At 45.2% G+C, this 43,655-nt stretch carries 39 protein-coding genes and 1 pseudogene; 18 read left to right on the top strand and 22 right to left on the bottom strand.

Annotated elements, in window-relative coordinates; translation table 11 throughout:
• From A1D16_RS09690 to A1D16_RS09665, 6 genes and pseudogenes are all read right to left on the bottom strand, one after another.
• A pseudogene (locus A1D16_RS09690) lies at positions 1-935 on the bottom strand (DNA mismatch repair protein MutS); the annotation flags it as partial.
• Positions 936-990: 55 nt separating this feature from the next.
• Positions 991-2,343 carry a HAMP domain-containing sensor histidine kinase gene (locus A1D16_RS09685; RefSeq protein ID WP_290709160.1) on the bottom strand — a complete coding sequence of 451 codons (1,353 nt, stop codon included), beginning with the start codon at positions 2,341-2,343 and terminating at the stop codon, positions 991-993.
• 50 nt (positions 2,344-2,393) lie between these two features.
• Complete coding sequence (locus A1D16_RS09680) at positions 2,394-3,455, bottom strand: rhodanese-related sulfurtransferase (RefSeq protein ID WP_290709159.1); 1,062 nt, start codon at positions 3,453-3,455, stop codon at positions 2,394-2,396.
• An 81-nt stretch (positions 3,456-3,536) separates the two neighbouring features.
• Positions 3,537-6,008 carry a DUF5686 and carboxypeptidase regulatory-like domain-containing protein gene (locus tag A1D16_RS09675; protein WP_290709158.1) on the bottom strand — a complete coding sequence of 824 codons (2,472 nt, stop codon included), beginning with the start codon at positions 6,006-6,008 and terminating at the stop codon, positions 3,537-3,539.
• Positions 6,009-6,011: 3 nt separating this feature from the next.
• Complete coding sequence (locus A1D16_RS09670) at positions 6,012-6,356, bottom strand: hypothetical protein (protein WP_290709157.1); 345 nt, start codon at positions 6,354-6,356, stop codon at positions 6,012-6,014.
• Between the two features lie 18 nt (positions 6,357-6,374).
• Entirely contained in the window at positions 6,375-8,834 is a 2,460-nt protein-coding gene (locus A1D16_RS09665) for a penicillin acylase family protein (RefSeq protein ID WP_290709156.1), read from the bottom strand.
• A gap of 261 nt (positions 8,835-9,095) precedes the next feature.
• Here A1D16_RS09665 and miaE (A1D16_RS09660) point away from each other — a divergent pair, with 261 nt between their 5' ends.
• The 3 genes from miaE (A1D16_RS09660) to A1D16_RS09650 are packed head-to-tail and all read left to right on the top strand — an operon-like array spanning position 9,096 to position 10,709.
• Complete coding sequence (miaE, locus tag A1D16_RS09660) at positions 9,096-9,317, top strand: tRNA isopentenyl-2-thiomethyl-A-37 hydroxylase MiaE (protein WP_290709155.1); 222 nt, start codon at positions 9,096-9,098, stop codon at positions 9,315-9,317.
• Between the two features lie 28 nt (positions 9,318-9,345).
• On the top strand, positions 9,346-9,711 hold the full coding sequence (gene miaE / locus A1D16_RS09655) for a tRNA isopentenyl-2-thiomethyl-A-37 hydroxylase MiaE (protein ID WP_290709154.1): 366 nt from the start codon (positions 9,346-9,348) through the stop codon (positions 9,709-9,711).
• A gap of 11 nt (positions 9,712-9,722) precedes the next feature.
• Positions 9,723-10,709: a hypothetical protein gene (locus A1D16_RS09650; RefSeq protein ID WP_290709153.1), complete on the top strand. Its 987-nt coding sequence runs from the start codon at positions 9,723-9,725 to the stop codon at positions 10,707-10,709.
• Here the strand turns inward: A1D16_RS09650 and A1D16_RS09645 are convergent.
• The 6 genes from A1D16_RS09645 to A1D16_RS09620 are packed head-to-tail and all read right to left on the bottom strand — an operon-like array spanning position 10,682 to position 17,009.
• Positions 10,682-11,671, bottom strand: coding sequence for a GSCFA domain-containing protein (locus A1D16_RS09645; protein WP_290709152.1), 990 nt, complete (start codon positions 11,669-11,671; stop codon positions 10,682-10,684). The two genes, A1D16_RS09650 and A1D16_RS09645, sit on opposite strands and share 28 nt — an antisense overlap.
• Positions 11,668-12,543 (bottom strand): hydroxymethylglutaryl-CoA lyase, encoded by an 876-nt coding sequence (locus A1D16_RS09640; protein ID WP_290709151.1) that lies wholly within the window; start codon positions 12,541-12,543, stop codon positions 11,668-11,670. Before A1D16_RS09640 ends, A1D16_RS09645 begins: the two co-directional genes overlap by 4 nt.
• 35 nt (positions 12,544-12,578) lie before the next feature.
• Entirely contained in the window at positions 12,579-13,355 is a 777-nt protein-coding gene (gene rlmB, locus A1D16_RS09635; protein WP_290709150.1) for a 23S rRNA (guanosine(2251)-2'-O)-methyltransferase RlmB, read from the bottom strand.
• Positions 13,356-13,398: 43 nt separating this feature from the next.
• A complete protein-coding gene (metK, locus tag A1D16_RS09630; RefSeq protein ID WP_290709149.1) occupies positions 13,399-14,652 on the bottom strand; it encodes a methionine adenosyltransferase in 1,254 nt (417 codons plus the stop codon).
• Positions 14,653-14,703: 51 nt separating this feature from the next.
• Positions 14,704-16,155, bottom strand: a complete 1,452-nt coding sequence (locus A1D16_RS09625) for a DUF4270 family protein (RefSeq protein ID WP_290709148.1) — start codon at positions 16,153-16,155, stop codon at positions 14,704-14,706.
• A gap of 41 nt (positions 16,156-16,196) precedes the next feature.
• Positions 16,197-17,009: a glycogen/starch synthase gene (locus tag A1D16_RS09620; RefSeq protein WP_290709147.1), complete on the bottom strand. Its 813-nt coding sequence runs from the start codon at positions 17,007-17,009 to the stop codon at positions 16,197-16,199.
• Positions 17,010-17,097: 88 nt separating this feature from the next.
• Between A1D16_RS09620 and panC the strand changes: the two genes are divergently transcribed.
• Genes panC through rfaE2 form a run of 4 tightly spaced genes read left to right on the top strand, consistent with a single transcriptional unit; the run spans position 17,098 to position 19,870 of the window.
• Positions 17,098-17,952: a pantoate--beta-alanine ligase gene (gene panC / locus A1D16_RS09615; protein ID WP_290709146.1), complete on the top strand. Its 855-nt coding sequence runs from the start codon at positions 17,098-17,100 to the stop codon at positions 17,950-17,952.
• Positions 17,953-18,001: 49 nt separating this feature from the next.
• Positions 18,002-18,346, top strand: coding sequence for an aspartate 1-decarboxylase (panD, locus tag A1D16_RS09610; protein ID WP_290709145.1), 345 nt, complete (start codon positions 18,002-18,004; stop codon positions 18,344-18,346).
• Between the two features lie 10 nt (positions 18,347-18,356).
• Complete coding sequence (locus tag A1D16_RS09605; RefSeq protein WP_290709144.1) at positions 18,357-19,361, top strand: lysylphosphatidylglycerol synthase transmembrane domain-containing protein; 1,005 nt, start codon at positions 18,357-18,359, stop codon at positions 19,359-19,361.
• Between the two features lie 11 nt (positions 19,362-19,372).
• The gene (rfaE2, locus tag A1D16_RS09600; protein WP_290709143.1) at positions 19,373-19,870 is read left to right on the top strand and encodes a D-glycero-beta-D-manno-heptose 1-phosphate adenylyltransferase; all 498 of its coding nucleotides are present in this window, start codon (positions 19,373-19,375) and stop codon (positions 19,868-19,870) included.
• Positions 19,871-19,946: 76 nt separating this feature from the next.
• Here the strand turns inward: rfaE2 and A1D16_RS09595 are convergent, their stop codons facing one another.
• Entirely contained in the window at positions 19,947-21,104 is a 1,158-nt protein-coding gene (locus A1D16_RS09595; RefSeq protein WP_290709142.1) for a Gfo/Idh/MocA family oxidoreductase, read from the bottom strand.
• A 147-nt stretch (positions 21,105-21,251) separates the two neighbouring features.
• On the opposite strand from A1D16_RS09595, the gene A1D16_RS09590 reads away from it, so the two are divergent.
• Complete coding sequence (locus A1D16_RS09590; protein WP_290709141.1) at positions 21,252-21,866, top strand: DUF4332 domain-containing protein; 615 nt, start codon at positions 21,252-21,254, stop codon at positions 21,864-21,866.
• Between the two features lie 25 nt (positions 21,867-21,891).
• Here A1D16_RS09590 and A1D16_RS09585 read toward each other — a convergent pair whose 3' ends face one another.
• The 3 genes from A1D16_RS09585 to A1D16_RS09575 all read right to left on the bottom strand — a co-directional run bounded on the left by A1D16_RS09585 (position 21,892) and on the right by A1D16_RS09575 (position 25,503).
• On the bottom strand, positions 21,892-22,569 hold the full coding sequence (locus tag A1D16_RS09585) for a DUF4294 domain-containing protein (protein ID WP_290709140.1): 678 nt from the start codon (positions 22,567-22,569) through the stop codon (positions 21,892-21,894).
• Between the two features lie 66 nt (positions 22,570-22,635).
• The gene (gene ccsA, locus A1D16_RS09580; protein ID WP_290709139.1) at positions 22,636-25,086 is read right to left on the bottom strand and encodes a cytochrome c biogenesis protein CcsA; all 2,451 of its coding nucleotides are present in this window, start codon (positions 25,084-25,086) and stop codon (positions 22,636-22,638) included.
• Positions 25,087-25,098: 12 nt separating this feature from the next.
• Entirely contained in the window at positions 25,099-25,503 is a 405-nt protein-coding gene (locus A1D16_RS09575; RefSeq protein ID WP_290709138.1) for a cytochrome c maturation protein CcmE, read from the bottom strand.
• A gap of 134 nt (positions 25,504-25,637) precedes the next feature.
• On the opposite strand from A1D16_RS09575, the gene A1D16_RS09570 reads away from it, so the two are divergent.
• The 6 genes from A1D16_RS09570 (at position 25,638) to A1D16_RS09545 (ending at position 31,778) form a co-directional block, all read left to right on the top strand.
• The gene (locus A1D16_RS09570; RefSeq protein ID WP_290709137.1) at positions 25,638-26,678 is read left to right on the top strand and encodes an agmatinase family protein; all 1,041 of its coding nucleotides are present in this window, start codon (positions 25,638-25,640) and stop codon (positions 26,676-26,678) included.
• Positions 26,679-26,695: 17 nt separating this feature from the next.
• Positions 26,696-27,247 carry a hypothetical protein gene (locus A1D16_RS09565; RefSeq protein WP_290709136.1) on the top strand — a complete coding sequence of 184 codons (552 nt, stop codon included), beginning with the start codon at positions 26,696-26,698 and terminating at the stop codon, positions 27,245-27,247.
• A gap of 28 nt (positions 27,248-27,275) precedes the next feature.
• On the top strand, positions 27,276-28,568 hold the full coding sequence (locus A1D16_RS09560; RefSeq protein WP_290709135.1) for a radical SAM protein: 1,293 nt from the start codon (positions 27,276-27,278) through the stop codon (positions 28,566-28,568).
• Entirely contained in the window at positions 28,568-29,494 is a 927-nt protein-coding gene (locus A1D16_RS09555) for a DMT family transporter (RefSeq protein WP_290709134.1), read from the top strand. Before A1D16_RS09560 ends, A1D16_RS09555 begins: the two co-directional genes overlap by 1 nt.
• Before the next feature lie 73 nt (positions 29,495-29,567).
• The gene (locus tag A1D16_RS09550; RefSeq protein ID WP_290709133.1) at positions 29,568-30,443 is read left to right on the top strand and encodes a hypothetical protein; all 876 of its coding nucleotides are present in this window, start codon (positions 29,568-29,570) and stop codon (positions 30,441-30,443) included.
• A 45-nt stretch (positions 30,444-30,488) separates the two neighbouring features.
• The gene (locus A1D16_RS09545; RefSeq protein WP_290709132.1) at positions 30,489-31,778 is read left to right on the top strand and encodes a folylpolyglutamate synthase/dihydrofolate synthase family protein; all 1,290 of its coding nucleotides are present in this window, start codon (positions 30,489-30,491) and stop codon (positions 31,776-31,778) included.
• Here A1D16_RS09545 and A1D16_RS09540 read toward each other — a convergent pair.
• Genes A1D16_RS09540 through fbp form a run of 4 tightly spaced genes read right to left on the bottom strand, consistent with a single transcriptional unit; the run spans position 31,768 to position 34,469 of the window.
• Positions 31,768-32,319, bottom strand: a complete 552-nt coding sequence (locus tag A1D16_RS09540) for an NUDIX hydrolase (protein WP_290709131.1) — start codon at positions 32,317-32,319, stop codon at positions 31,768-31,770. The two genes, A1D16_RS09545 and A1D16_RS09540, sit on opposite strands and share 11 nt — an antisense overlap.
• A gap of 57 nt (positions 32,320-32,376) precedes the next feature.
• On the bottom strand, positions 32,377-32,901 hold the full coding sequence (locus A1D16_RS09535) for a YfiT family bacillithiol transferase (protein WP_290709130.1): 525 nt from the start codon (positions 32,899-32,901) through the stop codon (positions 32,377-32,379).
• Positions 32,902-32,904: 3 nt separating this feature from the next.
• Entirely contained in the window at positions 32,905-33,405 is a 501-nt protein-coding gene (locus tag A1D16_RS09530) for a CAP domain-containing protein (protein ID WP_290709129.1), read from the bottom strand.
• 53 nt (positions 33,406-33,458) lie between these two features.
• Entirely contained in the window at positions 33,459-34,469 is a 1,011-nt protein-coding gene (gene fbp / locus A1D16_RS09525; protein WP_290709128.1) for a class 1 fructose-bisphosphatase, read from the bottom strand.
• 110 nt (positions 34,470-34,579) lie between these two features.
• Between fbp and A1D16_RS09520 the strand changes: the two genes are divergently transcribed.
• Positions 34,580-35,848, top strand: a complete 1,269-nt coding sequence (locus A1D16_RS09520; protein WP_290709127.1) for an aspartate kinase — start codon at positions 34,580-34,582, stop codon at positions 35,846-35,848.
• A 51-nt stretch (positions 35,849-35,899) separates the two neighbouring features.
• Here the strand turns inward: A1D16_RS09520 and A1D16_RS09515 are convergent, their stop codons facing one another.
• Both A1D16_RS09515 and hppD read right to left on the bottom strand, forming a co-directional pair.
• Positions 35,900-37,087: a L,D-transpeptidase family protein gene (locus A1D16_RS09515; RefSeq protein WP_290709126.1), complete on the bottom strand. Its 1,188-nt coding sequence runs from the start codon at positions 37,085-37,087 to the stop codon at positions 35,900-35,902.
• Positions 37,088-37,173: 86 nt separating this feature from the next.
• The gene (gene hppD, locus A1D16_RS09510; RefSeq protein WP_290709125.1) at positions 37,174-38,301 is read right to left on the bottom strand and encodes a 4-hydroxyphenylpyruvate dioxygenase; all 1,128 of its coding nucleotides are present in this window, start codon (positions 38,299-38,301) and stop codon (positions 37,174-37,176) included.
• Positions 38,302-38,540: 239 nt separating this feature from the next.
• Between hppD and A1D16_RS09505 the strand changes: the two genes are divergently transcribed.
• The 3 genes from A1D16_RS09505 to A1D16_RS09495 form a co-directional block, all read left to right on the top strand.
• The gene (locus A1D16_RS09505) at positions 38,541-39,662 is read left to right on the top strand and encodes a 5-(carboxyamino)imidazole ribonucleotide synthase (protein ID WP_290709124.1); all 1,122 of its coding nucleotides are present in this window, start codon (positions 38,541-38,543) and stop codon (positions 39,660-39,662) included.
• Positions 39,663-39,828: 166 nt separating this feature from the next.
• Positions 39,829-40,890 (top strand): efflux RND transporter periplasmic adaptor subunit, encoded by a 1,062-nt coding sequence (locus tag A1D16_RS09500; RefSeq protein WP_290709123.1) that lies wholly within the window; start codon positions 39,829-39,831, stop codon positions 40,888-40,890.
• Between the two features lie 6 nt (positions 40,891-40,896).
• Positions 40,897-43,655 (top strand): efflux RND transporter permease subunit (locus tag A1D16_RS09495; protein WP_290709122.1); only part of this gene is annotated, 2,759 nt, incomplete at its 3' end.

Below are 43,655 nucleotides of genomic sequence, written 5' to 3'. Positions count from 1 at the left end.
GGATGATAGGCTTTTACCAGGTGTATATGGGCTTTGTCTACTACAATGGGATATTCACCGTTGTATTCGTCTGCAAACCGGGCTTTAGAACGGATAAAATCATATTCGCCACAAATATCGAGATAGGATGTCAGCAGCGGGGCATGTTTTGCCATCTGCGCTGTTAAACTTCGCAGAATCCGGTACACTTCCCTGCTTTCTTCATTTTCGAGGGAGTATACTTCATTATTCAGTTCAATGGTTTCCTCGGGTTCAATAAAGGCGGTTTTGCGGGTATCGCTTTCACCGTGCAGAATACCCTTGATCATGCGTTTTTGCTCGGCAAAAATTGCTACCACCCTACGCCCATTCAGGAAAGACTCTTCGATATCTGCCAGGTATCCCTGTTTATTTAATTTCTGGATAACACGTTCAAACACTCTTCGGAGATCCGCCTTTTTTTTATACAAGCTAATGCGGATTCGCCGCAGGTCTTCAGAGGCATGATCCAACACATTTCCGTTTTCGTCCAATACTTCCTGTATAGCGGCCTGGATGGCTTTTTCGTAATAACTGCCTTCAATTACCCGGGTGAGGCCAGGATAGGTTTCTCTGCGTTCTTTATCGAACCAGCGAAAAATCCGGTCCATATTTTCGGCGAGTTTGCGAATTTCTACAAATTGCTCGCCCGATAATACGGCACCAGGAATACCCAGCAGTTTTAATTCTTTCGCCAGGTTAAGGACAAAATCATTGGGGAAATAAAGTGCGTTTTGCAACAGGGTCCTGAACTCATGACTTTGCCTGAGTTCGGTTTCGATAAAGCTAAGACGGGTATGAATCCTGAGCTCCCGGGCTTTGGAACGGGCATATTCAGTTTTACAATGCGCTTCTAAAAGGGTCTTGATTTTTTCAAACTCCAGTTGTACTACCGCCGATTCTGGAAACAATTTCATAAGCTGATCTTCCGGAGGCCTTTTCCGGCCTCAGCCCGGCAAAGTTAGGGGATTCTTAGTTTTTCACCGGTTGAGTGCGCGGCAGTGTGAAACGGAATTCACTTCCGCGGCCCGGTTCAGAGCTGATGCTCAGCCAACCTCCGTTGCGGTGCAGGTACTCGCGACAAAGCATTAAGCCAATGCCGGTACCTGCCTCGTTATTGGTTCCCTGGGTGGTAAAAAAAGCATTTTCCTGTAATTTTTCGATGGTTTCAGCCGTCATTCCCTTGCCGTTATCTTTCACATAGACCTCGATATGTGTATCCAGTTCCCTTGCGCCAATCTGCACCAACCCCCTCTCAGGCGTAAACTTCAGCGCATTGGTCACCAAATTCCGGAGCACCATCTGAGTCATATCCTTATCGGCCCAAACCAGGGCATCTTCCTTCAGTTCATTGCTTAGTTCGATTGATTTAGAATTTGCCTGCAGCCGTACCAGTGCAACAAGTTCCCTGGTCAATACCGCCATATTAAGCTGCTCGGGACAAGAAGCTGCAGCCTGCAGCTGGCTTTTGGCCCATTGTAGCAGGTTTTCCATTAGGTTGGTGGTGAATTGCATTTCCTGGTTTATTTCCGGAATCATCATCTTCACTTCTTCAGCGGGCAAATCGTATTGCTCGATATTACGAAACAGGTTTTTCAGGGCATACATCGGAGTTCTCAGATCATGGGCAATTACCGAAAACAACTTATTCTTGAGCGTGTTGAGTTCGCTTAACTGGGCAGATTGCATTTCCACCAATTTTTTTTTCGCCTGCAAACGCTCATTGAAAGCAATAAGTTCTGCCTGGTACCCCGTATTTTCTTTCTTTATCAGGTACAAGGCATAAAAAATAAAGAAAAGCGCTAATAAATGATTGCCGACAAAAAATGGATAATTAAGGGTTGAGAGTTCCGTCGTATAATCCTGCTTGAGCACATATACCAGTATATAGCAGAGGGCTGCGATGGTACCGCAGAAGATAACCTGTTGTAGTTTGGGCAGAAAAAAAACCGATAATACGCCGTATAATATAAAAAACAGTTCAATTCCCAGGTCAAGATCAGCTGCATACACCAGGGTACTCAATACCGGGTAACAGGTGAAATAAATCATTAATGCAGCAGTTGATTTTTCCCAGTAAGTAAAGGCCAAAACCGTTCCACTTATAAACGCCGGGGAACAAGCCACCACCCAGGCAATTACGGGAAGTTGATCATTGTTTAACAAACCGGCTATGGGCAAGCAGATACCAGTCAACAATCCCATCCAGTTTAACCGGTTAAAAATGCGCATTTTCCGCATTTCTAAAGAATCCATGGCCCGATCCTCTTCTACCACCCTTTCTTTCTGGGCCCAGCCCACCTGTAACAACAGTCTATTGATCATAAGGCACCTATTTTCCGGCCCTCCACCAGGCCGAACTAAATAAACGAGGATCAAAGAGTTGTATTGTCTCCAGCAGCAACCGAACCGGTGGCACCCGACCGGTGACGACGGGATTTATTAAAGATATTCTGGTCTTTGGTAATGCCTTTACGAAGCGCCTGTTGCTGCTCCAAAGGCAGATGAATTACTTCCTGACAGGCCGCACTACAGCAACCTTCGTATTTTTCTGAACAGGCTTTGCACTGTATAAAAAGCAGGTGACAGCCTTCATTTACACAATTGGTATGATCATCTGCCGGTTCGCCACACTGGTGGCAGCGGGCAATTATTTCATCGGAGATCCGCTCTCCCAGCCGGTTATCAAACACAAAATTTTTACCCCTGAACTTATTCGGCAGCCCCTGTTCCCTTGCTTTATTGGCATATTGAATAATGCCACCTTCGAGGTGAAATACCTTTTTAAACCCCTTGTGCAGCAAATAGGCGCTTGCTTTTTCACAACGGATGCCCCCCGTGCAATACATGATAATATTTTTATCCTTATCTGCCTCTAACATCTCTGCCGCCATCGGCAACTGCTCCCGGAATGTATCACTCGGTACTTCAATAGCACGGTCAAAATGCCCTACTTCATATTCATAATGATTCCGCATATCTACCACAATGGTGGAGGGGTCATCTGTAAGGCTATTAAAGGTTGCCGCATCTACATAGCGGCCTTTATTTTGCATATCGAACGTCGGATCCTCAATTCCATCTGCCACGATCTTATCCCGAACTTTAATTTTCAAAACCCAGAAGGATTTGCCATCGTCATCCACGGCAATGTTCAACCGGAGCCCGCTTAAGGGTTCAATACTATACAAATAGCTTCGAAAAGCCTCCAGGTTTCCGGAGGGCACGCTAATTTGAGCATTAATACCTTCCTTCGCCACATAAATGCGGCCAAATACCTTTAATGCATTTAACCGGACATACAACTGATCCCGAAATGCCTGGGGGTCTTCTATCAAAAAATACTGGTAAAAAGATATGGTGGTCCGGGGTTCGGTTTCCTCCATTAAACGACGCTTCAGCTCCTCCTGGGAGACTCTATTGTGTAATACGGGCATTAATTATGAAATTTTAAGGACACTTGCCTGGTGAACAAAATTTCCTGAACGCCGCAAAGATATGAAATTCTGATCAGTGGTTTAATCGTTGGAACCAAAGGAGAACCCCCGGATGGATAGCCTGCCATAAGTTCCTGAAAAACGCCCCTGGTCGAAGCGCATTACCAGGTCTACCCGCATAATTTTGAGAATATTTTCCAAACCTATCAGCACTTCTCCATAATGACGATTTCCATCAAGCCAAATTGCATTGACCCCACCCACTAAAAACCAATTGAGTTGCCGGAAGCCAGGAATTTTATTGGTAAGCAATCCATTCAGATGATGTTCCACATGGCCTTCCATCCAGAGACGCGAATTGGTACTATAGGCATAATAAGGCAATGCCTGGAAACTACTCATATACGGATTGGCAAACAATAATTGATTACCATTAAAATGTTTCAAATCAGGCACCTGAACCGCATTCCGTTGCAAAAAACCACCTACCGAAACATTGTACTGAAACAGGCCGCCGATCTTTAGGTTCAACTCATCCCGGATGCCCGATTCCCATTTAAGGTAATCTACATCCGAACCAAAGATCCCCTTCCATCCTTTCGTCAGCGCCAGGGACATGGAAGGATATTTAGAACCCAGGTTTAATTTCCTATCGGGAAACTCTACGTAACGCAATCCTGGTTTCCAGCTAATGGCAAGTTCCGTACTAAATGCCTTGTGCGCTTCCATCGGCGCTGCCAGCAGTGCCCCGGGTAAATTGGGTGAAAACTCCCTTGCTTTAAGATCGCGCCATTTATAGTCCGTGGTATTGTTCACCGACCAGCGGTCCTGATAATTTAATCCGCCGGTTATAACAAATCCATTGTTTAATTCTTTCCGGTACTGGAGTTTTCCATACCAGGCCTCGTAAATTTTCATATAATTGAGCTCTCTCCACAAAGTGGCAAAGCTGTTAACCAGGGGGCCAACCGGTGCTTCATTGTTAAACTGAAATACGTATTTCCCCCCGCTGAAGCTGAGGCTGGAAGCATTACTGGTTCCGAAATTATACGTGCCCTGCAACCTTGCATTGAGGTGGCCGTTGGAAAACCCATACCGGATCGTAGGCTTCAGGCTGATAGATTTTCCGCTATTAAGCGAATCAAGTCGTTTATTCCATACCCCCGATACCGCTAGTGCCAACCCTTCTACCGTATTATAACTCACGGATTGCAGCAATGAATTAACGTTGATGGTTACCCGCTTTTTTTGGATGCTGAAACTTTCTCCCGTCAGTAATAAACCCATTATGGATAATTTGTTTCGAATCCTGTCCAGTGAATCAAGGTAACGTGGATCCTTGCGAGCCAGCTCCAGGCTATCTTTTTTACGGTAATCCAATAATTCTTCCGGCTGCAGGGGAAGGGGGCGGATAGAATCCCAGTATTCAACCGATTTCCGATTCGATCCCTCGTTATACTTCATCACAATATTGTTAAAGAATTTGGGGGCGAATCCTGGTTCAAGGTTGAAATCGGAATAAACCGTCACCGAACTTCCGATGGCATCAAAACCAAATCTTTTTATAGTTGGATAAAGTACCTGCTTACGGATAACCCATTGTTGATCGTTTTCGAAGGGTGCATATAACTGTTCAATCTTCAGCGTATCCAGGATTTCCATTTGTGATTCCTTCAACAATTGTAACTGCAGGCTGTGAATGCGCCAGTCATTTTCGGTGATCAGAATGGTTCCGGAAAATACCGGTTCAAATTTCCGTTTCGGAATAACTTTGATACGGTTGATCTCTTTTCCTTCTTCCCAGAAACTTCCTTCGTATTTATAGCGGTAATAATGCAGGGCATTGCTGGCAATCGGGCTTATAAACCCCCGCTGGTTCAGGCCCTGCACCACAATACTATTCTGGTAAAAATTGATAATCCGCGGCAGGCTCAATCCGAATGAATTACTATTTCCGCTTACCCGGGTAGAGACCACTTCAAGTTTATCCAAACCCGGGCCTTTCACGGAATAATTAGAGACCGTTTCTGATAAATAAAGGATTTTCCGTTTACTGGTATCACCGTCTTCAAAATCAACTCGCTGCCCCAGGAACCTGTTCGGAAAATCACGCAGCTGCAATTGTTCTTTGGTATATACTTTACACTGGAAACCACTCATTTCCTCCAGGTATTCCTTTCTTTTTTTAATGGCGTTTCGGATTATTTCATATGCAGGGTCTTCCGCCCCTGGTTTTACCACTACTTCACTTAGTGTTGCCTGCTGTAATTGTAAGGTAAAATCTAGCTGGGAGCTGGCACTGCTTAGCTCAATGCTACGCTCCAGTTTGGTATATCCCACATGTTGGGCAACCAGGGTATAATTTCCATTGGGTAAATTCAGTTGATAAAAGCCATTTACACCGGATGTGGTACCCTCCTTTCCGTTTTTGATATAGATGGAAGCATAGGGCAAGGGTTTGCCATTTTCATCCCTGACATATCCACTGATGGTACCGGCACGTAGCAGCCCCTGCTGGAGCAGCATTAATAAAACCAATAAAAATTTCTGCATAGGTTAAAACATCTTCCTGGCAAGGCTACCTGTTAGTGCTGCTAATCCGGCTACCAATGCTCCTAACCCACCTGTAACCAGGATCAAGAGCAGGGGATTTTCGATGTTAAGCAAAAGCATGGACATTCTTTTTGCAAGAATTCCTTCATTTGCCGCATTGATCAACCAGGCATGAATACTCCATAATAAAAACAGTGCAATAAATCCTGATAAAAATGCTTTCCATCCTGCCTGGGGTATGGCAATGGCAACTATGAATGCACCAATAGCTATGCTCCACCACGGTAAATATAAACCGAGAACAAAACTTAACAGTGCAGTGAGTATCGTTGAAATGATAAATTTCATGTTAAAATTATTTTCATGCTAGCCTTTGCGGAATTCCATCGTCCACCTGATTTTCGGATCGCTGGTTGTTCCGCGTTTCAGGAAGAGCAAACGGTAATGCTTACCCGCTGCCCAGTCGTCTACAAAGCTATCATAGTATTTACTGCCCGGGTTACCACTTTGTCCGCCCGGATAAATCCCATATCCTTCCACATCATCTGTCATATGAATTACCATTCGCCAGCTTTGTCCATGATCAGCACTGGTAGCATTGATTACTCCTTTGCCACCCCCTACCGGTAGGTCAGACCGGTTAAACGGCTTGATAACTTTTAAAAGATGATTCACCCCGGTTGCCTTTACTTTTTCCCAGGCTAGCTCATTTTTTGCCGCTAGTTTATCCAACGAATCTGAAACCAGGTTAAGAGAGCTGGCCAGCAGGTCTTCCAGTCCTTCTTTTGTTTCTGTATTGATATTATCGGTAAAGGAATACACTGAGTCTCGCAGGAGGCTTTCCACCAGCGTAAACTCGGAGGGCCAGGGCATTGGCAGATCGGTTTGTTCAAACTCGTCGCTCCATACAGAACGCTCCAATTGCTTCCACCAGAAATCAAATACAGTAGCGCCTTCCGAGCCGGGCTCATTTCTTAAATTCCATTTTCTAAAGATCTCCAGGTATTTTCTACCCGATTCTGTTAGGCTGGCCGGGTTTGTTTTTAGCAGAATAGGCCGGGCAAACTCTGCTTTCACCACATAATCATTCAGTTGCATTTCCATCATTTGCTCCGGACGGATCTGCTGCATGGAATCGAGCAGCCGATTGATCATATAGCCCCTGTAGATAGGAAATTCTGTTCCTGTATAATAGGGATAGCTGCCATCCGCTACCAATTGATTAGCGCTGCTTACATAATTGCGTTCCGGGTTGATCATCCTTGGATTCTCTTCAGTCGGAATCATGCCTCGCCACATATAGGAGCTATCGGTCCCTTTCATAATAAAGTCACCCTGCCTTCTCCATTTTGCCGGGAAAACACCCTGTTGTGTAAGGGCTATATCGCCGGTTTTGGAGGCAAAGATGCAGTTCTGACCAGGACAGGTAAGGTATTTAATAGCTTCCTGGTAGTCGGCCAGGTTTTTTGCGTGATTCAGCTCATAAAAAGCACGTCCGTCATTGCTGGGATCATGTGCTTTCCAGCGTACGGCCAGGTAGCGGATGGTCTGATCATCGATCTTGTAGGAATCATCGTACATTACCGGGCCAAAATGCGTGTAGGTTACGGTGTCCTGTAAATCTGGTTCTCCTTTGATTTTAATGATTTCAACCCGCTTCTCTGCTGGTTTCCAGGCGCCGTTAAACCAATACGCCGATTTGGTGGCATCCTGGAACCTGATTTCATAATAATCCTTTACATCCCTGCCAGCATTGGTAAACCCAAAAGAAATATCTTCATTAAACCCGATAATTATATTCGGCGATCCGGGAAAGCTAACGCCATAGGCGCTGAATTCGGGCGTTGTTAACTGCATTTCAAACCAGAGCGAAGGCAGGTTTAACCCAAGGTGTGGATCATTGCTCAAAATGGGCCGCCCAGAGGCTGTTTTAGCACCGGATACCGCCCAGTTATTACTTCCATTTTCAGGGTTTGGTTTATTTTCCAGCACATTGCTGACCGTATCTCCCTGGAAAGAAAAATAAAGAGAATCCGCATCTGCCGGTGGCTCCAGGTTCATAGCCGGACCAGCCGGGTAGGGTTGCTGCAGCGTGTTTGGCACCACGGGTTTCAGAGAATCGGCCAGGTAGTAAAACAATTGTTCATAGTCCATCTGGGAAAAAACGCTGCGTGCGTTGGTAAATTCCAGGTCAGACTCCGAACCTGCCAGGTCATAACTCATGTATTTCAGGAAAAGAGCCGTTTTCAGGATCGACCATTTTTCGGGATAATAGCCAAGTAATTTATATTCAATAGGCAGCTCCGCAATGGTTAGCTGGTCAATATACGCATTCACCCCTTTTGCATAGGCTTCGTACTGCGCCAGTGATTCCGGCGATTTTTCCACTTCTTTAACCGATTGTTCGGCGGCATAGACCATGCCCAACCTCCGCATACTTCGGTCATAGTTCAGGATGCGGCCGCCCGGACCTGTACCCAGGATTTCACTAATTCGCCCAGCCGCCGCATGCGTCTGAAACTCCATTTGCCAGAGACGGAATTTGGCATGCAAAAACCCCTGTACAAAATAAAGGTCGGGCTCATTACCGGCAACCACGTGGGGCACCAGACGATCATCCATATAAACGGAAACCGGGCCTGAAAGCTCTGGAAAGGAAAAAGTCAGGTTATAGGTTTGATCAACAGGTTCTGCATTTTGCCAGATTCCATGTTGAGGGCTCAGCAATTTACCCAGGGGCGCCGGTAATACTTGCCGGCTGTCCAGCGTATAAACAAGTCCGATAGTAGCCAGCGCTCCGGCGGCAAAACTCAGGTATCTCCTCATATAGCGCAAGGTTAATATGCGCTAAAAATAATATTAATTTCCATTTAACACTATTTAAGCTAACCAAGTGGCTGTTTTGTTGTCAAATACGTATGAAAAGCAGGACAATTATATCAACTCTGAAGGCAAAACACCTACTTGGTTTTTTGTTTATGGTATTGCTGCTACTGATGCTGATCAAATAACCAGCAAGCGGAAGCCGGCACCATTTCCTATTTTTGCGTGCAACCATACGGGTTGTCCTCAAATTTTACGCAACATATGGAAGAAGAAATTTCATCAGAAGTCAGGAACATACTGGGCCTGCAATTACCCACCGACCCCAGGTGGGTAGACCTGGCCGCAATTTCCATGGAAGATATCCTTACCGATCATGCGTATTGCGAACAAAAAGCGGCTACCACCTGCATTTCTCTTATTCAACGCTATTCTGATAAAACCCTGCTGGTAAAAGAGCTGGCCCCCATAGTTACGGAAGAATAGGGGGCATTTCAGGCTGGTATTACAGGAATTGGAAAAAAGAGGGGGCAGGCTGGGAAAGCAACGCAAGGACGAATACGTCAATCACCTGCTTAACTTTCAGCAAAAAGGTGGTCATGAAGACCTTCGTTTCCTGGATCGCCTTCTAACCATGGCTATGATCGAAGCACGTAGCTGCGAGCGCTTTAAACGTCTGAGCGAAGGTTTACAAGACGAATACCTCCGCAAATTCTATCGCCGTTTCATGGAAAGTGAAGCAGGGCATTATAAACTTTTTATTGAACTGGCAGAACATTATATAGATAAAGAGATCGTTCGTAAACGCTGGGCTGAATGGCTGGAAGCTGAAACCTTGATCATGCAGCAACTTAGCGTGCGGGGTGATCGGATTCATTAAACAAGCCGTTTATGCAAGTACCTGAGTACGTAAAAAAAGCTGCTACGCAGTTTTGCCGGCAAATAGCCAATATAGTACCCCTCGGCAAACTGGCAAATCTTTCCAGTTACGAAGTGCTGCCGGTACAAGGGCCAGCCTTTATACTGAAGGAACTACCAATAACAGCTTTAGCTAACAACCTGGAGGGTAGCTGGCAATGGCTGTGTAACACAGAAACGGTGGAAGCACCTGTTATTTGGACTGTCCTCGGTGCTGTTCCGGATCTTTATCAGATAACCCGCTGCGATGCTCCCCTGGCAACAGAGATTGCCAGCGCGTATGCCCGCTTTTTTAGAACTGCCAACCAACAACCTATGGTTGATCGACAGCCAGGCTTACCCGATCTGCACAATTTAAACGCTGGTAAAAAGGGCTTGGAAACAGCTATTGAGCAGGCCCCTATTAAAAAGTTATTGAAAGCCACCCATGTAATTGCCAGCCTGCGCGAAAGAGTTCCTTATTTGGCTTTGTATAACCGGATCCTATCCGATAAAAAAACCTTTCCGCTGCGATGGATGCATGGTAGTGCCGGGCCCGGCAATACGCTGTTTGATGCCGAAACACATAAAGCCTGGTCGGTGCTGGGTATAGAGCAAGTAAAGCCAGGCCTATTCTTTTCAGACCTGGGCGAACTCCTACGCACCGTTGCCTCTACCGAAGACGAGGACAGCCGGGTTTGGGAAAATGTAGGTATTTCCCAGCCCGTTTACGACAGCTTGCTTACTACTTACCTGCAATTAGTAAAAAATAGCCTTACCGAAGAGGAAATAAAACTGCTACCCTGCGCGGGATTACTGGTCACTTACCTGCAGGCCCTCCTGTTTACGACTGATTACCTTAGGAATGCCCCGCGCACTACCTTCAACGAGGAAGACCTGAACCTGCACCGAGCTTTTAACCAGTTGATCCTGCTCGAAAAAATGGAAGCGGTTCAACCTTTTTCGCCCGACTGGAAATAAGCCAGTTCGCGCGAAAAATCAAGGTAGGGATAGGCGTCCTGCAGCTCGCGTGTTTTTTGGGCAAAATTTTGAAGAAAATTCTTGTGTGCAGTTGTCTCCGGCTGAAAAGCAGTATGTTTTCCGGCAATTACCACTTGTTGAATTTTATCCATCAGAAGCTGCGCGTCTGGTTGAATATAAGTTTGCTTGAATTGTTCCAACACATAGCTGGTAGCCTGGTAATTAGGGTGTGCAAGATCGATATCATAAAAACGATAATCGCGTAGTACATCAATGACCAGTTCATAGGCCGGAAAGTAATGGAGCCGGTTGAATTTATCCACCAGGTGATGTACAGCTTCCAGCAACCTGGCTTTACTCCTGTTATTTTCCACCACACCATCGCGCAAATGCCGTACCGGGCTTACGGTAAATATCACTTCCAGCGATGGGTTAAACCGAAACAACCGATGCAGCACATTGTCGAGGGCAGCCACCGTTTCATCAATACTGCACAAATGCTTCCGGAAGTGCTGGGCAGGGTACCGATGGCAGTTTGCAACGGGGTACTCCCCTTTTTCTGTTAGGCGATACGAATAAGACGAGCCAAGTGTAATAATCAGCCACCTGGATTTTTTCAAAAACTCCGTGGCGGCCTCCCTTGCTGCATTCATTCCTTCTAATACAGCCTGCTTGTGTATTCCGGAAAACCTGGAATGATGTGACCAGCTATGCCAGAGTTCATTGTAATAAAACAGGTCCTCTTCCTGGTATCGTTTGTTTTCGAGATAACTTACCAGGCTGTTGCAAACACTGATAGGATCGAATAATATGCCATGCGGATTTTGTAGAACCGAATACTTCAGTTCCTGAAGCTTGTTACCGATATGTTCAGTAAAACAGGAGCCGATCAGAAATACCGGGTCTTTATAGCAGATTCCCGGTTCTGGTCCCTTCCATTGAATATCTGTCATCCATTTCATAGTACAACCGGCGAAAAGACTTCTTTAGCCAGTAATATCGACTTTTGAAGTGCTCCTTTATGAATCCCTGTTTCTATGCCTCTTGATTCCAGGTAACTAATAATAAAGGCAGTATCCATATTACCCACCAGTACATCTCCTGCCATCGGGCATCCGCCAATGCCTTTCAGGGCACCGTCAAAACGACGGCAGCCGGCGTTAAACGCGGCTTCGAGCTTTTCCGTACGGTTATCCGCTTTGGCATGCAGGTGTACCCCAATTTGCACTGCTGGCAATGCCTCTATAAGTGTGCTTGTTAAACGGCTGATCTGTTCCGGGCTTGCCAACCCGACGGTATCCGCCAGTGATATTACCGGTACGCCTAACGCGGCAATTTTTTCTGCCCAGTCCAGGACTATTTCTTCCGACCAGGGATCGTCATACGGGTTACCGAAGCCCATGGAAAGATAGATTACCAGTTCCTTGCCTTTCTTTTCGCAGAGACGTTGAATTTCCTCCACGGTCTGAAAAGAATGTTCAATGGTGCTATTGGTATTTCTGCGTTGAAAGGTTTCAGATACTGAAAAAGGGAAGCCGAGCGACCGGATGCTATCATAAACAACCGCCTCCTCCGCGCCTCTTGTGTTGGCAACAATACCCAGTAAGCCGGATCGGGTAGCACTTAAGTCAAGTGCTTCCAGTACCTCTTTAGTATCTGCCATCTGTGGTATTGCTTTGGGCGACACAAAACTTCCGAAATCGATGGTATGAAATCCTACATGTAAGAGCGCATTAATGTAGGCTACTTTCTGGAAAGCAGGGATCATTTGCGGCCATCCCTGCATAGCATCCCGGGGGCACTCCACCAGTTGCAAGTGTTGAGTAGTGGACATAGGCAAGTAAAGTACGCTAAATTCGTTGTTTTAAATTAAATGGAACGATTCCGTTGTCTTTGTGCTTCATACAGGATCATGCCGGTAGCTACGGACACGTTCAATGATTCAAAACCGCCCAGCATCGGTATCCGGAAAACGCCGTCTGCAATTTTCATCAGTGCCGGATATATTCCTTTGTCTTCACTTCCCATAATTATGGCTATAGGTTGTTTGAAGTCACAATCGTATACTAAATCTGCCGCGGTCATTTCGCTGGCAAGTACCTGTATTCCGTTAAGGTGAAGGGTATCAACCGCTTTCATCAGACTGTTTACCCGGCAAACAGCAATTTTTTCAAGAGCCCCTGCCGAGGTTTGAATAGCATCTTCCGTTAATGCACCTACTCCTTTATCTGGAATAATAATGGCCTGTACGCCACAACAGAGCGCGGTTCTGGCAATTGCACCAATATTCCTGATATCCGTAATTCCATCCAGGATCAGTAATAACGGCGTTTCGCCTTTTTCTACGATAAAACTGATGGTATCCTGGAGGTCCTGGTACTGGATCTTAGCAATCAGGCCCACCACCCCTTCATGGTCCGTTATATTAAAACCGTTGAGTTTTTCCACCGGTACTTTATTAATAGGTACCTGTTGCTGGGTGGCCAGTTTTTTTATTTCCTCTACCTCGGCTCCGTGAAGGGTTTGCATTAGATAAATCCGCTCCAACTGTTTGCCTTCTTTAAGGGCAGCCAGCAATTTTGCTTTTCCGATGATCAGGCTAGATTTTTTTGGCCGGTTTTGCGGTTGGGAACGAAATGACTTCATGTTGTAAAGTTAATCAAAAAGCCACCCGAAGGTGGCTTCCTCTTTATTTGAGACCAAAGGCTTTTTTGACTTTGGTTACATAATCCAGTTTTTCCCAGGTAAAAAGTTCCACTTTTTTCTTCACTATTTTACCATCGGGTGATTTAAATGATTTCTCCACGATCTCCGGTTTACGGCCCATATGGCCATAGGCAGCCGTTTCACTGTAGATAGGCGAACGTAACTTAAGCCGCTGCTCAATATAATAAGGGCGCATATCGAAGATGCTCTCCACTTTTTTAGCAATTTCGCCATCCGTTAGGTCTACTTTTGCCGTACCATAGGTGTTGATATAAATTCCCATTGGCTGGGCAACTCCGATGGCGTAGGATACCTGAACCAGCACCTCGTCACATAACCCGGCAGCAACCAGATTTTTTGCAATATGGCGGGTGGCATACGCTGCAGAACGGTCTACTTTGGAAGGATCTTTTCCACTGAAAGCACCTCCACCATGTGCACCTTTTCCGCCATAGGTGTCTACAATAATTTTTCTGCCGGTCAGGCCGGTATCACCATGCGGGCCTCCGATCACAAACTTACCAGTAGGATTGATATGGTATTTGATTTTGTCATTAAAGAGCTTGGCGTATTTTTTATATTTTGATTTAATCCTTGGTACAAGGATCTCGATCATGTCTTTTTTAATTTTCGCCAGCATTTTTCCCTCCGCATCAAAATCATCGTGCTGCGTAGAAATCACGATGGCATCAATACGAACCGGTTTGTTGTTATCATCATATTCCAGGGTAACCTGGCTTTTTGCATCGGGGCGCAGGTATTTGATCTGTTTATTTTCCCGGCGAAGGGCGGCCAGTTCCTGCAATAATTTATGCGCCAGGTCCAATGCCAGGGGCATATAATCTTCTGTTTCGTTGGTAGCATACCCAAACATCATACCCTGGTCTCCCGCACCCTGTTCTTCTTTCTTCTTCCGATCAACCCCTTGGTTGATATCGGGAGATTGTTCATGAATGGCGGAGAATACCCCACAGGAATTGGCTTCAAACATATATTCACTCCGGGTATACCCTATTTTCCGGATCACTCCACGGGCTATTTCCTGTACATCCAGGTAAGCTTTCGATTTTACTTCGCCTGCCAAAACTACCTGACCGGTAGTAACCAGGGTTTCACAAGCCACTTTCGATTGAGGATCGAATGCCAGGAAATTATCAATCAGGGCATCAGAAATCTGGTCGGCCACTTTATCAGGATGTCCTTCTGATACACTTTCGGAAGTGAATAAATAAGGCATGTAACTATTTATTTATTAAAAAAATTCGCAGCAAATATAACTGTCAAACCATTACAACCTGGAATAAACGAGGTAAAGCCTCAATTTTTTAGTGGGATGTGCCCCTCCTCCTACCACTACTCTGCCGGCAGCCACGCGGTTACTGATCTGGAGTTGGGTTTGATTGGTTCCTGACGGAGAAATAACTGGTCTGGTTGAGTACGGTGCAAATAAGCGGAGCGCATAGGATTTTTCTTTACGCGTTACAATTCCCTGTACATAAGCAGAAAGGTCAAATTCAATCTTTTTATTCAGCAGGAATCCGCCAAAACTTCCCGGATCATAAAATAAAGGAGAACTGTTTTGCTGAAAAACCCAGGAGTTGGGAACGGTAATAAAACGCGAGTTGGCGCTGTCTACCGCGTCCAGGAATAACAATCCAGGTGCAGGAAAACTGGCTTCCTCATTCCCTTCCAAAGGTTCCATAATAAGCGCGGCTTTATAAATAACCCGGTTATTTAATGCCTGTAGGCCAGGAATCTTAAGTAAGCTGTAAGAACCCGGGGTACTTTGAAGGTAGAGCTCCTGCTGGCTGTTGTTAGCGCCATTCTGTAACATAGTTTCATACGGCGTGCCGGAAACATCGCGGTAAATCAGGTTGGCATTTCCCCGGTTGGTATAGGAACCATCCGCTGAATTATAGATAAAAGTGGTAATGGTAGTATCGGGTGCGCCGTTACGGGTTCTGCGATAGTGGAAGCTGATTTTGGTTCCTTCTGCATCTGCAATATTGAAATAAGCCAGGGCCTTTTTTACCGAGGAGCCTGCATCCGGAACAATTGCCAATCCCCTGAACTTTTTCTCAAATGCCGAATCCTTTTTGGAATTATAAGTGGCGGTGTCAATATTGATCAGCTTCATTCCAAATTCATTGGTAAGGGGAATGCGCAGTTCATTCACGGTTTTTACCGTGTCTTTAACCCGTATATACGTTAAGCTATCATTGAGTGTATGGAAAGGCACATTCAATTTTTCCCCGATCTGCTGCGCCAGCTGAAAAGTTGGATGACTGATCAGATAACCAAGCGAGGTATCGGTAAAAGGAGCAGATTGGTCAATTTCATATACTTTGAAAGATTGTATGGAATTGGTGTCTCCGTAAACTGAATTATAGCGAAGTGAGAGAATAACAGAATCTAATCCGATGATACTGTCCGGTACCGATCCGAAAGGGTAGCCCGAAAAAGTGGAGGGCTCCAGCTGCAGGTAAATTTCTGCGGTTGTTTTGCCAAAAACAGGGTCTTCCAGTAACCCGAACGCATGTAAAGCGGTGGAGGAGATACGGGTACTGTCGGGCAATTCATAGGCCGTGGTCAATACCTCCATGGTTGTATCAAATACGTTTACATTGTCCACGGCAGGGATCAAACCTCCCCCCAATTGGGTTGTCCGGATCTTGGTACAGGACTCAATAAGAAGCACGGTAGCGATTACAAAGGAAAGGCTATACAGAAGTTTCTTCACAAAAAACCGGTTATTTTGTCTTAAATAGTAGAAATGCCCACTTACTTGGCAAGGTCGGTATACAGTTGTAAATAGTCTGTTAAATCAGATTCTGCATTGTATGCCAGTATTTTTTTACCTTTTGCCTTCGCAAATTCCTCTGCCAGTTTCTTCTCCACTTTTTCTGCACCAAACGTTACTGCATCGGCATAGGTGGCTCCTCCCTTGAACAGGGCGATATTATTGGCCTCTTTAAAAGGCTCCATATCTTTTTCTTTGATATTGGCATGAATAGCAGCCTGCTTCAGAAAATCTGCTCCCAGCTTTTCTTTAAAGGTATTCTGGCCGATCGTATAAACAACCTTACTATGACTGAATACCGGCTCTTTTTTATACGCTGTTTTCAGGTACAGGGGAATTAAACCACTCATCCAACCACTACAGTGAATAATGTCTGGCGGCCAGCCGAATTTCTTTACGGTTTCAAGCGCGCCTTTGCAAAAAAAGATGGTACGCAGACTATTATCTTCAAACCATTCTTCCCGGTCGTCATGGAAAACAAACTTCCGTTTGAAAAGGTCTTCATTGTCGAGAAAATATACCTGTAAACGGGCGTTGGGTAAAGATGCTACCTTGATTTGAAGCGGAAAATCATCATTGTCTACCGCAACATTGATTCCGGATAACCGTACCACTTCATGTAACCGATGGCGACGTTCATTAATGGTACCAAACCTTGGCATAATGCAACGTACTTCAAAACCATTGTCGTTTGATTTGATCGCCAGCCTGTTCACAATTTCAGAAAATTCTGTCAGCTCCAGGTACGGCGACATTTCGTTAGCAATGAATAAAATTCTTTTCTTTGTTGACATTTGATCGGTTACTATTGGTGAAAACCTTCTGTTTTTTCATTCAAATAGTGTGCAAAGGTAGTATTTTTCCGCCTAAAACCCTCATTACATGATCCTTTTTAAGCAGGCAGCCCGCCTCCGGCACAAGCTTCAGACCCTCCTGCAGGCAGGCGGCAGCATTGGTTTTGTTCCCACAATGGGGGCCCTACACCAGGGGCATTTGTCCTTACTCGAAGCCGCTGGCAAAGAAAACAGTACCGTGGTTTGCAGCATTTTTGTGAACCCTACCCAATTCAATGATCCGGCTGATTTCGAAAAATATCCGGTAACCCTGGAAAAAGATATCGAGTTATTGGAACAGGCAGGCGTAGATATATTATTTTTACCATCCATCCGAGAAATTTACCCGGAGGGCACGCAGGATTTGCCCACCTATGCGATCGGTTTCCTGGAAACCATCCTGGAAGGGCATTATCGGCCGGGCCATTTCCAGGGGGTGTGCCAGGTAATGCACCGCCTGCTCGACCTGGTGAATGCCGATCACCTTTACATGGGGCAGAAAGATTATCAGCAATGTATGGTGGTAGACAGGTTACTGAACCTGACCGGCATTACCACCAAACTGCATACCTGTAGCACTTTGCGGGAAGCAGATGGACTGGCAATGAGCAGCAGGAATGTACGGCTATCGGCCGAAGACCGGTCAACAGCCCGGTTAATTTCGCAGGTATTGGAAACAATCCGTAACGAAGTACAACCCGGATCCGTTAAAGGCCTGTTGCAGAACGCTCAGCAAAAACTGGAGTCGGCTGGTTTCAAGGTAGACTATGTAGCCCTTGCCCATGCCCGCACCCTGCAACTGATAGAAACCTGGGATGGCAAAGAGCCCCTGGTAGCCTTGGCTGCTGCCTATATTGGAGGAGTGCGGTTAATTGACAATATGTTAATCCATTCCATAAAGTAAACAAAATGCCTACCTTGCGATCCGTTTTCACTGTAATAAACACACCCAAATGGACATCGAGATACTAAAATCCAAAGTACACCGCCTTACTATTACAGAAGCAAACCTGCATTATGTTGGCAGCCTTACCCTGGACGAGGACCTGATGGATGCAGCCAATATGATTGAACATGAAAAAATTCAGGTAGTTAATGTAAATACCGGGTCAAGAATTGAAACCTATCTTATCAAAGGTAAACGAGGATCCGGGGTTTGTTGTTTAAATGGTCCGGCAGCCCGCCAGGGCACAGTGGGCGATATCGTAATAATTATTTCTTACGCACGCATGAACTTTGACGAAGCAAAAACCTTCCAACCCTGGGTGATTTTCCCGAAAGAAGGTAATTTGTTGTAAAATTTGCCGTATGAAAAAGAAGATCAACAGCCTGCTTCAATATGCATTTTTCCTGGGGCTGGCGATCTTTTTGGTGTGGTGGAGCCTGAGCAAAATTTCTGACCAGCACTGGGAAGAAATGAAAACAGCGATGCGTGAAACCAATTACTGGTTACTTATTCCGGTGGCAATAGCTTTGCTCGTAAGCCACCTGAGCAGGGCTATCCGTTGGAGAATTCTGATGGAACCAATGGGGTTTAAACCATCCCTCCTGAATACCTACCTGGCAGTTTTGATCGGCTATTTTGCCAATCAGGGTGTACCCAGGTTAGGCGAGGTATTAAAATGTACCATACTTAGCAGGTATGAAAAAGTTCCGGCCGATAAACTTATCGGAACTATTGTTGCAGAACGTGCTTTTGACCTCGTTTGCCTCCTGCTTGTTTTTGCTATAACTTTTTTCTCCCAGCTCTCTACGATTGGGCCATATGTGCGGGATATGATTAATAAACTGCTCTATGGGGGGGCTGAACAGGCAGGAAATAAGGGCCTTTATATCGGGCTGGGAATAATGCTGTTGTTGTTGCTTCTGGGCTGGTGGCTGGCAAAAAAATATGCCAATAGCGGCCTGGTTAAAAAAACCGGTTTGGTATTACAGGGGATCTGGCAGGGAATTAACAGCATCCGACACCTTAAAAACAGGGGCTGGTTCCTGTTTCACTCCTTTTTAATATGGTTTCTTTACCTGGCCAGTATCCGGATCGGTTTTTATGCTATGGAACCTACCAGTATGTACGGATGGCTGCCCTCCTTTTCTGTCTTATCTTTAGGCAGCGTAGGAATGATTGTAACACCGGGGGGAATGGGTGCTTACCCTATTCTGGTACAGGAAACAATGTCGCTCTATGGATTAAGCGAAGGGATCGGTAACGCATTTGGCTATATCCTCTGGCTTGCACAGTTTTTGCTGATCCTGGTAGCAGGCGCCGCTTCTCTACTATTACTACCCATGCTCAACAGAAAAAAAACAACCTAACCATCAGCTATATGCGAAACGCAAATATCATACACCAGAAAATCTATACCAGGGAAAAGCTGGTACGCCAGGTATTGGTGTGGAAATTCCTGAACAAACGGATTGTTTTCACCAACGGAGTTTTTGATATTCTGCACCAAGGACATATCTATTCACTTTCACAGGCGGCACAGGAAGGCGATATCCTGATTGTAGGCCTTAATGCCGACAGCTCTGTTAAACGGCTGAATAAAGGCCCTGAACGCCCTATAAACGACCAGCAATCCAGGGCTATGCTGATGGCTTCCCTGATTATGGTAGATGCGGTGGTACTTTTTGAGGAAGATACGCCGTATGAACTGATCCTCTCCCTGATGCCGGATGTACTGGTTAAAGGAGGTGATTACCGGGTTGAACAGGTGGTAGGGCACCGTGAGATCCTGGAAAATGGCGGACAGGTTATCATTAACCCGATCGTAGAAGGTTTTAGTACTACCAGCATCCTGAAGAAACTTGGAAATGAGCAGTAATGAAATTGCCTGTCGTAATAAACTGGAACTAAAAAAAGACCGGGAAAATGCCGGTCTTTTTTAGTTGTAGTCCTTTTTACAATTCAAATTTTGTCCATTTTTCGCCGCTCTCGTTACTTCTCACCACGTTTTCGATAAATGCCATACCGCGAATTCCTTCTTTTACAGAGGGAAATTCAACCACTTCGCTATTAACGGTGGTACCGTTTATTTTCGCTGCCAGGGTTAGGCTGAAATTGCGGTAGATATTAGCGAACGCTTCCAGGTACCCCTCCGGGTGTCCACCCGGGGTGCGGCAATTATGACGGGCAATATCGCTCAGGTAACCCGATCCTGCCCGGATGGTTTCCATTGGTTTATCATACCATTTCAACAACAGGGAATTGGGCTCCTGCTGATGCCATTCTAGTCCGCCTAGCTCTCCGTAGATCCGAATGGCCAGGTTGTTTTCCTCGCCGGCGGCCACCTGGGTGGCCATCAATACACCGGTAGCCCCGGAATTAAATTTCAGCAAAACTGCCCCATCATCATCCAGCGCCCGGTTTTCTACCACAATATTAAGGTTGGAACAAAGTTCAGAAACTTCCAGGCCAGTGATATATTCCGTAAGGTTAAACGCATGGGTACCAATATCCCCCATTACACCGCTTTTACCTGATTTTTTTGCATCTGTTCTCCAGGCTGCACCCGCATTTCCTTCTCTTTCAGACAGTTTACTTAACCAGCCCTGCCGGTATTCAACATATACCTTACGCAGTTTTCCGATTTTGCCTTCCTGAACCAGCCGGCGGGCTTCTTTTACCAGGGGATACCCGGTATAGGTGTGTGTAAGGCAGAGAACCAGTCCGGTTTCTTTAACTTTTTTATCCAGTGCAACAGCTTCTTCCAATGAAAGTGTAATCGGCTTTTCAATAACCACATGAAAACCTTTATCCAATGCCATCATAGCAGGAGCAAAATGTGCGAAATTGGGTGTTACGATGGTAACAAAATCCATCCGTACATCCTCCGGTAAAGAGGCTTCTTTTTCCAACATTTCTTCGTAGGTGGTATAGGTACGCTCCGGAGCCAGGAACAGCGATTTCCCACTTTCGATGGCAATATCTTTGTTAATACTAAGTGCACCACATACCAGTTCAATTTTTCCATCCATATTGGCGGCCAGGCGATGGATGGCACCTATAAAGGCATCATTGCCTCCGCCAATCATACCCATTCGTAATTTTCGGTTCATTGTTGCTTGTTTTAAGAAATTTGGATTCTAAAAATAGGGATTCTGCAACGAATTTTCCACAGGCTGTGGAAAATAGCAGGTATCAGGTGGGGTTACCATTCTTCTGGCATAGTATTAATGGTTGGATAAATAATAAAAAAGCAAAACATGTCAACCAAAGTAACCTTTACCCTGAGCCCTGAAATTGTTGGAGAAGCCACAGAGGCAATGTTAGTTGGTGATTTTAATAATTGGAATCCCAGTGAAGCAATTGGCTTAAAAGTTCAGAAAGATGGTAGCCTGAAAGCCACCGTAGCGCTTGAACCGGGTCAAACCTACCAATACCGCTACCTATTGAATGATGGCCGCTGGGTAAACGATGGCAACGCCGATTATTACAATTTTGATCCTGTTTACCATGTTGATAATTGTGTAATCACCGTTCCCGCTAAAAAAATCAGTTCCAAAAAAAAGGCAATACCTGCAGCAGATACCAGCGTTGAAACGGAAACAGCCGTTCCGAAAGCAGCCAAACCAGACGACCTTACTAAAATTGAAGGTATCGGTAAAAAAATTGCAGAATTATTGATGGCAGGCGGAATTAGCGGGTTCCAGGAGCTTTCCAAAGCCACACCTAAAAAGCTCAAAACTATACTGGATGCTGCGGGCTCTAAGTTCAATGTACATGATCCCGCCACCTGGCCGAAGCAAGCCAAACTTGCAGCAGCTGGTAAATGGGAAGAGCTGAAAAAATGGCAAAAAGAACTTAAAGGCGGCAAATAAATAATTTCAGGAAGGATGTATTACTTTATTGGTACATCCTTTCTACTTCCTGTACGATCAGCTCTATTTCTTTGTCTTCTTCTACCGGGTCATAAGGCTGTTTCAGGCTGGATCCAAAAAAGAAAGCAACCGTTTGCCAGAACCGGGCAGATACTCCTCCCCTGTACTCTTTAACCAGGGTATAACAATTGTTGCCCGTTTGCCGGTTAATTAGTTTCATTAGTATTTTACCCTGGTATACAGATAGTTTGGTAAGCGGTCCGGAAAATTCTTTTTTTAATTCCTCTTCCCTGGATTCAAGGTATTTTCTCCGTTCTTTTTTTGACATCCCCTCCATCTTAGCATTGATATCGTTTATGATAATGCCTGCCTTTCTAGCATAGGGGTAGGTTACATATACCGCATTTCTTAGCCTTGTCCACTTGGCATAGCGTTTCCGCATTGCAGGTGGCATCGGAGCCGTTACATAAGCGTATTGTAACCAGCCAGACGGCAAGGTATCGCCTTCCAGCACAAAAATCGGAACAATGATCGTATCGTTCGGTCCCCATTTGGGATTGTAAGGAAGGGGGCCGGGAACAGGAGCCGGCTGGCGGGGTTGTAGTGGCGATGGAACAGGAGCTTGCCCATGGGCGATCAATCCCAGCAACACAACCCCTGCGAGAAGGAGTAGCTTAACCGCCTTATGGGAAGTTTTCATCATACGCAACTAATATATCATTAATCCCACTAAGACACAAGTGTGACCCATTTAGCTGTTACTGCTTTCCTAAATTTTGTTGACTGCTTTTAAACGCCCCTGCCTACTGCGATAGGCCGCACTAACGCCAAACCCGATCGTCATAATCACGATCCCTGCCCATAAAAGGTTGATATGGGGAAATTCATACACTTTTAACGCAACAAAGGGAACCATCCGGTTGCTTTCTTTCACCTGCAATTCAATTTTCTGGTTTTCCAGTACACGGCTGAAAGCAATAGCAATATTCTGGGCAAATACCGTATCTACCATAAACCTGGCTTCATTTTCCTTCACATAAAAAACCGGCTGTGCAGCATAGCGGGAACCTTCTTTCGAAAAAACGGTGATATCCGCCATCAAAGCAGTGTCAGTAGGCTGAAACTGGTACTTTTTATTGTTCGGATTGGGTACCACAGCATTAAGGGTGAAAAACCCATTCGAGTAGTAAACCGTGTCTTTCACATTTACCGTGTATTTTTTAAACTGGGCTGTATCGTCGCGGTTGTCCATATCGGCCGCATAAGTGATATAACTGAAAATATCTTTATGCAGGTAATGCTTGGAGTCCGGATTATTCGAAAAGCCTTCCATTCCCTTGGTGTTTCTGATCAGATTGGGGTACAGAGAAAAACTTTCCGAACTATCCTTTCGCATCATATCAATCCGGTAATAACTGATCGTACCATTTTTATTTACACTATCGGCATTTACAAACGTTGCCATATAGCTACCCATATCAGTAGGTACTCCTTTAATAAGGGTTAGGTTTTCCAGTGGCTTTTCCTTTGAACGTTCATCCCATTTCAGGTTAATACCGGTAGTATTGTAGCTCAACACTTTTTTATTAGAAGAAGAGATAAGGATACCTACCAGGCTAAGTGCAAAGCCTACATGGGTAATAGAACCACCAGCAGCTTTGAGTTTGCCGTTAATACCAATCCAGATATAGGCCAAATTGGTTACCAGGGCATATACACTGGTAAAGAAGGCCAGGTGAATAGCGGCCTGGAAACCGATGCCTTTTTTATCGTATTCTAACCCGCTGAAAACAAAAAACAGTACCGTAATTACTGCCGCAATAGCAGTTGGTACGGCAATTTTCCGAAGCCAGCCCCCAGCAGTTTTTTTGTATTTGAGGTACTGTGCTACCGCAGTAAGCGCCCCGATCACAATAGCTACAAAAATCTGGATCTTATTATAGGAAAACTCAATATCCTCCGGAGCAGCTGTGTTTTGACCGGTTATTTTATTGTAGATGGGATTAAAAGAGTTTTGCCAGGTGATTACAGCAGCACTCAAAAACAGCACCAGTGAGCCGATAAACATCCAAAACTCGCGCGATGAGGTTTCTTCTTCTTTCGGAATATGAGGTATGCCTTTAAACCGGTAGGCAAACAGCGCCAGACCAGGCAACGTAAACACTAATAAAAACAGCAATAACTGTGTATTCATTCCCAGGTCAGTGAAAGAATGCACGGAGCTATCTCCTAATACGCCACTACGGGTTAGGAAAGTGGAAAACAAAATCATGATAAAACCCAACAGGAAAAACAGGTAGGTGGCCCGTAAAGAATGACCGGTGGCATTATACACCACCTGCGTGTGAATGCCTGCCACCAAAATCAGCCAGGGAACCAGCGAAGCATTTTCTACCGGATCCCATGCCCAGTAACCGGCAAACGTCAGCGATTCATAGGCCCAGGCACCTCCCATCATAATACCCAAACCCAATATTCCGGTTGAAAACAAGGCATAAGGCAACGCTATACGGGTCCAACCGGTGAAATCTTTTTTCCACAGCCCCGCTATAGCAAAAGCAAAGGGAAGAATGGTGGAAGCAAAGCCCAGGAATAAAATCGGCGGGTGGATAACATTCCAATAGTTTTGGAGCAGTTGGTTCAGCCCCTGGCCGTCCTGCATCTGGGGCAGGCTTAAATAGTCTGCCCGGGAAAAAACAGGCGCATCGGCAAATTTTTCACGTACAAGCAGGAAGGGGTTACTGCCGATCATGGTATCGCCAATATACATACCCAGTACCATGGTGGCCAGGCAAACCTGTGCAAAAGCCAGTACTGTCATAATAGGCGCTTCCCACTTTGTTCCGCGGGCAATCATAAATACGCCAATGACCCCGTACCAGAAGGACCAAAGCAGGAAACTTCCCTCCTGCCCTTCCCAGATGGAACAAAGCAGGTATTCCATGCTCATATCACGGCTGCTATGGTTCCAGGCGTAATAATATTCAAATTTATGCGTGGAAATTATGTAGAATAATAAGCCAAAAATGGCCAATACTGAAAATGCATCAATGCCGAATGCAATTCGACCAATGCGTCTCCAGCTACGCTCCAGTAAAGGATCTGTTGAATTGGTGGACTTTGCGAAAGCAATCATCGCTACCAGAGAGGATACCAGGGCCAGTACAATAAAAAAATGGCCCAGTTGCCCGGGCAAAAGATGTTCACCTATATAATTCATGAGAAAACCACATTAATTAGAGCTCAGGTTGTTCTTATTTGCTTCAACATCGTCTTTATATTTAGACGGGCATTTCATTAACATCTCATCACATTCAAAAGTTCCGGCTTTCATACTACCTTTTAAAACCAGCCGCTCACTTTTCTCGAAATCTGTAGGCTTGGCGTTATGATAGATTACCGGTGTAGAATGCCCCAAAGTATCGATTGCCACAAAACGCATGTAATTGGGGTTGGCAATGGGGTCGTATTCCACGGGTTGGGATTTATCCAGTTTGGCAATCAGGTGAACAAATTTTCCTTCTTTCTGCCGGGCAGACGCTACGGTATCATAGGTAGTAAGGTCGCCCATAAAACTAATCAGTACGGCAATTGCTACTGCAATGAAAATCAGGATGATAATATGTGTTTTTTTCATACTCGCAAGTCTAACGCCGCAAAGTTAGTCCAATTTGCGATTGCCGCGCCAATTCTTTACGGATACAACCTATGGTTTAAATTTTGCATCTATGCAGGACTGCAGTAACTTGCGGCCGTTTTAATGATTCAATCATGGACCTTTCGCAACACGATGCCAATAGTCTTGGCAACCCCAATAATAACCTGTTTGGTCTGCCTACAGATGAACTGGATGCCAGGCTGGTCGTAGTGCCGGTACCGTGGGAAGTTACCGTAAGCTACAGCGCCGGTACCGCCCGGGCTGCTGATAATATTGCCAAAGCAAGCCTGCAGGTAGACCTCTATGATGCCGACTACCACGATTGCTGGAGACAGGGGTTTTTTATGCGCGATGTCGATAAAAAAATTTTGTTAAAAAGTGATTACCTCCGCAAAGAGGCCGAATTATACATCGATTATATCTCCAATGGGGACGAAGTGCAGAAAAATAACTTCATGTGCCGCTCCCTTCGCGAAATCAATGAAGGCAGTAATTTCCTGAATAACTGGGTTTTTGGACAAACCAGGGAATTACTGGAAAAAGGTAAACTGGTGGGCCTCTTGGGAGGCGATCACAGCACGCCTTTCGGATACATCAAAGCACTGGGAGAGCGCTACAAGAATTTCGGCATTCTTCAGATAGATGCTCATTGCGACCTGCGAAAACAATACGAAGGATTTAATTATTCCCATGCCAGCATTATGTACAATGTGCTGGAAGAAATTCCGGCGGTTAACCGTCTTGTTCAGGTAGGTGTACGTGATTACTGCGATGAGGAAGTGAATTATATACGTAGCAGCAACGGAAAAATAACCACTTTTTTTGATAAGGATATCAAACACCGCCAGTACGAAGGCGATAGCTGGAAAAATATTACCGAAGATATTGTTGCCAGCCTGCCCGATCATGTATATATCAGTTTTGATATTGACGGCTTGGATCCCAAAAACTGTCCGAACACCGGTACACCCGTATTTGGTGGTTTTGAAGCAGAACAGGTCTTTTACCTGTTTAAAAAACTGGCTGACAGCGGCCGAAAAATAATTGGCTTTGACCTCAATGAAGTAGGTGTTGGTGATAATAACTGGGATGCCAATGTAGGTGCCCGGGTATTGTATAAGCTCTGCAACCTGCTGACTTCGGCTAATCTATAAGTTCTATATCCATTTCAATGATTTACGAGTACGTAGTTACATTAAAAAACCAGCAACGAGCTGCCATTGACCGTTTCAGTAGTCTGGTTTGCGGTGTTTCTGCACTGTTATTTTTATACACCTATATTACCAGCGCTGAACGTCCGCTGCTTTTATTACTGGGAGGAATTGTGGTAGCAGCACTTACCACCTGGAATATCATCCAGTTACTGAACAAAAAATGGCGTATCCGGTACAATTATGTACTGATGATAACCGGGCTGGTTTGGGCAGGTATGCCTTTTTACCCCTGGCTTAGCATTGTACTACTGGTAATGGGTTTATTCGAACAACAGGCAAAAAAAGACCTGGAAATCGGCTTCTCCAATAATGAAATCGTTTTCAATACCCTTCCCCGGAAAAAATATAGCTGGTCTGCTTTCACCAACATCGTATTAAAAGACAACCTGCTTACGATGGACTTCACCAATAACCGCCTGTTACAGCGGGAAACAATTGATGATGAGGAGGATGATTGCGAGGAAGACGAATTCAACGACTATTGCCGGCAACAGCTCAAAGCCGAATAAATCAACCGCATCTTTCTATCTTTGCCGGATGGCAACTACACCTTTTCTCCTTTATTCCGATGGTAAGGGTAATATTTTCGAAGATGAAACCCTCTATGCAACGGGCAGAAGCGGCTGGGATGTGTATCCCGTTCCGGATGAAGACTGGATAACACTTCCTGATGGCGGCAACCTGTACGAGTTACCTGGCAGAAGAGGTATTGGTATAGACGTGCAAACAGGTGAAATGCGGCTTTGTGAAAAAGGCTGGGCGGTGGCGGCCTTTATTCCGCCTGCCCATACCGGTTTATTCCTGGCGGCTTATGAAACCCTGCCAGATGCGCCTACCTTGCCGCTTTTTTGCTATACCGCGGCAGGCTGGTTGAACGATGAGTTTGTTGTGCCGGCAGTTCGTATTGAAGCAGATATACGGCAGGAATGCCGGGGCTATGATGATGCTATCATACAATCCGGTCTTGCTCAACTGGTGCAGGCTTACCCTCATAATCGCCTGGTAAAACACCTGGCTGATAATTGTTGCAATACCTATCATTGTCCCGCTGCCCGCAACTATTTTATGGGCCGATGGGAATGCCCCGTACCCGCCTCCCCGGCCTGTAATGCAAATTGTGTGGGATGTATTTCCCTGCAACCCGATGAAGAAGCAATTGTTTCCACGCAAGACAGGCTGACGTTCAGACCCAGCCCGGAGGAAATTGTGGAATATACCGTACCCCACCTGCAAACCGCCCCGTACCCCATTATCAGTTTCGGACAGGGCTGTGAAGGTGAACCCCTACTGGTTTGGGATACCCTCCGGGATGCCATTCTTGAAATCCGCAAACATACCCCCAACGGCAGTATCAATATCAACACCAACGGATCGCGCCCGGATGCTGTCAAAGCCTTGTGTGAAGCTGGTTTGAACAGTATGCGGGTTTCTACCAACAGTGCCCGCAGTGAAATTTATATGCCCTATTACCGACCTAATAACTATGTTTTTGAGGATATTGTAGAAAGCCTTAAAGTAATGCGTAGCTACGGCGGCTGGACATCCATAAACTATTTTGTTTTCCCGGGCATGACCGACAGCATTGCCGAATACGAAGCACTCCGAAAACTGATCCGGGAAACCGACCTTTGTATGATTCAATGGAGAAATTTCAATATTGATCCAGACTGGTACCTGGGCAAAATTGGGGTTACGGATACCGGGGAATGTATGGGGGTTAAACAATTAATGGAATTGATCAGGGAAGAGTTTCCTGCCTTGAAATTTGGTTATTATAACCCGCCTATTGAGCGAATGAAAGGCAATTATGAACTTGATTTTGCTCATTAATGGAAACCGGGCTACCTGATCACCGAACTGCTAGTTCCAAGTTTTGGATCGGTATCTTACTAGCTATCACGGCTACTTTAATCTGGAGCGGAAATTTTATCGTGGCAAGGTCTGTTCATTCGAGTATTCCGCCTGTTAATTTGGCTTTTTACCGGTGGTTAACGGCGAGCTTGATCCTGTTGCCATTTGCCTGGTCAGCGAGAAAAGAAATGGTGCAGGCAATAGCCGGAAATCCTGGCTATTATGTTGCCATTGCGGTAACAGGAGTAAGCCTGTTTAATACCTTGGTATACGTAGCCGGGAAATATACAACCGCCATAAATATGGCATTGGTTGGTACCACCAGCTCGCCTATTTTGGTAATTCTGTTAGGAAGTCTTTTTCTGAAAGAGAAGATTTCCTGGCTGCGTTTAGCCGGATTAATTACCTGCCTGCTGGGTATTTTTTATTTATTGTCGAAAGGAAGCTGGGAAAACCTGCTCGCTCTTCGCTTTGGAAGAGGCGATGCCTGGATTCTTGCCGGCGCTTTCGCCTTTTCCATTTATACCCTACTCGTACGCCGGAAAAACGACCGCCTTTCACCGGTTGCCTTTTTGTTCCTGGCCTTCTCACTGGGAACCATCTGTCTGCTTCCCTTTTGGTTCTGGGAAAATCGGGTACAGCCCCCCATTCAGTGGACTCCTGCGTTGGCTGCTATTATCCTTTACCTTGGCCTGGGCGCATCCGTATTGGCCTTCCTGTGCTGGAACGGAGCTATCCAACGAATTGGCGCAGTACGTACGGCCTTATTCGGCAACCTGATTCCCCTGTTCAGCAGTTTTGAAGCGCTCTTGTTACTGGGCGAAGAGTTAACCCGTATTCACCTGATAAGCGGTGCGCTTATCCTGGTTGGGCTGATACTTGCCAACCTTCGGCCAAAACTTTAACAGGCTACATGAAGTTGCTTCAGCTAAAGTGCGTAAAATTGTGGTGTACCTTTATGGTGCGAATGCTGATAGTATGGTAAACGAATTTGAAGTTCAGAAAAATATAAAAGCAGGCGGTTATACCGCATTGGTGCTGGTATTGTTACTGGTGGTATTGTTTTTTATCCGCTGGACACTTCCTGTACCCCCTCCTCCCCCCCTTGATGAAGGAATTGAAGTGAACCTGGGTAATAGCGACGAAGGATTGGGCGATGACCAGCCCATGTCGCCTGAGAGCCCGGCTCCGTCTCAACCCGCTAATTATACGCCGCCCAGGGCCACTGCCGCTGCCGCCGACAATGCACGCGATATTGAAACCGATGATACCGAAGAAGATGCGCCCGTGGTAAAACCACCGGCAAAGCCAAAACCCAATGCTACCAAAATTCCTGAAAAAGACGAGGCCCCGAAAGCGGTTAAAACACCGGCCAAACCGGTAGAAAAGCCAGCCCCCGCTACCGCAAAACCAAAGGCGGTATTTAAAGGCGTAAGTGGAACAGGTGCCGGTGGAAATGAAGCCGATTCTTACCAGAAAGGAGGTAACCAGGGAATTGCAGGTGGATCAGGAGACCAGGGTAAGCCGGGGGGAGATCCCAACTCCACTAACTATGAAGGTAATGGCGGCAAAGGAAAATCGGGTGTTTTTATTTCCCGGGGCCTGGCTGGAAGAAGTATTGTGCAGCAACCATCATTCGAAGACGATTTCAATGAAAATGCCAAAGTAGCCGTTGATATAAGAATAGACCCGGCGGGAAAAGTGATTTCTGCCGTTTACCAGCCAAGGGGGTCTACCACTTCCAACAGCAACCTCAAAGCCATTGCAGCGCGCAAAGCCATGCAGTTAAAATTTAACAGCGGCAGCGAAGAACAGATGGGAACCATCGTTTTTAATTTCCGACTGAAAAATTAAGCTCCCGGTTTTTTCTACGACGGAGGAAGCACTAGCTTTGCGTGGATGAATTACGCAGAAACCATCCATTTTCTATACAGCAGATTACCCCTATTCAGCAAACAGGGCGCCAGTGCCATAAAAAAGGACCTGCATAATATTCTTGCCCTCGAAAAAGCAACCGGTAATCCGCACACGAAGTTTAAAAGCATACATATTGCCGGTACCAACGGTAAGGGATCCACCAGCCATATGCTGGCAGCCATCCTTCAAAAAGCAGGTTATAAAACAGGTTTGTATACTTCGCCCCATCTGAAAGACTTTCGCGAACGGATCCGTATTAATGGCCATATGATTCCCGAGCAACGGGTAATAGAATTAACACAGGCCTTCATTCCATTAATGGATGCTATTGATCCCTCATTTTTTGAAATAACGGTAGCCATGGCGTTCCAGTGGTTTGCTGAGGAAGCAGTAGATATTGCGGTTATTGAAACAGGTTTGGGCGGACGATTAGACAGCACCAATATAATTCTACCGGAAGTATCAGTTATCACCAATATAGGGTGGGACCATATGCAGCTCCTGGGGAATGACCTGGCTAGTATAGCTGCTGAAAAAGCAGGCATCATAAAACCCGGTATACCGGTGGTAATCGGTGAATCTATTCCTGAAACCAGGCCGGTTTTTGAAGCTTTTGCCATCAAAAACCAATCAGCGCTTTTCTTTGCGGAAGAAGAACAGGAAATTATTGAGTGGAAACAGACAAATCATCGGTTATTGGTTACGGTTAAACCGGTTTCATCCGCGGATGCCCATCACCTTGAACTTGATTTACCGGGCTACTACCAGCTACAGAATATACGTACTGTACTGCAGGCTGTTTCTGTACTGCAACAAGCTGGCTGGAGCATTCATTTTAGTCATATCAGTGCTGCATTAGCGCAGGTAAAACAATTAACCGGCTTGCATGGCAGATGGGAATTGATTCATTCGTCGCCCGATATTGTGTTGGATGTGGCGCATAATGAAGATGGTATCCGGGCATTGTTAAAACAAGTAGAACTGAGTTCTTATCATCACCTTCACCTGATCATTGGAATGGTGAAGGACAAAGATATTTCCACCGTATTGTCATTGCTGCCACCTACCGCTTCTTATTATTTTACACAGGCACAGATACCCCGTGCTTTACCTTTTGAGGACTTAAAAGCCCGGGCTGCGGAAGCGGGCCTTGCGGGCAACGCTTATCCGGAAGTGAATAAAGCATTGGATGCTGCCAAAGCAAAAGCCGCAAAAAATGACCTGATCCTGGTTTGTGGAAGTGTATTTGTCATTGCCGAGATTAACCGGTAAATGCCAATTTACCAGCTTTCAGCAGGGCAAAAAACAGGCAGCTTACATGTAGGGCCTGAACAATTTCCTGCCGACGTATTTTTTCAAAAAATTCTTCCATAGTAAATTCCAGTACTTCAATTTCTTCATTCCTATCAAGCTCCTGCTGTTGTACCTTTACACCACCCGTTGCCAGGAATAATTCCGTGTAATTGTTTAAAACTCCCGGATTGGCAGCTACTTTTCCCACCCATTCAACCTGCCCGAAAGCATACCCTGTTTCTTCCAGTAATTCGCGTCGCATACCTTCTTCAAATGTTTCGCCCGGATCCACAAATCCACCAGGGAACTCCAAAATAACTTCTCCAAGCGGATGCCGGTATTGCTTAACCAGGAGTATCTTGTTTTCTGCAGTAATAGCCAGTGCGGTTGCCGAGGTGGGCATTTCAACTACAAAATAAGGATCGATGATGGTTCCGTCTTCTCTTTCACACCGATCACGACGGGCTGTAAAGTAAACATGATCACTTATATAGGTTGAATCCAGTGTTTTCCATTTCATCTGACAAAGAAACAGTAATTAAGGGAGTTGCCCAATTTGCCGGCCATGCCGCGGTCCTTACCAACCCATCCGATCTCGTAAGCGGGTAATATGAGCCACATGGTGCCTTCCATGCCAACTGTACATACCCAGTAAATGCCAGCAAGACATTATTTTTCCGTGTTGTGGGTGAATCACTGAGCGATTCAGCAGGGTTGTTTCATCGAGGCCTTTTATCAGGTGATACCAGCGACTGTGTAATGCATGGAGTAGGGTGAGGGATATATTAACAGGCAATGCTTCCACATCCGGAAGTTTTGCCCAGGCCGCTTCATCATAAGGCTTAATGGTAGGCTGTTCCTCTGTTAAGGCAAGTTTGAAGCGGATCAGGGCATTCATATGGCTATCTGCAACATGATGAACCACCTGGTTCGAGGTCCAGCCCCCCTCCCGGTAAGGAACCTGCAAATGTTCTTCGTTCAGGTTCAGCACGGCATTCTCCAGCAAACGCGGTAAATACCGGATATCGTTCAGCCATTCCTGAAACTGTTTTTCGGTATAAGGCTGGGGTTCAAACTGGCCGATGGGAAAACGTGGATCCATAACTTATTTTCGAATAAATAATTGGGTATAATAAAAACGACCTGTTGCGTCTTTTGACACTCCTATACCGGTTAAATTATAAGGGCCTTCAATATTCTTTCGATGCGTAGGACTGTTTAACCAGCGTTTAACCACTTCTTTCGCACTCATTTTACCTACGGCTACATTTTCAGCGGAACCGACCAGCCCTTCCAACCGTATGCTGATTCTTTTAACCCTGCCTCCGTATCCTCCATGGCCAAATGCCACCTGTTTACGTGCCATTGCCTGGCTATGTAAACCTGCCTCGGTTGCTATTACAGAATTTACCCGAAGAGGAGCCAGTTTCATTTGTTTCCTGTATTCATTCACTTCTGTTAAAATCGATTGCTCAAGAGAAGCCGCGGTAAGATTTGATTCCAGCTTCACCGGCTCAGCTGCCTCTGTTTTCCTGGAGGGGCCGGTTTTGCAGCCGGCCTGAAGAAATGCCAACAAAAGCAATAACCAAAACCCTGTTTTAATCATAGCTCACTGATTTTGCGTCGATTTTTTTCCTATGATTAAAGTTATTGAAAATTTCAAGCCATACAATCTTCTAATTCATCCATCATACTACTACTGCCGGCAAAAAAAGGCGAACGTTCATGCAGGGAGCCAGGCTGTATTTCCAGTATCCGCTGCGTACCATCGGTGGCCCTGCCGCCCGCAACTTCCAATATAAAAGCAAATGGATTGCATTCATACATCAGCCGAAGTTTACCTTCCGGCTTTCCGGTGGTACCTGGGTACATAAATATGCCTCCTTTGATCAGGTTGCGATGCACGTCGCTGACCATACTGCCAATATAGCGTTGCGTGTAGGGGCCTCCGTTCGATGCATTTTTCTGTTGGCAGGCCGTAATATATTTCCGAACCCCTTCCTCGTATTGAAAATAGTTTCCGTGGTTAACCGAATAAATCTGGCCGAATTCCGGACATTTCATTGAAGGGTGACTTAAACAAAATTCACCAATTGAAGGATCGAGGGTAAACCCATTTACCCCCCTTCGGGTTGCATAAACCAACATGGTACTACTACCATAAATAATATAACCAGCCGCTACCTGGTAAATACCTTTTTGAATAAAATCTGCCATGGTACAGGGTTTTCCGACTTCACTCACCCTCCGAAATACCGAAAAAATAGTACCAATGGAAACATTTACATCAATATTGCTGCTACCATCCAACGGATCGTATAAAACTACGTACTTGGATTGGTTGCTGACCTCATCATCAAATACCACGATATCGTCCATTTCTTCACTCCCCACCCCTGCACAACTGATTCCATGACGTAATACGCCAATCATCTGGTTATTGGCAAATACATCCAGTTTTTTCACCTCTTCTCCCTGTACATTTACGCTTCCATAACTACCGAGTATGTCAACCAACCCGGCTTTGTTCACTTCTACGTTTATACGTTTTGCAGCCAGGCCAATATCACGCAACAGGTTACTAAGCTGCCCGGTTGCTTTCGGAAAATTACGCAATTGCTGAATAGTGAATTCATCCAGGGTAAGCACCTGGCGGTTTACAGTAGTCATGTAGCAGTCGTTTTTGAGTTCAAACAAAAATAACCGGAAATGATTGTCTTTTATAATTGTCGTGTCTGTAAAACACAACCCTCCTATCTTTGATAAAATTTCGATTCTTCATGCAGGTATTTAAATTCGGCGGTGCCAGTGTTAATAGTCTGGAACGTATCAGATCACTCGTACAGATCTTCAGGGAAAATGCCGGACAATCCATCCTGGTGGTTATTTCAGCTATGGGAAAAACAACCAATGCGCTGGAAAAAGTAGCGGAAAGTTTTTATCGGCAGGATAAAGAGAAGGCACTGCAACTTTTTGATCAAATCAAGCAGGAGCATTACCAAACTGCAAAAGCCTTATTAACAGCCAGCTACCATAGCTGCGAAGAGCAACTTCTTAATTTTTTTACAGAAGTTGAGTGGTTACTGCATGACCAGCCAGTGCAGTCCTACGACTACTATTATGACCAGATAGTATGTATTGGCGAACTGCTTTCTACTTCTATTGTGAGTGCTTTCCTGAATGAATCCGGAATAAAAAATGAATGGCTGGACGTACGGGATATACTCCGGACCGATGATAATTTCAGAGATGCAAATATTGATTGGGAGTTCAGTGCTTCAAAGGTGAACCAACTGGTAAAACCCTTGTTAGCCGATAATGGAATCGTACTGACACAAGGCTTTATCGGATCCACGGATGAGAATGAAAGCACTACCTTAGGGCGCGAAGGAAGCGATTACAGCGCTGCCGTTTTTGCCAACCTCTTAAACGCGGAAAAACAAACCATTTGGAAAGATGTTGCCGGGGTTATGAATGCTGATCCCAAAATTTTTCCGACTGCACAACTTATTTCCACCCTGAATTATACAGAAGTAATTGAAATGGCTTATTATGGTGCACAGGTAATTCATCCTAAAACAATTAAGCCGCTGCAAAACAAAGGCATTCCCTTACAGGTTAAATGCTTTTTGGATACCAGTTTACCGGGCACCCTGATCCATAATGAACCGGTAAAAAACCTGCCACCTATTATCGTCTGGAAACAAGCTCAGGTGCTTTTGCAACTGAAATCGAAAGACTTTTCTTTTGTTGGGGAAAAACCGGTGGCGGCGTTGTACCATATTTTTGCACAACATTCCATGCGGCCGAATATGACCCAAAACGGCGCCATCAGCTTTACCTGCGTACTTGATGAAAATGCAGAAAAATTAGAACAGCTGGCTTTTGAGGCAGCGCAATTTTTTGAAGTAAGCATGGAAAAAGGCCTCTCTTTACTAACCATCCGGCATAATGTACCAGGGCTCCTGGATCAACTCATCCAAGGGAAAGAATGGATTCTGAAACAGGAAACAAGAGAAACCGTTCAGGCGCTATTGAAGACGGGATAAAAGTGCCCGTTACTTAGTATCCTTTCTCTCCTTAGTATCCGCTCTCCCTTATTATCCTTTCTCCCCAGTTTTTTCAACCACGATGGTTTGTTTCAGCTTCATGGGAACAAGTTTACCTTCCCTGACAGCCGGAAGCCAATCGGGCATAATTTCCAGCGCGTCTAATAAATGTTCGTTCAGGAGATCATTACCGCCCCGGATTATGCGCGGGTTCAATACCTTGCCCTTGTTGTTTACAATGAATTCTACCAAAATATAGGCCGTATGCTGCTCTTCATTCAGATAGGTACTCAGTTTGTTATTTAAGTCGCGCAAATACTGTTTAAAGGCATCTGCCCCCCCGGGAAACTCAGGTAGTTTATGAACGGTAGTAGGTATTTCAGATTCATCAAATGCAGCCACGTGCCGCTTCTTTTTCAATACCGGAACCGGTAAGGACTTCTTTTCCGCAGAAGGAAGCGCATTTTTCACTTCCTGATCCAGTACATAACTACCCCGGTTATTGACCATGATCACCGGTAGTTTTTTATATTTTTCAAAATAGTAAAAAACTTCTTTCATGCTATTGGCCAGGTGCGCATAGTCAGCAAAATCACGTACGTATTTTCCAAGGTAATCGGCACTTTTTTTAACATCAAACCGCACGGGATAAATATGTACGGGAATAAAATCCTGGCCCGAAGATTTGGCATAAGTAGCCAGTACATATAATTCTTCAATCTGGGAATCTGTGATAGGAATACAACCGGTTGTTACACAGCTTCCATGAATATATATATCGCCACCGGGCTGGATAGCATCACTCAAAAAACGGTCCGACGCATTGGGGTAGTTCAGACCAAGCGACAGGTGATAAACGCTTCTTGGATTAAATTCATTTATGTAATAGAAACCTTCCGGAACCTGGTAATCTCCTTCCATACGCTTTGGCCCAAGTGTACCCGCCATGGCGCATACCTTATAGGTTTTGAATAATTGAAAGGGTTGATTTTTTTCGTTCTTGACCCAGACTTCCAGTTGACTATCGTATTTAAAAGAACGCAGGTAAATGTATTTAGCCGGCCAGCTTAATCCCTTTTCGTTGAATTGTCGACGGAGACTGTCTTCTTTTTTCCGAAGGATATCATTCAGTCGGGGAAAATTACGCTGGTACTCTGCAAAACTGGTAGGATAAGCCGTTTGCGAATAACCAACAAATACCCAGCTGAGTATGAATAGGGTGATGCTGATTTTTTTCATAGTCTGAACAGAACTGCACTAAAATAATACAAAGTATTGATAAGAAAGCCCTAAAATCCCCGGAAACGCTGTTCCGGGGCTGTTTATTATAAATTTCCTCGTTTTTCCTGTTCTCTTTCGATGGCTTCGAACAAGGCTTTAAAGTTTCCTTTTCCGAAACTCCTGGCTCCTTTTCGTTGAATTATTTCAAAAAACAGCGTGGGCCGATCCTCTACCGGTTTGGTAAATATCTGGAGAAGATACCCTTCTTCGTCACGGTCTACCAGGATGCCTAATTCCCTGAGAGGCGCCAGATCCTCATCGATTTGCCCTACCCGGTCCAGTAAATCCTCGTAATAAGAACCGGGCACTTTTAGAAATTCCACTCCTCTGCTTTGCAAGGCGGTAACGGTTTCAATGATATTATGGGTGGCCAGCGCCACATGTTGACATCCTTCCCCGTCGTAATAATCGAGGTATTCTTCCACCTGGCTTTTCTTTTTGCCCTCAGCTGGTTCATTGATCGGGAACTTCACAAATCCATTTCCGCTTGACATTACTTTGCTCATCAGCGCGGAGTACTCGGTAGAAATATCTTTATCATCGAAACTGAGGATATTTTTAAATCCCATTACTTCCTCATAAAAACGAACCCATCGCTGCATCTGGTTCCATCCCACATTACCTACGCAATGGTCTACATATTGCAGTCCTGTTTCTGATGGATTATAGGCGGATATCCAGGGTTGATAACCTGGTAAAAAAGCGCCTGCATAGTTTTTACGTTCTATAAAATAGTGAACGGTTTCGCCATAGGTATGAATTCCGCTCAGCACCACTTCGCCCTGTTCGTCCTGCTGGCGTACTGGTTCCAGGCAGGATACAGCCCCGCGCGCGGTAGTTTCTTTCCAGGCTTTTTCCGCATCCTCTACCCGCAAAGCCAATACTTTTACGCCGTCTCCATGTTTATAGATATGGTCGGCCAGCGGGTTATTGGCCCGTAGTGGTGTAGTAAATACAAAGGTCAATTTGTTCTGACGAACCACATAACTTGCCCGGTCTTTGATACCCGTTTCAGGGCCTGCATAGGCAAGACTTTGGAAACCGAAGGCGGTTTTATAAAAATGGGCAGCTTGTTTAGCGTTGCCTACATAAAATTCTACATAATCCGTGCCCTGCAGCGGTAAAAAATCAGCTGCAGCATGCGCTCGGAGTTGGGATAATACCTGACTCATTGGTTTAAAATTTAACTGCAAAAAAATGGCCGTGAAATGGCCGGTAGCTAACAATCAGCTCCATGCAGCAGAACCCATGGCAAGAGATTCCATCAACAGGCAGTATTGATGCCTGAAATCAGGAAAAAGTTTATGGGGATAATCGGGCTTCATGCCACAAAGATAGGAATCCACCGGAACCTGGATAACAATCCGTCTTTTCCGAATCTAACAGGCAGTGGAATCACTATTTTTGCTACATGAAAAAAATTGGAATACTCGGAGGTGGTCAATTAGGCCGGATGTTATTACAGGAAGCGGCCAATTACCCCGTGGAAACCTGGGTAATGGAAAATGACCCCGCCTGTCCGGCTGCACATCTTTGTCATCATTTTATTACCGGCAATATCCGCTCTTTTGAGGATGTATACCAATTTGGAAAACAACTTGATGCCATTACCATTGAAATTGAAGCGGTGAACGTGGATGCGTTGGAACAATTGGAAAAAGAAGGGGTAAAAGTAGTTCCAAGTCCGGCTGCTCTTCGAATCATTAAAAATAAAATCGTTCAGAAAGAGTTCTACCAGGCAAACGGTATACCTACAGCAGAATTTCATACGGTTGCCGATAAAGAAGGGCTGAAAGAACATTTTGCCTTTTTACCGGCCGCCCAAAAACTGGGAGAAGGTGGATACGATGGAAAAGGCGTTCAGTTGCTGCATGGAGAAGAAGACCTGGACCTGGCCTTTGATGCACCCAGTGTACTGGAAAAAAAAGTTGCTATAGAAAAAGAAATCGCCGTTTTGATAGGCATCAACAGTAAAGGAGAAATGGCTATTTACCCGCCTGTTGAAATGGTTTTTGACCCCCAGCTTAATTTGCTCGATTATCAGATTGCACCCGCCGACCTGGAGGATAAAATACTCTGGAAAATAGAAGCCATTGCATTGAAACTGGTAAAAGCCTTGCAATCGCCCGGGCTTTTTGCCGTGGAGCTTTTTATAGATAAGGAGGGAGAAGTATTGGTAAATGAAGCAGCTCCACGGGTTCATAACAGTGGTCATCATACTATTGAAGCGCATACAACGTCACAGTATGAAATGCTCTGGCGGATTTTGCTCGACTACCCCCTGGGTTCCACAGCTGCCATCCTGCCTTCGTCACTGGTTAATCTTATCGGAGAAACCGGATTTTCCGGGAATGTTCGGTATGAAGGCCTGGAGGACGTATTGGCTATGGAAGATGTTTATGTACATCTCTACGGAAAAAATCAAACCAAACCCGGAAGAAAAATGGGGCATGTAACCATCTTGGGGAAAGATCGCCACGATCTGGTTCGAAAGGCCCACCAAGTAAAAAGACTGCTAAAGGTAAAAAGTTGAGCAAAATTTAAACTATGTGTTTTCCGGTCATACTGTTTATAGACCGCTCATCCAAAGGAAATAGGAAATGCCCCTATTTCGTCGACTTCTATCCTTGCCTAAACTTTAGGCAGCTTTTATCTGTTAAATTTACCATTGAGCAACACTAAAACCAGTAAACACTTACATGAGAGCGCTTTCCTACTGTCTCCCTGTCTTTTTATTTATAGGCATCATCAGCGGTTGTAAATCAGACAAACAAAAAAAAATAGCCCCTCCAAAGGCAGGAACTTCTGCCCGTCCACCACAGGAGATCAAGGTAGAAGCATTTGAACTTAAAACCAGCAGTGTAAGTGAGAAGCTGGAAGTTCCGGGCAGCCTGATGCCCTACGAAGCCACCGAATTGCGCCCCGAGGTATCGGGAAGAATTACCCAACTCAATATCCGGGAAGGTCAGCAGGTTGCAAAAGGAACCCTGCTGGTTAAACTTTATGACGATGATCTGCAGGCCCAGTTAAAAAAATTGCAGGTTCAACTGAATATATATGAACAAACTGCCAGCCGCCAGGCCGAACTTCTGAAAATTGACGGTATTAGTAAGCAGGAATATGACTTAAGTGTTTTACAGGTAAATAATATAAAAGCAGACATTGAATTAATCCGGACTTCCATTGAAAAAACGGAAATCCGGGCCCCTTTTACAGGTAGGCTTGGGCTTAGAAACATCAGTATGGGTGCCTATGTTACCCCGGCTACGCTTATTACTAATATCAGGCAGGAAAATGAGCTGAAACTGGAATTCACCGTTCCGGAAAAATACAGCAGCCGCATAAAAGCCGGAACAGTAGTAAGGTTTACTGTTGAGGGACAGGAAAAATCGATTCCTGCAAAAGTACTGGCTACCGAAGAGGCCGTCATGGAAGATACCCGCAGCCTGCGTATCAGGGCGGTTGTACAAGGCCGTGCACCACAACTAATTCCCGGAGCCTTTGCCAAAGTGCAGCTCGATTTCGGTACAGACAATAAAGCGCTGATGATACCCACCCAGGCCGTTATTCCCCAGGCAAGGTCGAAAAAAGTAATTGTTTACCGTGGTGGAATTGCTGTATTTGAGACCGTAACCACGGGGGTACGGGACAGCAGTTATGTACAGATAACAGCAGGCCTGAAAGCCGGTGACACCATCGTTACCACCGGTTTATTGTCCATTAAACCCGAAGCTAAAATTGCCATTTCCAAACTTAATTAAGCTCCTATGAATATATCCGAACTAAGTTTGCGGAGACCGGTACTTGCCATTGTACTGAATGTGGTAATCATCGTTTTCGGATTGATTGGTTATAAGTTCTTGGGAGTTCGTGACTATCCCGCCATTGACCCACCCATCGTAAACGTACGTACCTCCTACCCGGGTGCCAATGCCGACATTATAGAATCACAAATCACCGAGCCCTTAGAAAAAGCCGTTAACGGAATTGCGGGCGTTAAGAATATTACCTCCAGCAGCAGCCAGGGAACTTCGAATATAACGGTGGAATTTGATCTTTCGATCGACCTGGAAGCTGCTGCTAATGATGTACGGGATAAAGTTTCACAGGCTGTTCGGTCACTTCCTGATGATTTGGATGCCCCACCGGTGGTATCGAAAGCAGATGCCAGTTCAGATGTAATTATTTCAATGACCGTGCAAAGTAATACCCGCAACCAGTTGCAGGTAACAGAATATGCCACCAATAATCTGCTGGAACGGTTGCAGACTATACCAGGCGTCAGCGGTATACAGATCTGGGGAGAAAAACGCTATGCCATGCGGATCTGGTTTGACCCGGCCAGGCTCTCTGCCTATGGCCTTACGCCAGCAGATGTTCAGGCAGCATTGAGAACACAGAATATTGAACTTCCTTCAGGTAAGATATCAGGAAACGCTACAGAATTATCTGTACGTACGTTTGGTTTGCTCAATACCGAAGAAGAATTCAACAATATCATTATTAAAAACGTAAATGGTGCCGATATCAAACTCAAAGATATCGGGGAAGCGGTGCTGGGCCCGGAAAATGAAGAAACGGTACTGAAAGAAAGTACCATTCCAATGATTGCCCTGGCCCTGGTTCCACAGCCGGGTTCCAACTATGTAGCCATCAGCGAGGAATTTTACAAACGCTTTGAACAGATTAAGAAAGATGTTCCGCAGGATATAACCCTGGATATTGCACTGGATCAGACCAAGTTTATAACCCGGTCTATCCTGGAAGTGGAAGAAACGCTTATAATAGCATTTGTACTGGTTGTATTGATCATTTATTTCTTTTTCCGCGACTGGATTATTGCTATTCGTCCCTTGATTGATATACCTGTTTCCCTGATCGGTGCTTTTTTTATCATGTATTTGTTCGGGTTTACCATTAATGTACTGACGTTATTGGCAATTGTGCTGGCAACCGGCCTTGTAGTGGATGACGGTATCGTGGTAACCGAAAACATCTTTAAAAAGATGGAAAAGGGCATGGATAAATGGCAGGCCGCCAAAGAGGGTTCCAAGGAAATCTATTTTGCCGTTATTGCCACGTCCATTACCCTGGCAGTGGTATTTCTTCCGATCCTGTTCCTGGAAGGATTTGTTGGGCGGCTCTTTCGGGAGTTTGGAATTGTAGTGGCCGGGGCTGTGCTTATTTCTGCTTTTGTATCCTTAACGCTTACCCCGGTATTGAACGTAAAACTCACCAGGAAATCGCAAAAACAATCCTGGTTTTACCGTAAAACAGAACCTTTTTTCGAGGGAATGGAAAACCTTTACCGACGCACTTTGGCGGGGTTTATGCGGGTGCGCTGGGTAGCTTTTATTATTATCGTTGCCTGTTTTGCAGCCATTTATTTCATAGGTTCTACCATGCAATCGGAACTGGCCCCTATGGAAGACCGGAGCCAGTTTCGTTTATCCATAACCGCACCCGAAGGAACATCCTTCGATTATATGGACACTTATATCGACCGTATCGGAAATTTCGTATTGGATTCTGTTCCTGAAAAACGGGTAATGATCACTGTTACATCGCCCGGTTTTTCAGGTACGGGCTCCGCCAATTCAGGCTTCCTTCGGATGACGCTGGTAGACCCGGATCAACGTGTTCGTAGCCAGCAGGAAATAGTGGATATGGTAAACAGAAACCTGCCAAAATTTAATGAAGGGCGAGCCTTTGCCATACAGGAACAAACCATTCAGCAAAACCGGCGCGGAGGACAACCCATTCAATTCGTAATCCAAAACGTAAACTTTGAAAAGATCCGGGAGGTACTACCAAAATTCCTGGAAGAAGCCAATCGGAGCGCGGTTTTGCAGAGCGTGGATGCCGACCTGAAATTCAATAAACCTGAATTACGGTTAAATGTTGACCGTCTGAAAGCGAGCCAGTTAGGGATTTCCGTAGAAGATGTTTCCTCTACCCTTCAACTGGCGTTAAGTAACCGGCGTTTGGGTTATTTTACCAAGGACGGTAAACAATACCAGGTTATCGGACAACTATCCCGGAATGACCGGGATGAGCCAACTGATCTAAAAACAGTGTACGTACGAAGCGCCACTGGTCAGATTATTTCACTCGATAATATCGTCAGCTTTGAGGAAGAAACCACCCCGCCTACAATTTATCACTTTAACCGCTATAAATCGGCCACCATTTCAGCCGGCTTAGCGCCTGGAAAAACTATTGGGGATGGTATTGCCGAAATGGAAAAAATTGCAAATGGCTTGCTGGATGAAACTTTTTCTACCGCTTTATCCGGTTCCTCCAGAGATTTTCAGGAAAGCTCCAGTAATATGCTTTTTGCTTTTTTATTGGCCCTGGGTCTTATTTTCCTGATTCTTGCTGCTCAGTTCGAAAGTTTTATTGATCCGTTCATAATCATGTTTACGGTACCGCTGGCAATAGCAGGGGCCTTAATTTCGCTTTGGCTATTTGACCAGACGCTGAATATCTTTTCGCAAATCGGCATGATTATGCTGATTGGGCTGGT

This window comes from Flavihumibacter sp. CACIAM 22H1 (assembly GCF_001601815.1).
Classification (GTDB): Bacteria; Bacteroidota; Bacteroidia; order Chitinophagales; family Chitinophagaceae; genus Flavihumibacter.
Note: the sequence above shows the minus strand (reverse complement) of the source record. Positions and strands in the feature narration are given on the sequence as shown.

What these genes read in the sequence shown, in the direction of transcription:
- A1D16_RS09685 (WP_290709160.1), bottom strand. Translation starts at nt 2,343, where the DNA reads ATGATCAATAGACTGTTGTTACAGGTGGGCTGGGCCCAGAAAGAAAGG.
- A1D16_RS09680 (WP_290709159.1), bottom strand. Translation starts at nt 3,455, where the DNA reads ATGCCCGTATTACACAATAGAGTCTCCCAGGAGGAGCTGAAGCGTCGT.
- A1D16_RS09675 (WP_290709158.1), bottom strand. Translation starts at nt 6,008, where the DNA reads ATGCAGAAATTTTTATTGGTTTTATTAATGCTGCTCCAGCAGGGGCTG.
- A1D16_RS09670 (WP_290709157.1), bottom strand. Translation starts at nt 6,356, where the DNA reads ATGAAATTTATCATTTCAACGATACTCACTGCACTGTTAAGTTTTGTT.
- A1D16_RS09665 (WP_290709156.1), bottom strand. Translation starts at nt 8,834, where the DNA reads ATGAGGAGATACCTGAGTTTTGCCGCCGGAGCGCTGGCTACTATCGGA.
- miaE (WP_290709155.1), top strand. Translation starts at nt 9,096, where the DNA reads ATGGAAGAAGAAATTTCATCAGAAGTCAGGAACATACTGGGCCTGCAA.
- A1D16_RS09650 (WP_290709153.1), top strand. Translation starts at nt 9,723, where the DNA reads ATGCAAGTACCTGAGTACGTAAAAAAAGCTGCTACGCAGTTTTGCCGG.
- A1D16_RS09645 (WP_290709152.1), bottom strand. Translation starts at nt 11,671, where the DNA reads ATGAAATGGATGACAGATATTCAATGGAAGGGACCAGAACCGGGAATC.
- A1D16_RS09640 (WP_290709151.1), bottom strand. Translation starts at nt 12,543, where the DNA reads ATGTCCACTACTCAACACTTGCAACTGGTGGAGTGCCCCCGGGATGCT.
- rlmB (WP_290709150.1), bottom strand. Translation starts at nt 13,355, where the DNA reads ATGAAGTCATTTCGTTCCCAACCGCAAAACCGGCCAAAAAAATCTAGC.
- metK (WP_290709149.1), bottom strand. Translation starts at nt 14,652, where the DNA reads ATGCCTTATTTATTCACTTCCGAAAGTGTATCAGAAGGACATCCTGAT.
- A1D16_RS09620 (WP_290709147.1), bottom strand. Translation starts at nt 17,009, where the DNA reads ATGTCAACAAAGAAAAGAATTTTATTCATTGCTAACGAAATGTCGCCG.
- panC (WP_290709146.1), top strand. Translation starts at nt 17,098, where the DNA reads ATGATCCTTTTTAAGCAGGCAGCCCGCCTCCGGCACAAGCTTCAGACC.
- panD (WP_290709145.1), top strand. Translation starts at nt 18,002, where the DNA reads ATGGACATCGAGATACTAAAATCCAAAGTACACCGCCTTACTATTACA.
- A1D16_RS09605 (WP_290709144.1), top strand. Translation starts at nt 18,357, where the DNA reads ATGAAAAAGAAGATCAACAGCCTGCTTCAATATGCATTTTTCCTGGGG.
- rfaE2 (WP_290709143.1), top strand. Translation starts at nt 19,373, where the DNA reads ATGCGAAACGCAAATATCATACACCAGAAAATCTATACCAGGGAAAAG.
- A1D16_RS09595 (WP_290709142.1), bottom strand. Translation starts at nt 21,104, where the DNA reads ATGAACCGAAAATTACGAATGGGTATGATTGGCGGAGGCAATGATGCC.
- A1D16_RS09590 (WP_290709141.1), top strand. Translation starts at nt 21,252, where the DNA reads ATGTCAACCAAAGTAACCTTTACCCTGAGCCCTGAAATTGTTGGAGAA.
- A1D16_RS09585 (WP_290709140.1), bottom strand. Translation starts at nt 22,569, where the DNA reads ATGATGAAAACTTCCCATAAGGCGGTTAAGCTACTCCTTCTCGCAGGG.
- ccsA (WP_290709139.1), bottom strand. Translation starts at nt 25,086, where the DNA reads ATGAATTATATAGGTGAACATCTTTTGCCCGGGCAACTGGGCCATTTT.
- A1D16_RS09575 (WP_290709138.1), bottom strand. Translation starts at nt 25,503, where the DNA reads ATGAAAAAAACACATATTATCATCCTGATTTTCATTGCAGTAGCAATT.
- A1D16_RS09570 (WP_290709137.1), top strand. Translation starts at nt 25,638, where the DNA reads ATGGACCTTTCGCAACACGATGCCAATAGTCTTGGCAACCCCAATAAT.
- A1D16_RS09565 (WP_290709136.1), top strand. Translation starts at nt 26,696, where the DNA reads ATGATTTACGAGTACGTAGTTACATTAAAAAACCAGCAACGAGCTGCC.
- A1D16_RS09560 (WP_290709135.1), top strand. Translation starts at nt 27,276, where the DNA reads ATGGCAACTACACCTTTTCTCCTTTATTCCGATGGTAAGGGTAATATT.
- A1D16_RS09555 (WP_290709134.1), top strand. Translation starts at nt 28,568, where the DNA reads ATGGAAACCGGGCTACCTGATCACCGAACTGCTAGTTCCAAGTTTTGG.
- A1D16_RS09550 (WP_290709133.1), top strand. Translation starts at nt 29,568, where the DNA reads ATGGTAAACGAATTTGAAGTTCAGAAAAATATAAAAGCAGGCGGTTAT.
- A1D16_RS09545 (WP_290709132.1), top strand. Translation starts at nt 30,489, where the DNA reads ATGAATTACGCAGAAACCATCCATTTTCTATACAGCAGATTACCCCTA.
- A1D16_RS09540 (WP_290709131.1), bottom strand. Translation starts at nt 32,319, where the DNA reads ATGAAATGGAAAACACTGGATTCAACCTATATAAGTGATCATGTTTAC.
- A1D16_RS09535 (WP_290709130.1), bottom strand. Translation starts at nt 32,901, where the DNA reads ATGGATCCACGTTTTCCCATCGGCCAGTTTGAACCCCAGCCTTATACC.
- A1D16_RS09530 (WP_290709129.1), bottom strand. Translation starts at nt 33,405, where the DNA reads ATGATTAAAACAGGGTTTTGGTTATTGCTTTTGTTGGCATTTCTTCAG.
- fbp (WP_290709128.1), bottom strand. Translation starts at nt 34,469, where the DNA reads ATGACTACTGTAAACCGCCAGGTGCTTACCCTGGATGAATTCACTATT.
- A1D16_RS09520 (WP_290709127.1), top strand. Translation starts at nt 34,580, where the DNA reads ATGCAGGTATTTAAATTCGGCGGTGCCAGTGTTAATAGTCTGGAACGT.
- A1D16_RS09515 (WP_290709126.1), bottom strand. Translation starts at nt 37,087, where the DNA reads ATGAAAAAAATCAGCATCACCCTATTCATACTCAGCTGGGTATTTGTT.
- hppD (WP_290709125.1), bottom strand. Translation starts at nt 38,301, where the DNA reads ATGAGTCAGGTATTATCCCAACTCCGAGCGCATGCTGCAGCTGATTTT.
- A1D16_RS09505 (WP_290709124.1), top strand. Translation starts at nt 38,541, where the DNA reads ATGAAAAAAATTGGAATACTCGGAGGTGGTCAATTAGGCCGGATGTTA.
- A1D16_RS09500 (WP_290709123.1), top strand. Translation starts at nt 39,829, where the DNA reads ATGAGAGCGCTTTCCTACTGTCTCCCTGTCTTTTTATTTATAGGCATC.